Raw genomic sequence first — 55,017 nt, forward strand, 5'->3', positions numbered from 1 at the left:
CAGCGCCACGAGCAGAGCCGCTTCCGACTTCGCCTCGCGCAACGCCTTCATGAACGCGGCCCGGTTGTCGCCGAGCGCTGCCTCTTTCACGCTGTCGATGATGCGGGAAAGATTATCGGAGGGCGTTTCATTGAAGAGCGCAGGCACACGCGACGGATAGCGCAGCATGAGGCGGCCGAGAAAGGGCGAGTCGCCGAAAATGCCCGCGATGAGCTTTTGCGCGGTCTCGTTCGTCAGCAGGTCGCCGAGGGCCCTGCCCTCTTCATCGCCCAGACGTTCCGCAGCGGCCTCGAGGTCTGCGATGCCATGTTTGGCGCGCTCGGGATCATGGGCGATCAATGCCGGCTTGGCGGTCTCGATCAACGCGCCGTCGACATCTTTCCACATCCCGTCCCCCTTGCCGAAATACCGTTCCTACCGGCCCGATACCGGCAGATGAAGGGCTACCACAAGGCCGGGGTCGTTGTCTTCCAGCGTCACGCGGCCGCCATGCAGGCGCGCCACGGCGGCGACGAGGCTGAGGCCAAGGCCGGAGCCGGGCGTGTTGCGGCTCGCTTCCAGCCGCACGAAGCGCTCCAGCACATGGCTGCGTTCCGCCTCCGGAATTCCGCCACCGCGATCGGCGACGGACACCACCACGCCGCGTCCCGGCTTTTCCTTGTCCGGCGCCACGGTGACGGTAATCGCCGCATCCTCGCTCTCCGGGGAAACGGGACGGCCATGCTTGAGCGCATTGTCGAGCAGGTTGGCGACGGCCTGAGAGAGAAGCTCGCGATTGCCGCGAATGCTCATGCCTTCCTGCGCCTCGATGCGCAGCGTCAGGTCGCTTTCCTCCGCCACCGGTTCGTAAAGCTCGGCGACATCCTGCACCACATTGGCCGGGTCGACCCATGTCATGCTCTCGCGCAGCGCACCGGCTTCGGCGCGCGCGATCATCAGCAGCGCATTGAAGGTGCCGAGAAGCTGGTCGGCTTCCGAGATCGTCCGCTCCAGCGCCATCCGGTAGTCGGCGGGCGAGCTATCCTGCATCAGCGTCACTTCAAGCCGGTTGCGCAACCGGTTGAGCGGGCTTCTCAGATCGTGCGCGATATTGTCGGTCACCTGACGCATGCCCGTCATCAGCGCCTCGATCTGGTCGAGCATCTCGTTCAGGTTGCGGGCAAGCTGGTCCAGCTCGTCGCCCGAGCCGGAAATGGGCAGGCGCTGCGACAGGTCGCCCTGCATGATGTCACGGCTGGTCTGGTTGATGTCGTCCACGCGCGCCAGCATGTTGCGGCTCATGAAGAGCCCGCCCAGCAGGCCCAGCGCCACGGTGAGCACGATGGCCCAGACGAGCGAATTGGTGATGAGGTCTTCGATCTCGCGCCGCTCCTGCACGTCGCGGCCGACCAGCAGGTAATAGCCCTCCGGCAGATAGAAGGCGCGGGCGCGGGCGGCCTTCACCTCCAGGCTGCCGTCGATGGTCTTGCGCCTATAGTCAAAATCGAACCAGCCGTCGGGACCGGGCCGCACATTGGGTTTGCCGTCGAGCGTCCCGGCCAGCACGCGGCCTGCCGGATCGAGCACGAGATAGATGCTCTGGCCGGGGTCGCGCGATCGCTGAATGACGGTGTGCACGAGAAGCGGTAGCCCGCCTTGCGCATATTGCTCGGCGAGACCGGTAATCTCCGCCTGGACGGCCTCGTCGGTCTGGCGGCCCAGAAAGCCCGCCGTGTTCCAGTAGACATAGGCGAGCACCGTGATCGCGGAGGCCGCGAACAGCGCCAGATAGATGACCGCCAGGCGGAAGGTCGATGTCCTGAGAAGGTTAGTCTGCAGCACGTAGCGAATACCCGGCCCCTCGGATCGTGTGCAGGAGCGGCTGTTCGAAATTCTTGTCGATCTTGGCTCTCAGCCGCGAAATATGCACGTCGATCACATTGGTTTGCGGGTCGAAATGATATTCCCAGACATTCTCGAGCAGCATCGTCCGGGTGACCACCTGTCCCGCATGTTTCATCAGATACTCTAGCAGACGAAACTCGCGGGGCTGCAAATCGATATCCTGGCCTTCCCGCGTCACCTTGCGGGCCAGCAGGTCGACTTCCAGATCGCCGACCTGAAGGCGCGTGCGCACCTGGTCGGGATTGGCGCGCCGCACCAGCACCTCGATGCGCGCCAGTAGTTCCGCAAAGGCATAGGGCTTGGTGAGATAGTCGTCGCCGCCGGCCTTCAGGCCCTTGATGCGGTCGTCCACCTCGCCCAGCGCGGACAGAAAGAGCACCGGGGTGCGGTTTCCTTCCTCGCGCAATGTTTCCACCACGCTCAGCCCGTCGCGCTTGGGCAACATTCGATCGACGATCATCACGTCGAAGGAGCCGGAAAGCGCGAGCGTCAGGCCTTCTTCGCCATCGGCGGCATGGTCCACGATATGGCCGCTTTCCTTCAGACCTTTCACGACATAGGCCGCCGCTTCCAGATCGTCCTCGATCACCAGTATCCGCATGAACTTTCCTCACATGAGCGCGGGCCGGTGCGCGATGCACCGGCCCGCCTCAGGGCTTACTTCTTTTCCTTGACCGAGAGCGCCACGAAGCGCTGCTGGTCGTCATTGCGCAGCAGGAGCATCACGGAGCTCTTGCCGCCATCTCGCGCGGCCTTCACCGCCGACACCACGTCTTCGGGCTTCTTCACATCCTTGCCCGAGACATTGACGATGACATCGCCGGGACGAACACCCTTTTCGGCTGCGTCGCTGTCGCCGTCGACATCGGTCACGGTGACACCGTCATCGCCAGCGGTGAGCGAAAGGCCCAGCGTATCCACGCTGCCCTGTCCCTGGGGCGAGTTGCCGCCACCGGAGGACAGATCGACATTGTCGGGATAGGTGCCGATCTTGACCGTGATCGTCTTTTCGCGGCCGTCCCGCCAGATCCGCAGCGGCGTCTTCTGGTCCGGCTTGAGGTCGGCGACCTCGCGCGTCACGTCGCGCACGTCGTCCATCTTCTTGCCGTTGACGGCGAGGATCACGTCGCCTGCCTTGACGCCGTATTTCTGCGCGGGACCATCCTTCGTGACCTGCGCCACAAGCGCGCCCTTGGGCTCCTTGAGCTGCAGGCTCGACGCCATGTCCTTATCGACGGGCTGGATCACCACACCGAGCCAGCCGCGCGTCACCTTGCCGTCGTCCTTCAGGTCTTCCACCACCTTTTCGGCCATGGCCGAGGGAATGGCGAAGCCGATGCCGACACTGCCGCCCGTGGGCGAGAAGATGGCCGTGTTCACGCCCACCACATTGCCATGCACGTCGAAGGTCGGACCGCCGGAATTGCCCTTGTTGATGGGCGCGTCGATCTGGATGAAATCGTCATAGGGGCCGGCGCCGATCTCGCGTCCGCGCGCGGAAACGATACCTGCGGTCACCGAGCCGCCAAGGCCGAAGGGGTTGCCCACGGCAAGCACCCAGTCGCCCACGCGCAGACCGTCGGAATCGCCGAACTTCACGAAGGGAAGCGGCTTCTTCGGCTCGACCTTGATGAGCGCGAGGTCGGTCTTGGGGTCCGTGCCGATGAGCTTGGCCGGCAATTCGTCGCCATTCTTGCGGATGACGGTGATCTTGGCGTTTTTCAGCTTCTCCTTGGCTTCGCCGCCGACCACGTGGTTGTTGGTCACGACATAGCCGTCGGCGGAAATGATGAAGCCGGAGCCCAGCGCCCGCGCCTTGCGGGTGAGCGGCTTGCCGTCCTTACCCTTGGGCTGCAGGTCGCGGAAGAATTTTTCAAACGGGCTGCCGGGCGGGAAAGGCAGGTCGGGCATGCCGTTGTTCTGCACTTCCTCTTCGGCATCCACGCGGATCGACACCACGGCGGGGCTTACCTTCTCCACCAGATCGGCAAAGGAAGGCAGAGACTGAAGAGCTGTTTTGGACGGTGCTGCGGCCTGCGTGTTCAGCGGCTCCTGAGCAAGCGCGGGCGCGGCCTGAAGACCGATAAGCCCTGCGACGGCAAATGCGGCGACCGTCAGGCGCGTCTTGCGTGCCGGCATTTTCGCCGTGCTCCGTCCGCCTGTTTCTTCGGCGTATTCCATACTGGATAACTCCTGTCACTTCGATGAGTGTTGCCTCGCCCGGTCTTTCCATTCCGGGTCCGTGATCTTCCACCCCTGCCAGATCCGGCGGGATACCCGTCTGCTCTCTACCGGAGAGCATGCTTTCCACTACCTTTCTCAATCATGAAAGGGTTGTTACAAGCTGGTAACAATCAATAATGGCGTCAGCGTGACGGGCCTAACCGACAATTTTGGTCGGAATATGCATTTCATGCGTGATGGTCCGGTGAACCGGACATTTGTCGGCGATTTCCAGCAGCTTCTGGCGCTGCGCCTCGTCCAGATCGCCGGTGACGGTAATGTCGCGCGTCAGCACCTCGATCATGCCCGTCTCGGTTTCGCAGTCCGCGCAGTCTTCCGCATGGACGCGCTTATGGGTGAGATCGACCCTGACGCGCTCCAGCGGCCATTTCTTGCGGTCGGCATACATACGCAGCGTCATGGAGGTGCAGGCGCCCAGTGCCGCGAGCAGCAGGTCATAGGGCGTGGGACCGCTGTCCATGCCGCCCAGATCTTCCGGTTCGTCCGCCGTCAGCACATGGTCGCGCATGGCGATACGCTGCTGGAGTTTGCCCGCGCGCGTTTCCTCCACGCGAACCACCCCGTCCTCCAGCGGCTCCATCGCACCCTCATGGCCTTTATCGTCGATGAAGCGCGACGCCCAGGCGCTCAGCACATCGGCGACATAGACCGCGTCCTTCCGGCGGCTCAGAAGATGGTCCGCATCGTCCAGCGAGACGAAACTCTTGGGGTGCTTTGCCGCAGCGAAAATTTCGGTCGCATTGTCGATGGAGACGATCTCGTCCAGCGGCGCATGGAAAACGATCAGCGCCTTATTCATATGGGCGATCTCGCCGGCAAGCGTCCGGCCTTCTATGTCGTCGAGGAACTGCTTGCGGATGCGGAACGGCCTGCCGGCCAGCAGCACCTCCGCCTCGCCGGCGCTTTCGATCTTGTCCAGACTATCGCGGAGATGCGCCTTCACATGTTCCGCACTGTAGGGCGCGGATATGGTCGCCACCGCGCGCGCTTCCGGTACGCGACGCGCCGCCGCCAGCACCGCCGCGCCGCCTAGGCTGTGACCGATGAGAAGCGCGGGCGCTTCATATTCCTCGCGCAGAAAATCCGCCGCGGCGATCAGGTCCTGCACATTGGAGGTGAAATTCGTATTGGCGAAATCGCCGTCGGAGGCGCCGAGGCCTGTGAAGTCGAAGCGCAGCACGGCGATCCCCCGCGCCGCCAGCGCCTTCGAGACCCGGCTCGCCGCGAAGACATCCTTGGAGCAGGTGAAGCAATGCGCAAACAGCGCATAGGCTCGGACAGGCCCCTTCGGGCTGTCGAGCCTTGCCGCGAGCTCCTCGCCCAGCGCACCCTTGAAGGTGACTTTCTGCGTCTGCGTGGCGTTATCCGTCATGAAGGCCTCTTTCCGTTCGGGACGGTTATTCTAACCGCCACCGGCCCGGAAAACAGGAGCTATTCCGACGGCTCGTCCTTCACGATTTCGTCAAGGCGGCGGCGTTCGGCGTCGCTGAGCGCCGGATTGCCGATCGCATTCTCGTCACGTCGGGAGGAGCGGCGCAGGAAGAGGATGACGCCGATGCCGCCGCCCAGCAGGATCACGCCGGGGCCCAACCAGAGCAACCATGTCGCGGGCTGGAAAGGCGGCTTCATCAGCACGAACTCGCCATAGCGTGCGACGAGATATTGCTTCACTTCCGCGTTGGTATCGCCGGCGAGAATGCGCTTGCGCACCAGCATGCGCAGATCCTTGGCAAGCTCCGCATCGGAATCGTCGATGGATTCGTTCTGGCAGACCATGCAGCGCAGCTCTTTGGAGACTTCGCGCGCCCGCGCTTCGAGCTTTGGATCGGAAAGCTGCTCGTCCGGCGAGACGGCGGCGAACCCCGCAACCGGCGTCAGCGCGAACAGCAATGCGAGAAGGAGCGCCCGGATTTTCATGGCTCACTCCGCGGGCGCGGTAGCATTGCGCCCTTTTGCTTTGGCCCGCTGCGGCGCGCCGACGCGCAACCGCCGGTCGGTCAGCGACACGAGGCCGCCCAGCGCCATCACCATGCCGCCCAGCCAGATGAACGGCGCAAGCGGGTTCACATAGGCGCGCAGGGCCCATTCGCCCGTGCGGTTCCCCTCGCCCAGCACGACATAGAGATCGGAGACCCCCGTCGTGTAGATGGCGGGCTCGGTCTTTTCCTGTCGCTCGGTCGGATAGCGGCGGCGTTCGGGCAGCAGGAAGGTCACGAACTCGCCGTCCCTTTCCACTCGCACCACGCCGGTCGTCGCATCGTAGTTAGGCCCGCCGCGCGTGCCGACCTTTTCAAGCGTCAGCTCATAGCCCGAAATCGAGGTCGTTCCGCCCTCGGGCAAGGCCACGATGCGTTCCGACTTCCAGGCCGTCACACCGACAATGCCCGCCACCGCGATGCCGAGACCGCCATGGGCGAGCATCGTGCCCCATGCGGCGCGCGGCAGGCCGCGGGCGCGGCGCCAGCTTTCGGCTGCGGGCGCGGTGAAGAGTTTTACGCGCCAGGCGATTTCCGACAGCGCGCCGACGACAAGCCAGACGGCGGCGGCCATGCCGATGGGCGCAAGCCACGGCCCGTCGCTCACCACGCCGTAGAGCGTGAGGCAGACGACAAAGGCGGCACCCGCGGCGAAGATCAGGCGCTGCCCGGCTGCGACGAAGTCGCCACGCTTCCAGCTCATCATCGGACCGAACGGGACCATGAAGAGAAGCGGCGCCCAGAGCGGCACGAAGGTCGTGTTGAAGAAGGGCGGCCCCACGGTGATCTTCGGACCGCCAACCGCATCGAGCAGCAAGGGATAGAGCGTGCCGATGAATACCGCCGCGGCCGACGCCGTCAGCAGAAGATTGTTGAGCAGCAACGCGCCTTCGCGGCTGATCGGCGCAAAGAGCCCGCCCGTTTTCAGCATCGGTGCGCGCCAGGCGTATAGCGTCAGCGAGCCGCCCACGAAGACGCCGAGGATCGCCAGCACGAAAACGCCGCGCGCCGGGCTCACCGCAAAGGCGTGAACCGATGTCAGCACGCCGGAGCGCACGAGGAAGGTACCGACCAGCGAGAGCGAGAAGGCGAGGATGGCAAGAAGGATGGTCCAGCTTTTGAGCGCGCCGCGCTTTTCGGCGACGATGGCCGAATGCAGCAGCGCCGTTCCCGCCAGCCATGGCATGAGCGAGGCGTTTTCCACCGGGTCCCAGAACCAGAACCCGCCCCAGCCCAGCGTGTAATAGGCCCACCACGATCCCATCGCGATGCCGATGGTCAGCGCCAGCCAGGCCGCCAGCGCCCAGGGCCTGACCCAGCGTGCCCAGGCCGCATCGACGCGGCCTTCCATCAGCGCGGCGATGGCAAAGCTGAAGGTCATCGAAAACCCGACATAGCCCGCATAGAGCCAGGGCGGGTGAAAGGCGAGCGCGCGGTCCTGCAGAATGGGATTGAGCCCCGCCCCCTCGAAAGGCGCCGGGTCGAGCCGCAGGAAGGGATCGGAGGTGGCGAGAATGAACAGCAGGAAGGCGACGCCGACCGAGCCCTGCACGGCAAGCACGTTCGCCCGCAGGCGGTCGGGCAGGTTACGCCCGAAAAGCGCGACCAGTGCGCCGTAAAGCGCAAGGATCAACACCCAGAGTACCATGGACCCTTCATGATTTCCCCAGACGCCGGAAATCTTGAAGATGAGCGGCTTGTCCACCGCCGAATTATTGGCGACAAGCGCGACGGAGAAGTCGGAGACCACAAAGGCGAGCGTGAGCGCGAGAAAGGCAATGCCGACCAGCATGAGCTGCGTCAGCGCGGCGGGCTTCCCGACGCGCATCATCGCGTGATCGCCCTTCCATGCGCCATAAGCGGGCACGATCATCTGGACAAGCGCCACGGCCAGCGCGAGGACGAGTGCGAAATGGCCTGTCTCGGCGATCACGGATAGCTCCCCTCTCCGTATTTCTCGGTATGCGGTTTGCCGAAATCTTCATCGCCCTGCCAGTCTCCACGCTTCTTCAGCGCGGCGGCCACTTCGGGCGGCATGTATTTTTCGTCATGCTTGGCAAGCACTGTGTCGGCCTTGAAGCTGCCGTCGGGCTCCAGCTCGCCCTCAGCCACCACGCCCTGCCCCTCGCGGAAGAGGTCCGGCAGGATGCCGCTGTAATGAACGCGGATGCTGTCGCCGAAATCGGTGACCGTGAAGCTGACGTCGGTCGAATCCTTCTTGACGACGGAGCCCTTCTCCACGAGCCCGCCCAGCCGCAATCTTTCGCCGGGGCCGATGCCCTTTTCGGCGATGTCGCTGGGGCTGTAGAAGAAGACGATGCTGCTGCTCAGATTGTAGAGCACCAGCCCGACAGCGGCTCCGAGAATGGCCAGTCCGAGGACGATGAAGGCGGCGCGGCGCTGCTTGCGCGTCATATGGGGTCCCATGCTTGCTGGAAGGTCGGGTCTCCGAAAAATCCGGGGCAAGATATAGCGCCCGGACCCCGCTCATCAAAACGCAAATCGTCGCGGTTTGCGCGTTAAGGCCATAGTTTTTCAGGGGTTATTCGCTGTCCGCGCAGGGTGAAAGGCAGGTCCAGCCGCCAATTCTCCTCATCGGCCAGCGCCCGCAGCGCATCCATGCGGTAGACGGTGCGATGGAGCAGGCGATTGGCGTGACCGGCCAGCCAGGCGCGCCGGGTCTGGAGATAGCTCTGCGTCCATTCACGCGCGCCGCAGCTTGCGGGGGTCCCCGCCGCCTCGATCGTGCGGTCGCGCATCCGCGCCCACGAGCCGTGGATGAAGCCGTCGTAGACCGTGGCGACGCTCAGCGCGTCCTCCAGTCCCAGCCGGGCGGCCTCACGTGATGCGGGCGCCCAGTAGAGCCTGTCGAAAAACGCATCCTGCACGTTCCGCATTACGGGGTCCGCTCCCGCCTCACGCAGGCAGGCGCGAAAGACATCGTCCGTATCCAGCGCTTTGTCGCGGGCCGCGAGTTTCGGCAGATAGGGCGCAAGACGCGTGGCGCAGGCCGCATCCGGCGCGGCGCAATAGGCATCGATCAGCTTGTGAAGATTGCCGCTTGCGCGCGTCGTTTGCGACCGTCCATAGGTCAGCCCGCCGCTATCGCCCGCGAGCAGGGTCACGCAGGCATAATCGCCGCGCACATGCCCCGTCTCGAAGACATTGACGATGGCCTGCGCCGTTCGCTTCTGGAGATCGTTCAGCATCATCCGCTCCCTTTCCCGTTCAGACGATCAGGATAGGGAGCGCATGAAAGACGGGGATTAGTTCGCGCCGGGGGGCTGTTGCGTCCGGGCGGCCGCGTCGAGCTGTTTCAGCGCGTCGCGATTATCCGCAAAATGCGCCTTCGCCTTGTTGAGCGCGTCGTCCGCCTTCTCGTCGTCGCCGAGCACCCGATAGGCGCGGATGAGGCGCTGCCAGCCCGCCAGATCGTCGGGCTTGTCCTCCAGCTTCAATGCCAGCCGCGCCACCATGCCTTCGATCATCTGCTGGCGCTGCTCGGGGCTCATTTGCCCCGCCGCGGCGACATCGGCGGCGTTCGGGCCAGGCCCGGCCGTGCCGCTCGGCGGCTGCGCGGTCAGGGTGCCGGACTTCAACTCGGCAAGACGCGCTTTCAGCCCCGGCAGCCAGGGCGCATCCTTCGGCGCCTTGTCGACAAGCTGCTGCCACCGCGTTTCGGCGGCCTTTTTCTTGCCGTCCTCGATGTCGGCGAGGCCGAGATAGTAATTCGCTTTCGGGTGCCCCGGATCGAGTTTCACCGCCGCGCGGAAATCCTCGCGCGCGGCATCGGTCACCTCGCCGCGCGCCCCGAGCACGCGCAACTGTCCGCGCTCGGCGTAAAGGTCGGCGCTCTCGCCCTTGATCGCCATCAATCTGCTGACGGCGTCGATGGCTTTATCCGCCTGACCGATGCGCATATAGGCGGGCGCCAGTACCGCCCAGCCCTGCGCGTCGTCGGGATGTTGCTTCAGATGCCGCTCCACCTTGGCGATGAGGCCCGGCAGCGGCAGCTCCTGCGCCGGCTTGTCGAGGCGCGCGAGCAGCGGCTGATCGGGAATTTCGGGCGAGCCGCGCGTGAGATAAATGCCGAGCGAGAAAAGCGGCACCAGGACGATGATGCCCAGCGCAACCCATTTGCGTGTGCCCGGACCAGCGGCTTCGTCCGGTTCGCCCTTGCGGGCTTCCTCGTCGGCGGCAAGCAAACGCCGGGACACTTCCAGCCGCGCGGATTCCGCTTCCGCCTCGCCGATGGTGCCGCGCGCCAGGTCGCGGTCGATTTCGGCAAGCTGGTCGCGATAAAGCGTCACCTCGAATTCCGCTTCCGAGGCGGGCTTGTCCTTTGGCGTTGCGATGAGCGGGCGAAGCACCGCCCAGATGGCCGCGCCGGTGAGCACGGCAAAGATGAGCCACACGGCCATGCCTGCAAAATCGAATGCCAAAACTCGTCTCCTCGGGCCGCGTGTGTCTGAACCTGGCTGCTGCCGCCGGGCCCGAGATATAGAGGCTTGAGGCCGTCGCGGAAAGCGGCGAGGCGCCGCAGGCCTTGCGCGGGGCCGCAGCCCGGTTACCCTGCCCCCAGATCGGCCATCAGGGCGATAGTAAAGAAACGTCAAAACCGGACCATCCCATGCTTCGCTATCTGAAAGTGGGCCTTGCGGCCCTTGCAGGCCTCGTCGCCCTTACTCTGGCGGTCATTCTCGTGCGCGGCGCAATGGACGCCCCGGCGGCGGTCGATCCGGCCCCGATTCTCGCCAAGGCGGCAAGCTATGACGCCGAGATCAAGCGGGACGAATACGGCATTCCCCATATTTCAGGGCCGCGCGACGCCGATGTCGCATTCGGGCTCGGCTTTGCCCATTCGGAAGACGATTTTTCCACCATCCAGAATGTCGCCATCGCCACCCGCGGCACGCTGGCCGCCTATCAGGGCAAGAAGGCGGCTATCACCGACTATCTGGTTCGGCTGATGGGTGTGTGGGACGCGGTGAACGCGAATTACGACAAATTGCCGGCGGATGTGCGCAAGGTGCTGGAAGGCTATGCGGAAGGCGTGAATTTCTACGCCGTGAAGCATCCCGACGAAGTGGAACCCGGTTTCCTGCCTTTCACCGGCAAGGATGTGGCGGCGGGGTTCGTGTTCAAGACGCCCTTCTTCTACGGCCTCGACAAGACATTGATCGGCGTTTTCGAAGGCCGTATCGGCGGCAAGTCGAAGGAACTCTCCAAGCAGGAGAAGGATGCCTTCCTGCCGGGCGCCGCGACGCTGCCCATCGGGTCCAACGGCGTCGCCGTCGCGCCCTCACGGTCCGACGACGGCGTGACGCGCCTCCTCGTCAACTCGCACCAGCCCTATGCGGGGCCGGTCGCCTGGTACGAGGCGGAACTCGATAGCGGCGAAGGCTGGCATGTCTCGGGCGGCTTCTTCCCCGGCTCGCCCTTCATGCTGCACGGACATAATGAAAATCTGGGCTGGGCCAACACCGTCAACGAGCCCGATCTCGTCGACATCTACAGGCTCACGATCAACCCGGACAATGAGAACCAGTATCTTCTCGACGGCAAGTGGCGCGATTTCGAAAAGGAAACCGCCGAGATCAAGGTCGATCTCTGGGGCCCCTTCTGGTGGACGGTGGAGCGCGACGTGCTGCGCTCCGAACATGGCCCGGTCCTGAAAACGCCTAATGGCTATTTCGCCGTACGCTTTGCGGGCATGGGCGAGTACCGGCAGGTGGAGCAGTATTACCGTCTCGACAAGGCAAAAACGCTCGACCAGTTCCTCGATGCGCTGCGGCTGCAGGCGCTGCCCAGCATCAATTACGTCTATGCGGATCGCGACGGCAACATCGCCTATATCTATAATGGGCAGTTCCCCGAGCGGAAGCCCGGCTTCGACTGGAAGGGCGTGCTGCCGGGCGACCGGTCGGACCTGATCTGGCACTCTTATGTGCCCTTCGACAAAATCCCGAAATACATCAATCCGGAAAGCGGCGTGCTCTTCAACGCCAACAACACGCCTTTCCGCGCGACGACGCCTTCCTCTGATCTCGACCCGTCCGCCTTTCCCGACTGGATGGGTATTCAGACCGACATGACCAATCGCGCCTACCGGATGGAGGAAACCTTCGGGTCCGACCCGCAGATCACGCGGGAGGAATTCCGGACGTATAAATTCGACGTCACCTATTCGGAAAAATCGGAGATGGCGAAGCTCCTGAAGCAGGTTCTGTCCGTCGATCCGGGCGACGACAGCGACCTTGCCGAGGCGCAGGACATCCTGCGTCGCTGGGACATGCGCGCAACGAAAGACAGCCGCGGCGCAGCGCTCGCCATTCTGATGGCCGAGCCGGTGGTTCATGCGCGCATCGTCAAGGAGCCGGTTCCCGATCCGATGGACACGCTGCATGACGCCATCAAGCGGCTGAAGGAGCATTTCGGGCGGCTCGATCCGGAATGGGGCGAGGTCAACTGCATCATCCGCGGCGATGTCGACCTGCCGGTCGCCGGCGGGCCGGATCTTCTGCGCGCCATCTATGCGAAAAAGCTCGACGACGGACGGCTCAAGGCCATCGGCGGCGACACGCTTTTCATGTTCGTGGAATGGGACAAGGACGGCAAGGTCAGCTCACGCAATGTCAGCCAGTTCGGCAGCGCCATGACCCGTCCTTCTTCGCCGCATTACGCGGACCAGACGCCGCTCTATGCCAACGAGGAAATGCGGCCCGAACTTTTCACGGATGCCGAATTGGAAGGGCATGTGCAGGAGGCCTATCGGCCCGGCGAACGGAACGGCGAGACCGCGCCCGCGGATTGACGCGCCTCAGGCGGTATCCCGGTCGAGGCGATGGGCGACGCATTCGATCGGCAGGTCGACATGCACGGTGGTTCCGACATCGGGGGCGCTTTCGATGGAAAGCGTGCCGCCATGCAGTTCCGTCAGATGTTTGGCGAGCGGCAGGCCGAGCCCCGTTCCCTCATGGCTGCGCGACAGCGTGCCGTCGAGCTGGCTGAAGGGAGCGAGCGCCCTGGGAATGTCGTCCGCCTCCATACCGATGCCGCGATCGGCGACCGATATGCGAAGGGAATCGCTCCTCAACCCGGCGCTGACCGTCACGCTGGAACCGGCGTGAGAGAACTTCACCGCATTGGCGATGAGATTGATGAGGACCTGCTTCAGGGCGCGCTCGTCGACGACGACGGTGAGCGGCGGGTCCGGCAGAACGCAATTGAGGGTGATGTCCGCCTTTTCGGCGCGGTGCCGCACCAGCCGCAGGGCGGAAGAGACGATCGGATTGAGGTCCGCCTCGTCCTCATGAAGCTTGAAGTGGCCGGCCTCGATTTTCGACAGGTCCAGAATATCGTTGATGAGTGTGAGGAGATGCACACCGCTATCGTGAATATCCTCGGCATATTCCCGGTAGCGCGGCGAGCCGACCGGACCGAAGAGTTCGTTCTGCAAGGCCTCGGAAAAGCCGATAATGGCGTTGAGCGGCGTCCTCAGCTCATGGCTCATATTTGCAAGGAATTCGGATTTGGACCGGCTGGCCTCATTGGCCATGTCGCGCGCCTGGCGCAGCGTGTCGAGCTGGCGGCGCTTTTCGGTCACGTCCTGAAGCCCCACCAGAACGGAACGGCGGCCCTTGAACCCTACGGGCGCGACCGACACGGCCACCCAGATCCGGGTTCCGTCGAAGCGGATCAGCTCGACTTCCTTTCCCGCGCCGCGCCCGCCGCTTTCGGCAACCATGCGCAGCGAGGGGACGACATCGCCATTGGGGAAAAAGCTTGAAACGTTCAGCTTGCTGTCCCCGTCCCTCTCATAGCCCACCAAGGCCTGCGCGGCGCTGTTTGCCTGGATCACTTCGAGGCTGCGCGGATCCACCAGTGCGAGCGGCTGGGGCGCATTGAAGAAGAGGCTCTCGAAACTCTCTTCCGACGCGCGCATGGCCTGCTCGGCCTCGCGGCGGACATCGATCTCATGGGTGAGCTGTTCGTTCAGTTCGTCCTGCTGGCGCATGGTCAGATAGGCTTCGCGGCGCAGCCGGTTATTGGCGCGCACGATCTGGACGCCGATGGCATTGGCGGCGATCAGAAGCAGCGCATTCTGGAGCAGCGTCGCCGGGTCGTAATTGCCGAGCGCCGGCGCCACCAGAATCGCACCGAATGTCAGCACCAGAGACGCCGCGAGATTGCGCGACAGCTTGGTCGGCACGCCGACATAGAAAGCGAAGAGCACCACGACGATGCTCATGATGCCCGTGCTGTAATCCGTGCTGTCCCACCAAAGGGAAAAGGGCGCGATGGTGGCGACCAGAAACTGCGACAGGGTGAGCGCGACGAACAGTCCGTTCAGCTGCCCGGGCCTCCTGAACAGCTTGAGAGCCGCCACAAGCAGCAGGAGCGCGGCCAGGCGCCCGGTCATCACCAAAAAGAAGAGCGGTGTCGGTCCATGGGTAACAAGGTCGAACGCCCCCCAGATGACGAACACGTAGCAACCATAAAGGGTGGCACGAACCCGCGCCCGCAGGTCGTTCAGGTTGGCTCGCAGGAACTTTTCTTCGAGCGCCGCGTCGGCGAATTCGCCCGTCCAGCGGAAGAACACCGGATCGCGGGTGACGCCGGTCGCGGCCGTCGGTCGAATCATGCGCTTCATTGTGGCGCCAATGGTCATGGCACACTCCCTTCGCGGCGAACGCTCGCCTTCTTCACCCCCTCCGGCATGACGCGATCCGCCCGTTCTCCTCCGCAGCTTCTCGAAAACGCGGGAAGAAACGAGCGTCAGGCACATCGCCGCCGGCGTCCGGCCGCACACAACTTTCCGGACGCCTGGAAACCCTAGGGAATAACCCTAAACAAATGGCAAAACAGCTATTGCGCTTCTGGCCACCGGCGACCCGGGCGCTTATCGTGCGAAAAAACGCGGACCGGCGCGGTTAAAGACCGGTCCGACTAAGGGAGGGTTCTCAGCAATGGATCAAAACGGCACGGTACCGCCGCTTCTCGAAGGCGTCAGAGTGCTCGATTTCGGGCGCTACATCGCCGGCCCCTATTGCGCGGCGCTGCTGGGCGATCTCGGCGCGGAAGTCATCCGGGTGGAAAAGCGCGACGGCAGCGAAGACCGGTTCGTGCAGCCCGTCGTGCCGGGAGCCGCGGCGGGCGATGGCGGCGAAGGCGCCATGTATCTGCAAATGAACCGGAACAAGCGCGGCCTCACACTCGACCCGATGAACGAGAAAGGCCGGGAGGTCGTGAAGAAGCTCGTCGCCACCGCCGATGTCGTGGTCGCCAACCTGCCGCCTGCGACGCTGAAGGCCATGGGGCTCGACTATGACAGCCTGAAGGCGGTGAAGCCCGATATCATCCTCACCACCGTTTCCGCCTTCGGCCATGGCGGCCCCTATAGCGAGCGGACGGGATTCGACGGCGTTGCGCAATCCATGGTGGGCGCGTCCTACCTCACCGGCCATCCCGACGAACCGATGAAGTCCTACGCCCCCTGGGTGGATTTCGGCACCGCTTCGCTCTCGGCGTTCGGCACGATGGCGGCATTGATGGAGCGGGCGCGCTCCGGCGAGGGACAAATCGTGGAAGGATCGCTTCTGTCGACCGCGCTTTCCTTTTTCAATTTTCATCTGATCGAACAGCAGATGCGGCAGATCGACCGCGTCGCCATCGGCAATCGCAGTCCCTATGCCGGTCCCGCCGACATCGTGCCGACAAAGGATGGCTGGATCCTCGTGCAGGTGATCGGCCAGCCGCTTTTCAAACGCTGGGCGCGGCTGATGGGCGAGCCGGAAAAATGGCTCGACGATCCACGCTTCAAGGACGACATCTCGCGCGGCGACCATGGCGAGATTCTCTCTCAGCGCACGCGGGAATGGGCGGGCGAACGCACCACCGAAGAAGCGCTCGCCGAACTCGAAGCCGCGCGCATTCCCGCCGGGCCGGTCTATTCGCCGCAACAGGCGCTGGACGACCGGCATATTCAGGCGATGGGCTATCTCAATCCCATGCCCTTTCCCGGCATGAACGGTCCTGCGCCGATTGCCGAAACGCCGGTGCGCCTGTCGCGCACGCCGGGCAAGCTGAGCCAGCGCGCGCCGCAGCTCGGCGAACATACCGACACCATTCTCGCCTCGCTCGGCTACACTCCCGAAGAGATCGGCGCCATGCGTGACGACGGTACGATCTGAGCGAAAGGGAAACCTCATGTCCGACAAACTCGCCGCCCTCCCCCGCAAGCGGCTGGCGCATCTGCCAACGCCGCTGGATGAACTCCCCCGCCTGCGCGAGGCGCTGTCGGAGATGACGGAGAACGGCGTGCCCCGGCTTTTCATCAAGCGCGACGATTGCACCGGGCTCGCCTTTGGCGGCAACAAGACGCGCAAGCTCGAATTCCTGATCGGCGAGGCGCTGGCGCAAGGCTGCGATACCGTCATCACGGCGGGCGCGGCCCAGTCGAACCATGCACGCCAGACGGCAGCGGCGGCGGCCGCCGCGGGACTCGATTGCGTTCTCGTGCTGTTCGATACCGTGCCCTATCAGGGTCGCGACTACCGCCGCTCCGGCAACCTGCTTCTGGACGATCTTCTCGGCGCGCGCGTGATCGTGGAGGCCTCGGACGCCGATCCGGTGAAGGTCTTCGAGCGGGTCATGCAGGAGCTCGCCTCGCAGGGTCGCAAGGCCTATTTCGTGCCTGTCGGCGGGTCCAACGTCACCGGCACGATGGGCTATGTGAATGCCTATCTGGAGCTGGCCGACCAGCTCGAAGCGCTCGGGATTGCGGCAAGCCATATCGTTCACGGCTCGTCGAGCGGCGGCACGCAGGCCGGTCTCGTAGCCGGGCAGATGCTGCGTCCCGGCGGCCCGGCGGTGCTGGGCATCAATGTCTATCGCGACGATACGCAGGCCATGGCCAATGACATCCATGCGCTCGCAGTCAAGACGGCGGAAGCGCTTGGGGCGGACCTGCCGCCGAATGACGTCGTGGCGCTGGAAGCGGGCTATCTCGGAGACGGATACGGCGTTCCCACCGCGCAGATGCGCCGGGCGGTCGAAACGCTGGCGCGTCTGGAAGGCGTCTTCCTCGACCCGGTCTATTCGGGCAAGGCGATGGCGGGTCTGATCGGCCTCATCCTCGACGGGCGCATGCGCGCGGAAGACAATGTGGTGTTTCTGCATACCGGCGGTGCGCCGGGGCTCTTTGCCTATGCGGAAGAATTTTCGGACCGTTAGTCCACCCCGCTTCGTCATGGCCCGACTTGTTCGGGCCATCCACGCCTTCCCTCTTTGACGCAAAGACGTGGATGCCCCGCATGAAGCGGGGCATGACGGGATAGAAAGACACCGAAATCTCTGTTCGTCAGCCCTGGGCGGCGGCCAGGCCGCGGCGGCGCAGAATATCGGCCTGATCGGTATAGCCGAGTTCTTCGCGGAAATGCGCCACCAGCTCCAGATAGAGGGAGGCGTGCTCGCGCTGCTCGCCGTCCGACAGACGCAATTCTTCGAGCAGACGATCCTCATAGGCATCGAGATAGGCGGTGACCTGCTTGCTGACGCTGCAGCAATGGCTTTGCGCGCCCACCGCCTCGGCATAGGGCGTTATGCCATGCAGGAAATGCACGGCGGCAATCGCCTTGTCGCTGCGTTCTTTCGACGGGGCATCCGCGATATCGGGCCGCTGGGGCGCGCCCCGGCCATAGACGCCCATTTGCTGCAAGGGCAGCGCCCGCACCAGTATGAGTTCGATGCGCGACAGCTCTTCGGCCAGCGCGACGGAGAATTTGGCGCGGGCGCCGAGCAGACGCTGCCCCCATTCGCCGCAACGGCGCAGGTCGATTTCCGTCGTGAGCCCTTTTGACAGGCACGTGAAGCGCTTCACGTCCTCCAGCAGCTTTTCCAGATCCGTGCGGCCCGGACGCGCGGCTTCCGCCTCGGCTGCGATGGTTTCCATTTCCGACAGAATATCCTCGCCGAGCACGGCAAGTTCCGTCCGGCTGATAAGAATGTCGTTGCGCTGGTGAGCAATGCGACGCGCCAGGCGCAGCACCTGATGAGGCTCACGCAGACGGCCCGCCACGCCATAGGCAATGTAGATGGCGCGCTCCGGCGCCTCTTCGCTCACCTCGTCATAAAGTTCCCGGACCTGCTTCACCATCGTCTCATCGAGGTTCTCGATGGGCTTGGGCAGCATCTTCTGGAGCTTTATCATCGCCGGCGCGATCGCCAGCACATCGGCAATTTTTCGGGCATCGTCGAGCCCCTCTTCGCCCGACAGCCGGCGCTCAAGCTCCCGGCAATAGGCGGTATCCTTTCTCGCCCGCTCGATTTCGGCGCGCATGGCGCGTGAGGCCGATTCATGCATCACCGACACGGCGGCTTCGAGACCGGCCTTGTCGCCTTCCAGCGTCTTTTCCGTCACATGACGACAGAGATCGGGCAGCGCGTCGGGCAGAAGATCGTTTTCGAGCCAGGCCCAGACCAGCGCGATGGCGCTGCGCGAAATCTGGCCCCGTCGCGGGCGCACACCGTCCGTAACCAGAAGATCTTCGAAAGGCTGACAGAAATGGCGCATGGGATCGGGCAGGCCCGGACGCTCTCCGCCGATTGTGGCGAGGAGCGGACGCAGCGCGGAAATCAGCTCATCGAACGGCAGCCCTTTGGTGCCGCGCAGCTTTTCGCGCTCCAGCCCGTAGGCGAGCTTCAGCAGAGTCGGCTCGGGCAGTTTTTCGAGATACTGCGCCAGCTTCCTGCTCAAGCCTGTATCGGCCGTGCTCTCCATTGATCCGTTCCGCCACCTGAAACAGCAACGCGGACGGCGCTCAGACATCTCGCCCGCAAGGCAGCAACGCTAGGGCTTTATATTTAACATTTGGTTCCCGACGCATGGATGACAACACTGCGACGGAAAACCGAAGACAGGAATTTTTACTCCGCGATCCGGACGGCCGCCGAAAATGCAAACGGTACTAAACGTTTACGGGCAGCCCGAAATTATCTCGAACACTGTCCAGATTTCGATTCGCGACGACGATTATTCGGTGATAGCGTTAACAACTGGACATCTCCGGTGATCCGGGGGTGCCCTGATTACTTACTTACTGAAGGCTATCGACGCATATGGCTACCGGAGTCGTTAAGTGGTTCAACGCCACAAAAGGTTATGGGTTCATCGCACCGGAAGACGGCGGCAAAGATGTGTTCGTACACATCTCGGCTGTTGAACGTGCCGGACAGAAAACACTGCAGGAAGGCCAGTCCATCCAGTACGAACTGGTGGAAGGCCGAAACGGTCGTTTCTCTGCCGAGGAACTCGTTATCGGCTGACACAGCCGCTGACAAGACCTCCGGCCGGGTTTCCCGGCCCTACAAGTTCGAGACCCCCCACCCCCAGCTGGGGGGTCTTTCTTTTGTCACGGGCCGCCGGTGGCTCCCCGGTCATGATCGTCGTCATGACCGTCCGGCGAGACCGGCATTACCCGCAAAGACCGGACCGATGAAAGACCCTGAACGCTTTCGATCGGTCTATGGTCGCCGGGAATGTTTCTGGATTGCGCCATGATCAGCCCAAGTCTGCTTCAAAACCGGATAGAAAGTTTCATCTGGGAACCGACGGATGAAGACCAGCCGCTCTGGCGCCGGGTCGCGGTCACGTCGCTGCGGATTTCATGGGTCGTCATTCGCGACCTGCTTGCGGGCTCGCTCAATCTCAGGGCGATGAGCCTTGTCTATACGACGCTTCTCTCCATCGTCCCGGCGCTGGCCATCGGCTTTGCCGTCGCCCGCGCCTTCGGCTTCGACAGCTATATCGAAGGCATGCTCGCCGACTTCCTCTCCCCGCTCGGCGCCCAGGGCGCGGAGGTCACGCAGCGCATGATGGAATTCGTGCAGCGCGTAAATGCGAATGTGCTGGGAACCGTCGGCTTCGCCTTCCTGCTCTATACCGTCATCTCGATGATCAAGAAGGTGGAAGAAGCCTTCAATTCGATCTGGCATGTCGAGGCGAGCCGCTCGATCGCGCAGCAATTCACCGAGCTCGTCAGCATGGGCGTGCTCGGGCCGATCGTCGCCTTCACCTTCGCAGGCATCGCGGCGGGGGCGCTCTCCAATTCCCTGGTCGGATCCGTCATCGAATGGGCCCCTGTGCGCTTCGTCGTCGAGCAGTCGAGCCGGGCGGTCCCCTATGTCATCCTGATCAGCGCCTTCACCTTCGTCTATGCGCTGGTTCCCAATACGCGGGTGCGGCTTTCCTCCGCCTTTGCCGGGGCCACGGTGGCGGGCATCACATGGGGCGCGGTCGGCTGGGGGTTTGCGACCTTCGTGGTGAAGTCCGCTCAGACGGTCGCCATCTATTCCGCCTTTGCCAGCCTCGTCATGTTCATGTTCTGGCTCTATGCGGCCTGGCTGATCCTGCTCGGCGGTTGCGCCATCTCCTTCTATTTCCAGAACCGACGGCACCTCTCGCCCGTCGCAGGCATCGGCTATCTCAACTCCGCCCAGCTTGAGCGGATGTCGGTTCAGGCCCTGCTGCTCATTCACGAATCCTTCGCCAGGGGGCACACGCCCTGGACCGAGGAAACGCTGTCCAAGCGGCTGCATCTGCCGATGGAGGCGGTCGGGCAGATTTCGCGGGCGCTGCGCAAGGCGGGGCTCCTGAACCTCACCGGGGACAGCCCTGCCCGCCTGGTGCCCGGCAAACCGAGCGACAAGACCAGTATCACCGATGTGATCTCCGCCGTGCGGCACCGCAAAACCGCGGATCAGGCGATCCCGTCGAGCAGCTTCGCAAAGGAGCCTCGTGTGGAAAAGCTCTTCACCCGGCTTTCGGAGCGGGAAGAAGAGATTACCGACGACATCACCATGCAGACCCTGATCGATCAGGACGAGAAAGCCGCCGATCCGGTGAAACCGCGCGCGGTCAGCGGCAATTGATTCGTCTTTTTCGTCCTTAATGCGCAGCCGCCATGCGGCTCGCGGCGCCTGTGGCGCGCAGACCCGAACACTCCGGTAAATTATCCGGCGGCGTCCGCCTACGGAAAATCCCCAAAATACGCGCCTTTGTTTCCACTGGATGGTGTGTTTTGAAACTTGTCACATACATCCCCTTGACGCGGGCCGTGTCCGGATTCACGGTTAAGTCCCGTGTTCAACAAGGAAAGGAGGTGATCCGATGTCTAACGGTTTAGTGACACCGTTTGCCATCGCCCGGATATCGATTCCGACTCAGGATCGTGAGGCGAGGTGGACAAGGACGGACACTTCCGGGACCCTTTCCGCCTAGCTCATTTTCCATTCGCCGCCCCGCAGGGCGGCAGTCGACCGACATCCGGCACGCAGACGGGGCGGCCTGACGACAGCACAAATAGCAGGTCGCGTCGCAACCGTTCCGAACTGGCCGCCGCACTCCCTTATGGGGAATGCGGCGGCCTTTTCATTTTCGAGGAGATGTCCGGACAGAGAACCGGTACGTCTACGGACGATCAGTTGACGATCTGCCAGGTGCCGTCCTGCATGCGGCAGGCCGTGCCATGGGCATTGCGGGCGCGGTTGTTGATATAGATCGTCTGCTCATATTCGCGGCAATGGCGGCCACCGCGATTATAGCTGGCAGCCGGTGTCACATAGCCGTAATTGCCGCTATCAGGATTGCGCCACCGCGTGCGGCTTCCGCCGGCCAGCGCGTCATAGGAGGCACGCTCGACATAGGGACGGTCGCGGCGATCCAGGTTGCTGGCAATGTTTTTGCCCAGCATGGCGCCGACCAGCACGCCCGCGCCGGTGGTGAAGAGCTTGCCGTCGCCGCCGCCGAACTGCGAGCCGAGCAGACCGCCGATCAAGGCGCCGCCGATGGCGCCGATCATATCCTTGCCGCGGTCGTTGCTGTCGTCGCGATAGTTATCGTCGTAGCGCCGGTCGTAACGGCTGTCGTAGCGATTGTCATAGCGCTGCTGGTCGTAGCGATTGTTGTACTGGTCGTAGGAGTAGCGCGGACCGGCATTGGCCATGGTGGTCGCTGCGGACATGCCGAGGATCAGGGCCACAGCGGTCGCGGCTTTGGAGATACGAGAGAAAGTCATTTCGGCACCCCTTTCGATGTCGTGCCTGCCGGACATCCGGCAGCTCATGGGGGTACATTATCGGGGGGTGCTTGAGCGGGCCCTGAATGCGGCGTTCATCCGCCATTCAGCTTCTCAAAACCAGTTGGCAGAAAGGCATGGCTTCTTCCCCAACCATGAATGTCACCCCGGGCTTCGTCCCGGGGTCCAGGGCCGCAAGGCAAAGAGTTTGTCGCTCTGGATCCCGGCACAAGGCCGGGATGACACCAGATGGATTGGAACTGCCTACTCCCCCGCTTGCGGCAGCCGCACCTCGGCGCGGAGACCGCCGGACGCTGCATCGGCGAGCGTCAGGTCGCCGCCGTAAAGCTCCACGATTTCCGTCACGATGGAGAGACCGAGGCCGGAGCCAGGCTTCGATTCATCGAGCCTCCCGCCGCGCTTGAGCGCCGCCTCGCGCTTTTCCGCCGGCAGGCCCGGCCCGTCATCCTCGATGGCGAGCAGAAAGAACGGCCGCCCCTTGCGGCGCTCGGCATGCGGCGTCAGCTCCACCCGCACAGCGCTCTCCGCCCATTTGCAGGCATTGTCGAGGAGATTGCCCGCGATCTCTTCCAGGTCCTGCGCTTCGCCGCGAAATCCGATCCCGTCGGGCATGGTAAGATCGATCCGGATACCGCGTTCCGCATAGATGCGCTCCAGCGTCCGGGCGAGGCGCTTCATCACCTCCGAGGCGTCGCTATGGGCGCCCAGCACATTGGCCGACGCCGCCATGCGGGCCCGCGCCAGATGATGGTCGATCTGCTCGCGCATCTGGCTCGAGGTCTTCTCGACTAGACCGCCGAATTCGTTTTTCTGCGCGCGGGCTTCGTTGGAAAGGATGCTGAGCGGCGTCTTCAACGCATGGGCAAGATTGCCGACATGGGTCCGCGCGCGTTCCAGCACTTCCCGATTGCCGTCCAGCAGGCCGTTCAGTTCCTCGGCCAGCGGTTCGATCTCGCTCGGGAACTCGCCTTCCAGCCGCGTCGCCCGGCCGGAGCGGATATTCGCAAGCGACAGGCGCACCCTGTCCAGCGGTTGCAGGCCGAAACGCACCTGAATGAGAAGCGCGCCCAGCAGCACAATACCGAGCACACCCATGGAGGCGGCGACCCATCCATTGAAATGGGCGATATCCCCTTCCAGTTCCGCACGGTCGGCCGCGACGGCGAAAGAGACCGGCACATCATATCCGGGCAGCGAGATACGCCGCTCCAGCACGCGCAGATGCTGGCCTTCCGGCCCGGTCGTCCCGAAGGCCTTGATACCGTTCTCGCCGCGCTCGACTTTCTTGCCTGCGTCAATATCGAGCTTCTGGTCGAAGAGGGAGCGCGAGCGCAGGGGCGCGCGCGGGGCCAGCGGGGCAATCTGCCAGTAAAGGCCCGAATAGGCGAAATCGAAGCGGCTTTCGCTCAGCTGGCGCGAGCGTTCCAGCTTGCCGTCGGGCGAGACATCGGTACTGGCGATGAGGCTGTCCAGCATGGAGGCGAGCCGCGCATCGAAGCTGCGCTCGACCGAGCCCCTGAACAATGTGGAGAGAATGATCCCGCCCGCCACGAGGACGATGGAACTCCAGAAGGCCGCGCCTGCGACGAGGCGGAACGCGAGGCTGCTAGACCGCATCTTCCGGTGCCGTCAGGCGGTAGCCGAGGCCCCGCACGGTCTCGATGAGATCCTTGCCGAGCTTGCGGCGCAGGCGGCCAACGAACACTTCGATCGTGTTCGAATCCCGGTCGAAATCCTGGTCGTAGAGATGTTCGACCAGTTCGGTCCGCGAGATGACGCGGCCCTGATGATGCATCAGATAGGAGAGCAGCCTGTATTCCAGCGAGGTGAGTTTCACCGCCTTGCCGTTCACCGTCACGCGCGACGTCCGCGTGTCGATCATCAGCGGGCCGCATTCCAGTTCGCTGGAGGCATGGCCCGCCGCGCGGCGCAGCAGCGCGCGAAGCCGCGCCAGCACTTCCTCCATATAGAAGGGCTTGGCCACATAATCGTCGGCGCCCGCGTCGAAGCCCGCGACCTTGTCCGACCAGCGGTCGCGCGCAGTCAGGATCAGCACGGGCATGGTCTTGCCGTCGCGCCGCCATTTTTCGAGTACGGTCACGCCGTCCATTTCCGGCAGGCCCAGATCGAGCACGACGGCGTCATAGGGTTCGGTATCGCCGAGGAAATGGCCCTCTTCACCGTCTGTGGCGCTGTCGACCACATAGCCGGCTTCCTGAAGCGCGCTGACGAGCTGCCTTTTCAGATCCGGATCGTCTTCCACCACCAGAAGCCGCATGGGTCTCTCCTATCTCGCGCCGAGGATCTTGCCGGAGCGGGCATCGACGGTGATGATCTTAACGCTGCCATCATTCATGCGCATCTTTACCTTGTAGACGGCGCGTCCTCCCGCCTGAATGAGACGCGAATCCAGATGCTGTCCGGGAAAACGCGCCCGCACGCGCGGCAGGATCTGCTCCAGCGACAGCACGTTTCCCGCCTTCACCGCATTGCGCGCATTGTCCTGATCGGACCGTGCATCGTAAAGCGGCCGGCTCACATAGCCCTGGGCGCGCGGCCAGGCCGCCGCCCCGCTGCCGAAAGACACTCCATCGGCCCGGGCGGCGCTGGCGGACACGGCAAATGCCGCCGCCAGCAGCGCAATCTGCGCGGCCTTGGCCATGAAGCGATATGTGGACTGCGAAATCATGGAGGGAGCCTAAACCGTCCTCACTGAACCCGGGATGAACGGCAGGTTACGCCCCATTCAAAGGGTCAGAACCCCTCGAAGGACACGATTTCCTCGAGCGGCGCGCGATCCGTCCGGAGCCGGTTGATGGGCGCGTTTTCGTCCATATAGCCAAGCCCCATACCGCAGAACAGCATAAGCTCTTCGGGCATGTCCACAAATTCGACAATGGTCTTGTGCCAGATCGCCCAGGCTTCCTGCGGCGCGGTGTGGAGCCCGTATTCGCGCGCCAGCAGCATGACCGACTGCATGAACATGCCGAGATCGGCCCACTGGCCGAGCCCCATCTGGCGGTCGATGGCAAAGAAGAGCGCGACGGGTGCGCCGAAAAACTCGAAATTTCTGGAAAACTGCTGGAGCCGGCCCGCCTTGTCCTCGCGCGCCACGCCGATGGAGGCATACATGTCCTCGCCGCATTTGAAGCGGCGGCTGCGATAGGGGTCGGTCAGGCCCTTGGGATAGATGTCGTATTCCGTCCCCTCGCCGAAGGGATTGTCCTTCGCCTTGTCGCGGATGATCCCCAGAAACTCTTCGAGCTTCTTTCCCGTCAGCGCATAGACATGCCAGGGCTGCAGGTTGCCGCCCGACGGCGCATATTTCGCCGTTTCGAGCAGCTCGCGCAGCGTCGCTTCCGGCACGGGCTTGTCCTGAAAGGCGCGGCAGGTGATGCGCGTTTTCAGCGCTTCGGACACATTCATGGGGGATACCTCGTTTACGGTGTTGCGAATTCCTTTAGCGCGCCGTCACGAACGGCCAGAGTGCGTCGGCGCCGCGCGTGATCGTCTGGCGGCCGAGCTGTTCGGCCCAATCCGCGCCTGCGCCGAATTCCGCCCGCCAGGACCAGAGCCTGCGCGTCGCATAGTGCAGCCCGTGCTCATAGGTGAAACCGATGGCGCCATGCACCTGATGCGCAATCGACGTAGCGATATTGGCCGCATCGTCCGCGCGCACCTTGGCGATGGCGATCTCGAAGGAGGGATCGTCCTGCCGGTCGGCACTGGCGCAGGCATGGGCCGCCGCCGTCCCCGCCGCCGCGGCCTGCGTCGACAGCACGGCAAGCTGTTGCTGGATCGCCTGGAACTTGCCGATCTCGCGGCCGAACTGCTTGCGTTCATTCGCATACTGAACGCTCTGGCGCAGCAGATAGGCGAGCGCGCCTGCCATCTGCGCAGAACGGATGAGCGCGCCGTAAAGCGTCAGCGCCTCCGCATCGAGCCCGGCGGGCTTCACCACTGCTGGAGCCGCATTGAACGTCAGCGTGTCGCGCGGCTCGCGCGCTACATTGATGTCTTCCTCGATTGGCACCCCGTCCAGCGCCACAAGCACGGCCTGCGCGCCGCCCTGACCTTCCACAAGCGTCACGGCATGTTTCGCATTGCGGCCCCAGGGCACGCGGGCCGCCTTGCCCGACAGCTTGTCGCCATCGAGGCGGAACTCGCCTTCCATCACGGTGATAACACCTTCAGGGACCTCGATACCGGCCTTGTCGAGCAGCCAGCTTGCCAGCACCGCCTCGGCAATGGGCATCGGCGCGGCATGATCGCCCGCCGCCTTCAGCACCATATTGGCATCGGCCCATGTGCCGCCGGCGCCGCCCTGCTCTTCGTTTACCAGTACGCGGGTGAGGCCGTTCGCTTCCACTTCGTCCCAAAGCGCTTGCGGAAACTCGCCCGCTTCGGCCTTTTCCAGAAGCGGTTTCGTCACCCGGTCGCCGAGCAGGCCGTTCACGCTGTCGGAGAGGATCGTCTGCAATTCGTTCATCTGTTTTCTCCTCCTCAGCGCAGGCCCAGGCCGCGCGCAATGATGCCGCGCAGGATTTCCCGCGTGCCGCCCCTCAATGAGAAGGACGGCGTGACCTGTGTCAGATAGCCGAGTACCTGTTCGAAATCGCTGCCGGTGCCGATATGCGCCTCGATCCCGGTCAGCTCATGCGCGATCACCGGCATGTTCTGCTCGAAGACGGCGCCGAGATCCTTCACCACGCTCGCTTCCAGCGCCGGGTTCTCGCCCTGCTCCAGCATGCCCGCCACCGAAAGCGACATCTGGCGCAGCGTCGTCAGATGGGCGACGAGGCGGCCGATTTCGGCTGCGCCCTTCTCGCCCTTTTGTTTTTCGAGTTCGCGGATGAGTTCCACCATCAGGATGAAACTCGAGAGATAGCGTTCGGGGCCAGAGCGCTCGAAAGCAAGTTCCGCCGTCACCTGCGCCCAGCCGCCGCCTTCGGTGCCGACCAGCATGTCGTCGGGCACGAAAACGTCGGTGAAATTCACTTCGTTGAAATGCGCATGGCCCGACAGATCCGTGATCGGGCGGATGGAGATGCCCGGCAGCGTGAGGTCCACGAGGAACTGCGTCAGCCCGCCATGCTTATCTTCATTGTCTGTGCGGAAAAGCGCGATCATGTAATGCGCCTTGTGCGCATTGGAGGTCCACAGCTTGGTGCCGTTGACCTTGTAGCCACCCTCGACCTTTTCGGCCCGGGTGCGCGTCGCGGCAAGGTCGGAGCCGGAATCGGGCTCGCTCATGCCGATACACATGAAGCACTCGCCCCTGGCCACTTTGGGCAGGATTGTCTGGCGCTGCTCTTCCGTACCGAATTTCAGCAGAAGCGGTCCCGACTGCCGGTCGCCGATCCAGTGCCCGCCCACCGGCGCGCCTGCGGCCAGCACTTCTTCCAGCATCACATAGCGGTCGAAGAAGCTCCGCTCATGGCCACCATATTTTTGGGGCCATGTCATGCCGATCCAGCCCTTTTCGCCCATCTTGCGGCTGAAATCGGCGTCGAAGCCGCTCCAGGTCTGGGCGCGCGTCACGGCGGGAATGTCCGCCAGTTCCTTTTTCAGGAAGGCGCGGAGTTCCTGACGGAGCCCTTCCGTCTCGCCCGGCAGTTCGCATAGATCGAAGCGGAATTCCTGCATCTCGTTCCCCGTTCTGTCCTTTATATTTTTGCTGGCGGTTCAGGTCACAAGCGCCGTGGTGCCGCCGTCGACACGGATGTTCAGCGCGTTGATCGCGCCCGACCGCGCGCTTGCGATGAAGACCACCACATCGGCAATTTCCTCCGGACACGGAACATGCCCGGTGAGGTTGCCCATGAACTCCTTCAGCACATGCGGCTCGACCTCTTCCCAGGTGTCGCCCCAGCCCTTCCGACGGCCGCGTTCGATGAAACGCTCTTCCACTTCCTTCGTGCGGATGAGACCGGGGCTGACGAGGTTCACCGTGACGCCGGTGCCTGCAAGGTCCTTGGCCAGGCTCACCGTCATGGTCGCCATGGCGCCCTTGGCGGCATAGTAATGTGGCATGCGGGCGGCCGGCTCGGTGGAGCCGATCGTGCCCAGATTGACGATGCGGCCCCAGCCTTTCGCCTTCATGCCGTCCATCAGCCCGCGCGTCACACGCACGGCGGACAGCACGTTCTTTTCATAGGCCTCGATCCAGTCCGGCGTTTCGGAGGCCGCCCATGAACCGGCATCTGCGGTGCCGTAATTATTGACAAGAATGTCCACATCACCCAGCGCATCCTTCGTCTCGCGCAACAGTTGCGCCGCGCCGTCATCGGTAAGAATGTCGCCTTCCAGCGCGGAAGCCGCGCCGCCCTGTTCATGAATTTCATGTGCAACGGTTTCCGCCGCGGTGCGTGCGAACCCATGCACGCCGACATGCGCGCCTTCGGCGGCGAGTGCATGCGCGATCATGCGGCCCGTGCCTCGATAGGACCCGGTCACAAGCGCCGTTTTTCCGGCAAGCTGCAAATCCATGGGCGTCTCCCTGCTCGCGGCCCGTTTGCCGGGCTCGTCGTCGTTTAACGCGGCATGCGTTTTAGCAGGTTAAATGGTTCGTGTCGCAGGCGGGAAAAGTCTGAAAGGGGAGGTTTTTCGCGGGGAATTCGGCAAGGTCAGGCTGACGCTGCGTCGGATTCATTTCAGTGCCGATGGCCGATGCGTCCGGCAAGAAAGGCGCTTGAAACGCCTCATCGTCGAGCTAAATCAAGATGCTCTTATTAACAAAATGACTTGATTTATTTTCAGCAGGGCGAAATCAACAGCAATATGTGTGTCTTGACTAAAATTTTCATCTTTCTTCCAACCATAAAATTTGTGCATATTAGTGGCCTACATATTTAGGCTGGGGTCGCTAATGTTTGAGATAGTCCAATGGGCGGATTCATTCCACTCATTGATATGGCTGGTGCTGATTCTGATCTTCTTTCAATTCGTACTGGCTTGGGGCCTGTTGTCGCTTGTCTACTACGTCGTCTCCAAGGACAAGCTGCGCCACGAACTCTTTTCACGACAGCTCTCCGTGTTTGACGGCATTCAGGAGGTTTTCACCGACTTCATCGTGAAGGGGTATGTCGAGGCGGATGAGTTAAGACGCTTCGTTTCGGTCACGTCGGAAGCTCCCTTCATCCTTAGCCGCGAAGTGGTGGAGCATCTGCACGAGATTCGCTTGAAGCTGATCGTTCTCGTCGTCTGGGGGCAGGTGCAGGATCGCAAGAACCTGCCCGTCTCCGAACGAGAGAAAGCGGAAGCCGCGGAACGATGGCTCAAGGATCACATCGACGCCGATACACTGCAAAAACTCTTCACGCAGGATATGGCAATCTTCTCATCGTCCAGAAAACGAAAAATGGCGAACCGGTTTGCCGCGAAAGAGCGGCGGTTTTCCCGCCCGGTCGCCAGCGAACAGCCGGCCTTTACGACATTGTAGCGTAAAAGGGCGCATGGCGGGCCTTGTCGCCCGCCATGCGCTTCCACATCACTGCTGTTTGCTCTTGCCGGCATAGCCGATATTCAGCGCAAGAAGCTGCAACACGCTGTGCACCTTGCCGATGATCCTGTCGTCTTTGGGCGTGGGGGTGATCGCCGCCACGGCGGAAGCCGCGCCGACCACGCTCAGGGCCGCCTGAATCCAGCCGATCCAGTCGGCCGGAAACAATCCGGTCGAACCGTCCATCTGTCGTCCTTTCTGTTTGGGGAAGCGCGGTCTCAGACCGCGTAGAAAAGATGCCCGCCGATCAGCGCGCAGGGCATCCGCTCCTCGGCCCAGGCCGGGAGTTCGTCATGGGCGTGAAAACGCGTAGCGCCCCGAGTCGGGTCCGGGACCTCACCGGCGAGAATGCGCGCGGCAAGTCCCAGCACCCGGCAGAAATCCGCGCCGCAGCGCCGTTCGAGCGGGAGAGGCCGGCCTACGCTCGCCGCTTCCTCCGCGCCGCCATAGCGGTTCAGAAGCGCCCAGCCGACCGCCGTCAGCCCTTCCTCGCCCTCGCCTTTTCCCATATCCGCCATCATGTCGGCCAGCGCCGTGACCTCGCCCAGCGTCGGGTCGCGGCTGAAGGAGGCGGAAATGGAGGCGGCAAGCGGCAACATGGAACCGGAACTTCGCGTCACGAAATGAGGAATTTATTCCTCAAATATGAGAACAATACAGGAACACGTCAAGCCGATTCATGCGTCCGGGATGGAGAGAGCCAGATAGTGGATGGCGAGCCGGATGGTGCCGCTGACGAAAGCCAGCCCCGCCGCCGTCAGTCTCACCGGCGTGGCGCCGTAATAGCCCACCGGCGTCCCGCTGATGCCGTTGACCGTGCTGCCTGCCGGAATACCGATCCCGTTGCCGTAGCGCCCGGGGTCGGCGGCCACGCCGAGGCTCCAGCTCACGGGGCCGACCACCGTCTCCGTCACCCGGCCCGTCACGCCCAGCACAATGGCGCGGTCGGGTATTTCCAGCGCCGTGTCGTTCGCCCAGCCCGGCGTCAGCTCATGTTCCAGCTCAATGACGTGAGCCGTCAGCGCCGCACCGAAGCTCGCCCCCGCCGCCAGCACGCCACCGCCCGTTTCGGCCTGCCAGCCCGTGCCGTCATGCCGCCGACCATGGCCCGCCGCCTCGTCCCAGACGCGCCAGCCCGGTTGCGGCATATAGAAGCGCCAGCTTCCGTCCTGGAAGGCGGCAACATCGCCTTCATGTCCGCTCCAGTCGTCCGTCGCACCGGTTGCGACGATGTAGCGCGCCCCGTCTGCCGGGTCCGAAGGCGGCGCGCTCAGCGTCGCACTCGTCACCGAAAGCTGCACCAGCGCGTCAAGCGCGGTCAGCGCCTCGTTCACCGTGACGTGTTTTTGCGCCTGCGCCGGTTCGAGGCAGGGCAGTTTCAGATTGGCCGTATCAGACATTGAGGATTGCGCTCCTTCCGCGCCCGCGGCCCCATGACGGGCTCAGTTGAAAGATTTCGACATAAAGAGGCGACGGTGACGAGCCGCCGAAATCCACCGCCTGCATCTCCGGCGTGTAGCTAACCGCCGGCGATGTCGCGGAGAGCGTGCGCAGCACCGCGCCTCCTTCGCCCGACAGCACGTCGAGCTCGTAAAGTTCCGCCTCCTCGCCCAGCGGCACGTCGAGGCCGAGCCAGCTATCGCCGTTTACTCTCGTGCGGCGGATCCACGCGACGTCGATCGTTCCGTCCGCCGCCCGCTTCGCACTCACATGCACCGGGCTCAGGGGCCGCAGCCCCACCCCCTGAAAGACATAGCTGCGCTCGCGATAGCTCTCATCGTCATAGGGCAGCGAAGCCGGGCCCCAGAGCCAGCGCCGCGCCAGCCCTCTTTCGCTTTCCGCAAGGCCCGTTTCCGCCACCGCGCCGTCGAGCAGCACGAAACGCGCGCCTGCCGGCAACGCGGTCTCCCGTTCCGTACCTGCCAGCCCGCGCAGCAGGCCCGACAGGCGATAGGTGTCCGGCGCCACCAGATCGGCCTCGCGGAACTGGATCACTTCCCAGTCTTCGGCCCCGCCTTCGGTCTCGCTGCCGATCGCGGCGCGGTTGGCGCCGTTCAGCACGGCGAGCTTCTCCGCGCTCGACAGCGCCCCGGAGGCCAGCAGCACGGTCACGCTATTGGCTTCGTCCCAGCGTCCGGCAAGCGCCGCGCCGGGGCCGAGCGCATTCAGCGTCGTCCCGATGGTTGCCTGCCGGGTTATCGTGCCGTCCAGCACGGTGCCGCCGGGCGCGCGCGTCCACAGCGCCACGCTGCCGGGCCAGGGGTCGGCGGCAAAGGCGACACGCGGCGCCCATGGCGTTTCCGTGCCGGCGACGAGCGGCAGGTCCATGAACGCCGCCAGCACGGGCGGCCTGTCCGCCGCGCGGGCAATGTTTCGGACACGCGAGGCGGTGGCGACCGACCCGTAAAGGCTTGCTTCCTCCAGCACGGCTTCGGCGCGTCGCACGCCCTCGTCGGAAACCGAGCCGAGCCGGTATTCGGCGCCGCCTTCATCTGTTTGGAGCGTCAGCGTGTCGCCCGGCTCCAGCGCCATCCGGCTCGGCGGCAAAATGAGCGTCGCCCGCTCCCGCGCCACCCATTGCTGGCGCAGCCAGATCTCGGCGATGGATTGCGCCTGCGCCGGGGTCAGCACCATGGGCAGCGCCTGATTGACGACGGCGCGGCTCGTCCTTTCCGCGCGCCGCGCTTCGGCCACGCCCTGCACATAGTCGCCCCCGCCGTCGATGAAGGAGAGCTTGGCCGATTGCGGCAACTCGCTTTCCTGCCCGCGCACCCGTGTCAGGCCCGGCCGCCCGCTCTCATCGGTCACGGCGAGATCGTCCACGCTCAAGGCCAGCGACGGCACCGCGCCGAAATGATGGAAACGGATCGCACCGCCCGTTTCGGACGCACCGAAGAAACACGCCGCCATCAGCGGCTCCAGCGCACCGCGTGCCGTCATGATGCGGTCCAGCACATAGCCTTCCACCACGCCGTTGAGCCCGCTCGTATCGCCCTGGACGAAATCCATCCCGGTCAGGATCGCGGCGACAAGCCCGTCCAGCGCCGCCGCGCCCATGCGCCCGTTGATCCAGTGGCCGCGCTCCCAGTTCGGCGCATCGCCCCAGATGTCGTCGCGCGCCGGAAAGGCGGGAAAGGGCCGCGCGTCCCAGGCCCAGAGAAAAATGCGGGACGGCTCCACCATGCGCCCGCCATAAACCGGCGAGACCGGATTGTTGGTTTCCGCGAAGGCCTCATGCGACGGATCCCAATATCCCGCTTCCGCCTCGATGAAACGGCGCTGGATGAAGTCGTCGCGCTCGCCACTGGAAAAGCGCGGCACATCGCTTTCGGCCGATTTCGGATCGACGAAGACATTCGGTTGGTTCGTCCCCTTGTCGATGGCGGGACAGCCCAGTTCGGTAAACCAGACGGGCTTGGATTGCGGCACCCAGTCCGTCGCAGCCGCGCTTTCCACGCCGCCGGGCCGGTCGTGATGCGCGTTCTCCCACCACCCTCTTATGTCCTTGGCCCGCCACAGCCAGGGCTTGCCGTAAGCGCCATCCGTGATCGGCGTACGGGTCTGCGCGGCGCGGTCCGTGTCGCTCACATAATACCAGTCGTAATCCTCGCCGCCCGCGATGCGCGCGCGCAGATAGGCAAGGTCGTAGATCGAGCCCCAGCCTTCCTGCGCGTCGAGATGGCTCGCGCCGTCGCGCCAGTCGGTCAGCGGCGCGTAATTGTCGATGCCGATGAAATCGATATTGGCGTCAGCCCAAAGCGGATCGAGATGAAAGATGAAGTCGCCCGGCGCATCGCCGGGGCTGTGGCCGCGATATTCCGACCAGTCCGCCGCATAGGAAAGTTTCGTCTCCGGCCCCAGGATCGCGCGCAGCTCCGCCGCCAGCGCTTTCAGCGCCGTTACGGCGGGATAGGTGCCGCCTGCGCCCCGAATGCGTGTCAGCCCGCGCAGCTCCGAGCCGATCAGAAACGCCTCGACGCCGCCCGCTTCCGCGCAGAGCGCCGCATAGTGCAACACCATGCGGCGATAGTCCCAACCGCCGCCTGTGCCAAAGAAGGCTGCCACTTGCGTTTCCGCATCGCTCGTCCCGTCCGCCGTGCCCGCGCGGCCCGGCGCCGGGTGGCAGGTCATGCGCCCGCGCCAGGGGTAGGCGGGTTGCGCGCTCGCCTCCGTCCACGGATCGGGCAGCGCATTCCCCGCCGCCACGTCCATCATCACGAAGGGATAGAAGGTGACCGCAAGCCCGCGCGCCTTCATATCGGCGATGGCGCGCTTCACCGACGCATCGGAAGGCGTGCCGCCGAAGGCCGGTTCGCCGTCGACGAGGCTCACGCTCCGCGCATCGCCCCGCGTCAGCCCGGCCACCGACCATGTATCGGGCTCGATATATTTCGTCCCCGGCTCCACACGCGGCGCGATCGTGCAGTTTCCGCAGCGCAGATCGTCGCCGAACCATGTCACCACCAGCGCGGCGGCTTCCGTATTGGGGCAGAAATCCTGCAACTGGTTCAGGGCGACGGTGAAGTCCGTCCCACCCTCCGATGTATGGGTGTTCACCGGATTGGATGCCGCCTCGCCGACATAGTCGCGCTGCGCAACAGTGTCGTAGACATATTCGCCCGCGCCGGGGATCACGTTCACCGCCCGGACAAGCCCCTCCACATCGTTCAGGGAACGGAACACCTCCACATTGAGCTGCGGAATGCGGTTGCCGAAGGGCGTGATCTGAAAATCCTCGAAGACGAGATAGGCAAGTCCGCGATAGGCGGGCGCGTTGCCCTCGCCCTCCACCGCCTCGATCAGCGGATCGGGGTCTTGCGTCTCGCTCCCTGCATTCAGTCGCCAGCTATAATCGCCGAGCGACAGCAGCTTGCCATCGGCCCAGACGCGACCGATCCGCGTCACCTCGCCCTCGCATAGCCCGATGGCGAAGGAAACGGTGTAGCTGTAGCTCGTATAACTCGCCGAACCGCCGCCGCCCTTGCCGCCGGCACTTTCCGTCGCTGCATGTTCGCGGAATTCCGTCGCCCAGATGATCTGACCGCCCAGCCGCGCCCGGCCGAAGATGCGCGGGATAGCGGCTCCCTCGCTCGACGCCATGACCTGTAATTCGCCAAGGCGCGGTCCCTCGCGATGCGTCTGTCCGCCGAACAGGGCCTGGTCGGCAAAGGCGCCCGCCAGCGACCCGATGGCGCCGCCCAGCGCCGCGCCGGAAATGCTCGCCCCGAAAAGCGAAATTCCGCTCGGCAGCAGGACGCTGCCCGCGGCCTGCCCGACCGTGCTCAATACAAGTGTCGCCATGAGATGAAATCAGTCTTGGAGTGCGGGAAAGGAAAAGGCATAGGCCATGCGCGCGCGCCACCAGCGCCCGAGCCCGGTCTCCACCACCGCGCGGCCCGACCAGGCATGCACCATGCGGTCCGGGCCGGTCAGGATCGCGGCATGTTTCGCCGGGCCGTTCGCCCGCATACGAAAGAGCACGACATCGCCCTCTCGGGCTTCGAGGCACGTGACCTCTTTCATATGACGCCGCGCGGCGTCGGCCATGTCTTCCGCGCCGCCGGTCTCCGCCCAGTCCGCCGTATAGGCGGGCGGCGTTTCCGGCTCCGCGCTCAGCACCTCGCGCCAGACACCGCGCACCAGACCGAGGCAATCGGTGCCCGCCCCCTTCACGCTCGCCTGATGGCGATAGGGCGTCCCGATCCAGCTTCGCGCCGCCGCTACAATGGCCGCGCGGGTGAGAGTCGTTGTCATTTGAAGACTGCCTTCCAAAAGGAACCCGTTATCCCCGCCTGCCGCCGTCATGGCTTCCGCCCGCCGTCACGCCCGCCAGCACATAGTCATTGCCCGGCATATGCGGGCAGCCTCGGAAATTCGCGCCATTGGCAAACTTTTCGCGGCAGGTCGCGAAGCTCTTGTCGCAGCCCGGCATCGCGTCGAATGCGTCGCCGGGCGCCACCGCGCGGGGCAATGCCTGCCAGAGCTCGAGCGCATCGCCGGCATGGCGCTTCACCTCCGCCGTCACGCCCTCATTCGCGCCGGAGGTAAAGCCGATCCGCCCGCGCGTGAACCATCCGTCATCGGCGCTTTCCAGTCCCGTGACGGTGAGCAGGCGATTATCCGTCACCGCCGTCACCTCGCCGCTCATCGCGGTGAGATCGACCCCACAGCGCGCATCGCCGAGATCGGCATCGCATGTGTACTGGAAGAGCCGCCCCCGCGGCTCGTTCAGCCTGTGCGCCAGTCCGCGCAGTTCCGCGCGGAAGCTCGCGCCGATGCGCGTCACCTCGCCCAGATGGCCTTTGCGCATCAGCACGCGCTGGTCGGGCGCGGCCCAGTTGACCCGCCACAATTCCACATCCGCATCGTCATAAAGCCCGGCCATGAGGTCGGCTTCGTCGATCCGGAGCGAGGACAGCGCGCCCTCCACTTCCAGATTGTCCGTTTGGAGCGCGGCATGGCTTTCCATCGCGCTCGCCGATATGCCCGCCGCCGCCTCGAAGGTCACGCCGTCCAGAACGAGGTCGCGGTCATGGTCGGTAAAGCCCAGCAATGCGCCGTCCCGCCTTGCGAGTTTCCAGCACCAGGCAAGCGTCGTCGCCCCGCCGCTGAGATGCGCGGCGAGGTCTGCGTCCAGTTGCTTCATGGGATCAGAGCCTCAGTTCCACCACCGGAATATCCGGCACGGATCCCGCCTCAAAAGCGGCGAGATTGATGTCGAGAAAATCGGTATCGAAGCGCACCGGCACATCGAATTCATAGCCCGCCGTCACTTCCGCGCCGGGCGCGGGCGGATCGTCGAACAGGATTTCGCCCGTCGCCGCGTCGAGCGTGACGGCTCGCGCCACCCCGTCCACCGCGGCGACCACGCTGCCCGCCACCGGCTTTGCAATCCGGCGCAGGTAACTTTCGCCGCCCGAGGCATAGGTCTTCAGCAGTTGAAATCCCGTCGTCTCTCCGTCGCCTATGCCGAGGGTCTGGTCCGTCGCGCTCACCGTGCCGCCCGGCGCGCAGCTCTTCCAGTCGGCATGGTCTTTCCAGCGAAAACCGTAAAGCCGCCCATGCCGCGCCTCGAAAAACGCGATGGTCTCGTGCACATCGTCGAGCCTGCGCAGGCCCAGCCCTGCGTTGAACCTGCGGCGCGACTGCGCCCAGGGGCTGTTGCGTTCCTCAAAGCCCGAACCCAGCGTCACGATTTCCGTACGCCGCTCCGGCCCGCCCGACGCACCGAAGCTCAGATCGGTCGGGAAACGAATGTCATGAAAGGTCATGGAGATGCCTGTTGTTCAATTCAGATTGTCATCCCGGGCTTGTCCCGGGATCCAGGGGCGGAAAGTGCTGAGCTTGCGGCCCCTGGACCCCGGCATAAAGCCGGGGTGACATTCGTCACATGTTCCGTGTGCCGCGCCGGGCGACGCGCTGCATCATCGCGGCAAGCTGCGTTTCGGAGCGGCGGAAGCTCGCCGCATCCGTCGCCTGCACATTGAAGGTCACATTCACGGCCTGCCCGCCACCCTGGCTTGCCACGCCGAGGCGACCGTCGGGCCCACGCGTCAGCGGCATCACCGCTTCCGGCCCTGCCTCGCCCGCGAGCCCGACGCCGTTTTGCAGCGGAAACAGCATCGGGCTCGAAATCACCCCACCCTTGGCGAAAGGCTTCACCCTGCCGCCTGCGAACACATTCCCGTCGGCGCTCGTCACAAGGCTGGAGAGAGCGCTCCCCACCCCGGAGCCAATCGCGCCCGTCACGCCGTCCAGCGCCTTGTCCAGCACCATCCTCGACATATCCAGCGCCAGATTGCGCAACACGCCGGACAGCGACTTGCCCTTCAACGCCACATCCTCGAAGGAGCGCGAGAGCTTCCGCCCGAACGCCTCGCCGTCCCGCGCGGCATTCCGGTACTCCTCGCTCACACCGCGAAGCGCATCCCGCGCCTCCGCGCCAAAACGCTGCGCCGCCGCAGACGCCTCCTCCATGCCCCGCGCCGTCGCTGCGGGGTCGGATCCGGTCCATTCAGTCATCTCTGTATTTTCCGTAGTTGGAGTAGACGGTGCTGCCCGCTATCCTTCGAACAACAAGCCGCGCTACAGCAGATATCCAGTCACACGAACAATCGTTGCATGATCGACCGTACCGCCAGAGACAAAGCCGCGTCGCTCGCGCAGCGCTTCATATGCGGCGAGATCACGAATGACGACCTTGAGGACGAATGGCCCACCAGGAGTGAAGATCCCGCTGTCCGCGCGGTGAACGATGCGCTCTGGTTCCTCTACGACGACAACAGGACACACAGGATCGATCTGTCGGAGACAGCGCCGGAAATCCGGGATGAGCTATCCCGCTGCATTCTCTTTCTGCGCTCTAAGCTTCCCTATGAATGGCCGGAGAAGAGGCTGATCTTCTTCAATCAGGTGCCCCTTGCCTTTCGCATCCTGTCGCTCGGCCTGATGGAACCCCTTCATGCATGGCTCGGCAAACGGCATCGCCGTATCGAAGAAGAGATGAACGCTGCCGGCGACATGAGTGTCTGGCCGTTCATTCGGGCTGATGAATACACTCAGCTGCTGCACACCTGCGACGATCCCCTCCGCCCTCCGTCGTGAATTATTCGTTTTACCCATACGTCTCTGCCGTTATCCTCTCGGCAGGGACATCATTGCGCGTCAATGAAGGGGGAGTTCATGCGCCAGCGTCATATTCTTCTACTGTCGATCATGCTTCCGCTCGCCGCCTGCGCGCCGAAACTCGAAGATCTACAGAACGCCTCGATCCCCACCTATTCGGTCGATCAAACCCCGTCCGCCGACACCGCCTATATTCACGGGTCGACTGCGGAGGAGGAACACCTTCTCGGCTCCACTTCCCTTGCGACCTTCGTCGCCGCGGTGGACGGAAAACTGATCGAGCACACCAAAGGCGCCGCTCCGACGGAAGGTACGAAGCTCACGCCGGGAACCCATGCCGTTTTGATCGGTGTCTTCGGCGGAGACGACCGCACCGGAATCCCCGTTCGCCTGGAGGCCGAAGCCGGCAAGAAATATGTCGTCAAGGCCGATGCCCCGAAAAACGGTATCGAGGTTCTTTGGGAAGCCAGCGGCCCGCCAACCTATCTCTACATCGCCGACGAGCAGACGGGAGAAGCCGTTACACCTCGCCTCCCCCGGGACAACACCAAGGCTACCGAACTCCATGCCGATGCGACCGGACCCGACGCTGCCACCATTCGGAGTAATGGGGGCTATGAAGGCATGCTGGAATACAGGGGCGCGGGCGTCATCACCATCGACAACAAATACACTACCAAATCCGCCGGCAATGGCGTTTACGAAGTCACTGCCCGGCTGAGTCCCGGCCTGCACGCGATCGGGATTCGCTTTCGGTCCGAATCCTGGATCGGCGAAGTTCCATTATTGCTCGAGGTAAAGCCCGCCGCCTCCTATGCGGTGCGCCACGCCTATGGCGTCAAGCGCATCGGGGATAAGAAGTGGAGTACGTTCACCATCTGGATCGAGAACGAAAAGACAGGCGAGAAAGTCATTCCCGACGTCGATATTCCGCTCAACCGGCGACTTCTCTAGAAGCAAACGCATGCGGTTCGGTTTTCTCTCGGCTCTTGCCCTGTCGCTTCCCCTTCTCGCTGCCTGCGCCGGTCCGGCCCCGCCACTGGGCGACTCGGTCCATGTCGTCGACCGGCAGAAAACGGCTGTCGCCACGATCAAGGGATACTCGACCCCCAAGTCCTTTCTCGGTGCGCAAGAATGGACGGTGATCGACGCCATCGATGGAAAATACGCCTTCTATCTCTCGGACATCCGGAACGGCATTCCTCTGGCACCCGGCCCTCACGCCATCGTCGTCGCATACCACTCCGGCGGGAGCCGCTTTCTGGTCGCCTTCCGCCTGGAAGCAAGAGCGAACGAGTCCTATGTCGCCAAATGGCGGGAAGTGGATGGCGGCCTGCTCGGCCTGGAGGGAAGCACCGTTGTCTCCATCGAGAACGCAAAGACCGGCGAGAAGGTAACGCCCGAAAATAGAATTCATGGGATCGAGCCCGGCCAGCAATATGTGGAACCCTCCGGACCGCCGGAAACGCTCGCGACGATTTCGGCAACCCGGCAAACATCGCTGTTTGAAACGAGCGGCGCCGCCTTCCTGCAATCCGTGGACGGCAAAACCGTCGAGAAGAAGCCCGGTTTTCTCGGCATTTCAAGCGAATATGACTATACGGCGAGCTTCAAACTTTCTCCCGGTCTTCACGCGCTCGGAATCGGGATCGTCGCTTTTGAAGGCAGCGGGCATTGGGTTCTCCCCGTCATGTTCGATGTCAGGCCCGGCGCGCACTACACGTTGAGATTCGAAAAGGACAGCCAACGAGCCGACACAACGGGCGAGAAATGGAAAGCCGTCACGGTCTGGATGACCGACGAGACCCGCAATGGCGAGATCGTTCTTCCCAAGACGTCCATTCCCGTCATGCGAGATTATTTCTGACGGCTCCGCGCCGCGCCCGTCGTGAATTATTCGTTTTACCTTCAAGCCCCCGCCGTTATCCTCTGTTGAGGGCTGACTTCATGTCGCGTGATAGGGGGATCTTGTGCGTCTACGTCATATTCTTGCGCTACCGCTCATGCTGCTTGTAGCCGCGTGCGGGCCGAAACTCAGTGAATTACCCGAAGCCAGTGTTCAGATTTACGCACCGGATACCAAGGATGTTCCCAAAGACACCCTCGCTCATATCTTCCGTACGGATGGCGAAAAAGAGAATGCACTCTGGGGATCGTCGATAGCCACTTACATCCCGGTCATTGACGGCAAGCATATGCCGGTTATTTCCGCCAACACCGCGGTTCCCCTCCGTCCCGGCCCGCACGCAATAGTGGTGGGGTACAGCAGCCCGACCAGTAACGATCTTGTCCCGCTCCGTCTCGACGCTGAACCTGGCAAGAATTACCTTGTTCTCCAGCAGCATGCCCATTACGGGCTGGAGAACCTGCTTCCCGGAAAAGACTACGCACCATACGTCTGCATCGTTGACCGCGAGACCGGCGAAATCGTTTCTCCCAAAACGCCCGGCACATATGGTGCGGCGGAAGACTTCTACGACGAGCCGTCAACCGGCCCGACAGCCTCTATCCGCGGGACATATCGCCGCGACGGGATTGCCCGCGTTTCCGCCTACGTCCTGACGATCGATGGCAAATATGTTCGCGGCGAGGAAGCGACCCTCTTCGATCCCCAGCGTCCGGACTATGCTTCGTCCCACCGGCTTACGCCCGGTATCCATGCAATCGGCATCGGAACCATCTTCGCCAACATGGAAGGTGCCTACGCGTTTCTCCTGGATGCGAAGCCCGGGCAGTCCGTCGTCGTTCGGATAAAAGACACCATGCACTTTGCGCGTCTCGGTCAGGACAAATGGTGGGTCGTCACCGTATGGGCGGAAGACGAAAAAACCGGACAGCACATCATTCCCGAAACCGATCTCCTGATGCAGAAACTGCCCTTCTAGCAGCTCTCCTGCCGATCCGGGAACATCGCGGCCAACTCCGCGAGTTCTTCCCGTGTTATGCTCCCTTGCGCGTTGTTGACCATACCCGCCGCCGCGCTCAGTTCCGGCAGGGTCATGCGCCAGAAGGTTTCCGGCGGCAGGCGTAGAAGGCCCATGCCGATCGTCATGGCGTTTTCCCAGGGAAAACGCGAAGAGGGGAAGCTGGTCACGCCGTCCCTACTGCAGCAGCGCGCTCATCGCTTCGGCGGATTTTGTAAAGGCCGCGTTCAGGCCTTCAACTGCCATATCCGGCTGCGACATCAGCGCGGGGAGGCCGTCGAAGCGATATTTCGGGTCGGACGCTATTGCAATATCATCTTTCGGGTGGCTTCGCTCGAGGGCAGCATATCGCACCCTCTCCTGCATCAGCACGCTGGCGTTCGCCGCATCGACCATGCGAATTTCCGTCATCAGAAGCGGCTCATAGGGCGCGCCACCGGTCACGCGGTCGAAATATCCATAGTCAAGCACGACCAGATCGAGATACGCGTCAGCGTCCGGCACCACCGGATAGGCCTTCATGAACGTCCCGTCGCTCTCGCGAATGACCGGCACATCGATAACCTTGTAACCCCGGCCTACGAGTGCGCGCTTTACCTTCTCCAGCAGCAACGCCCGCGCGTCGAACCGTTTGGCGGCGAGAATGTTCCCGAGTTCTCTCTCGCAGTCGATTTCCACCTCCGCATCGGTCATCGCGTCGCTGAGCCGGGTACTCCGGACAAGCGTTTCGTCAGGATGGCTGAGAGGAACTGTAAAATAGCCAAGATGAATTGTCGGCCCGGGCGGCACGGCGGGCGTCAAAACGCCGATCGTCGTCACCCTGCCCGCCCCTGCCTTGTCATAGGGCATGACCGGTTTGTCGGCGCAATCTGCAAGCAGTGTCAGCGCAGCCGTCAATGCCACGGCGCAAATAAAGATACGCATACGGATTATTCTCCCGGGCCGTTGATCTCTTGGTCTTCGATCACACCAGGAAACATCTCTATAAACTCTAGACACACAGAAAGGGAGCGCAACATGTATTCACTCCATTATCCATCTGATCACCCAAATAATTGACCCAATATGGGACGACTACTTACTATCCGGGAATCTGCTCATCATCTCCTCAAGTTCCCGCCGTCCCATATTGATCCGTTTCGGAACCAATAAGGCATTTGCCGCGGCACTCAGCTCCGGCAGGGTCATGCGCCAGAAGGTTTCGGGCGGCAGGCACAGAAGCCCCATGCCAATCGTCATGGCGTTTGCCCAGGGAAAGCGCGAAGAGGGGAAGCGGGTCACGCCGCCGGGCCGCCGAAAGTCGCGCTCAGCAGATCGGCCACGATGGCGATGAAGCCCGTGGCGCCGCCTTCAGCCTGCATGGCGGCAACTTCCTCGTCGCGTATGTCGTAGCCCGCGCCGCGCAGGCCCGCGCCGATCACGCGCATTGCATCGCGCGCGCCGATCTGGCCGGTTTCGAAGCGCGTCGCCAGTGCCAGCATGTCCTCGCCGCCAAAGGCCGCTTCCAGTTCCGCCAGCGCGCCCAGCGTCAGCACCAGCGTGTAGCGCTCGCCCGACAGCGTGGCCTCGATTTCACCTCTATGCCTGTTCGCCATGGTCACGCCCCCGCAAAGCTCAGCTCGCCCGCGCTTTCAAGCGTCAGGTCGAAGCTGACTTCACCGTCGTGATCGCCTGCATATTCGAGCGCGGAAATCTGGAACGGGCCGCTCACCATGCCGAAATCCGGCACCACCACCTGCCAGTCGCGGATCGCGCCCTCGAAGAAGACGGCGCGCACCGCTTCGTCCGACGCCTGGTCGCGAAAGATCCCCTTGCCGCTCACACCCGCCGAGCGCACGCCCGCCCCTTCCAGCAGCTCGCGCCAGCGCCCGGCGCTTTCCGAATGCGTCACATCCACCGTGCGCGCATTGAAGGAGATCGCGCGGGCGCGCAGGCCCGCCACCGTCACGAATGTACCTGTGCCGCTCGCATCGAGTTTGAGCAGCAGGTCTTTTCCCTTCTGGGCCGTCATGGGGTTCTCCATACACAAATAGGCTGTCATCCCGGCCTTGTGCCGGGATCCAGGGGCAACAGGCTCCGTGCAAGCGGCCCTGGGCCCCGGGACAAGCCCGGGGTGACACGTTTTCGATTAGGTTTTCTCCACCAGCGCGCGGAACCTCAGCTCCTGCCGCCAGGTGATGCCGTCGCGTTGCCGGGCGATATGGCCGTCCCGAAAGCGCAGGCTCACAAGCGTGTGGTCCGTCAGCGCCAGGTCCGCCTCATGCAGAGCCGCCTTCACCGCGCCGGCGATTTCCTTTGCCTCCCGACGGCCATGCGCGCGCGAATAGACGATGAGCGTCAGCGTAACGTCCGTGCCGATGCTGTCGCCGCTGCTCCAGTCGCGGCTGCGGGCCTCCCCCGATGCGAGATAGGGAAACGGGGCCTGCGCCGGCACATCGTCATAGATGCGCCCGTCCAGCAGCGCGGCGAGCGGCCCGTCGGCCATGAGCCGCGATTGGATCGCCTGCTGCAGCGCCAGTTCCGCGTCCATGCTCATATGCCCGCCTCGCTGCCGGTCGTTTCGATGCAATCCAGCGCGAGCCAGCGCCGTTCGCCATCGGGGTCGATCACGCTTTGAATGTCGAGCAGGCGGTCCCGCCAGCGAATACGCATCGCGCTCGTCACATCCTCGCGATAGCGCATCACCACGCGACAGGGCGCGCGCGTTTCGGTGCGCCCGTCATGGGCGTGCTCGCACCCCTTGAAGGAAATCACTTCCGCATGCATCGTCGCGACGTCGGACCAGCTCACACCGGCGCCGCCGAACCCGTCCGGCGCGCGGTCCATCCGCTCGATCGTCACGCGCTCGCGCAGCTTGCCGACCCGGTTCGATTTTCCTGCCGTCACAGGCGCGGCCTCCTGTAGGGCGCGACCAGGTGCTGCACGCCCAGCGGCAGCAGCACCGCCGCCCCGCCTTCCATGCCGCCCGCCATACGGTTTTCGTACCAATGTGCCGTCAGCATGAGGACGGCCTGTTTCAGCGGTTGCGGCACGGCGGCGGCCTCGCCATAGCCCGCCGTGAAGGAAACGCCGATCCCTCCCACCGCGTCATCGGGTGCGGGCAGCGCGGCATTCCGTTTCAGGGCGATACGCGGCGGGTCGTGGCGCAGGCCGAGGTCGTAAAGCGCGGCATCGAGCGCCGTGCCGTCCACCGCCAGCTCTTCCACGCTCACCACCGGCGCGAGCGGCAGATCTATCCGGCGCGTCTCCGGCCAGGCATCCAGCGTCAATTGCCAGCCTTGCGAAACAAAGGCGCGGCGCGTTTCGGCTTCCAGCATGGTGCGCGCAGCGGTGACGAGCCCGGCAATGAGCGCATCGTCGCCCGTGCCGTCCACGCGCAAATGCGCCCGCGCCTCGTCCATCGTCACCGGCTCTTCCGCCGGGCCGTCGATGAGTGTCAGGGTCATGGTAAAATTCCAAAGGATAGCGTCATGGCCCGGCTTGTCCGGGCCATCCACGTCTTCCTTCCTCGTTGCAAAGACGTGGATGCCCCGCATAAAGCGGGGCATGACGTATGTGTTTGTGTGGGGGCCTTTAGACCGGCTTCACATCCGCACCGCCGAGCAGCGCCAGCGCGGCGACGGGCGTGCCTTCGTCATGCGTGCCTTCGGGCACCACACGGATACGGCTGTAGCGCAAGGATCCCACATAGCCGATGCGATATTCGCTCTGTTCCTTGCTCGCGGCATCGATGCTGGCAAAGACGCCGCCTGCATCGACGCTGCCCAGAATGTCGCCGCCCTCGCTCACCGCCTCCCAGCTGCTGCCATCTTCGGAGACTTCCAGCACGAGGTCGAGACGGTCGGTCTCGCTCAAGCTGTCGCCGCTCGCGCCGATGGCGACGATATGTTCGACGCCGTGAAAGCCCTGAATGTCCACCGGCGCGCCCGCGCGCGCTTCCGTCGTCACGGCGGGGTCGAGCGTCTGCACGCTCGCCAGATTGTGATGCATGTCCATGCCCGTCTCCCTTATGCGCTGAATTTCATCAGCTTGATCGCCTCGAAGTTCTGCACGCCGCCGCCCACGCGCTTCGTCGTGTAGAAGAGCACGTAAGGCTTGGCGCTATAGGGATCGCGCAGCACGCGCACGCCCAGCCGATCCACGATGAGATAGCCGCGCTTGAAATCGCCAAAGGCGATGGCGGTCGCGTCGGCCGCGACGTCCGGCATGTCCTCGGCTTCCGTCACCGGATAGTTCAGCAGCGTGGGCGGCGCGCCGGCGGCAAGCGAAGGCTGCCAGAGATAATTGCCGTCCATATCCTTGAACTTGCGGATGACGCTTTGCGTCGCGCGGTTCATCACGAAGCGGCCATTGGCGCGATAGCCCGCCTTCACCGCATAGATGAGGTCGATCAGCTTGTCCGCCGGGTTGGACGCCGGGAAGGCGCCCGCATTGCCGGTCGAGACCGTGCCAAGCTTGCCCCATTCCCAGACGGCATCGTCCACCGTGTCATAGGACATCAGGCCGCGCGGCTTCTTCACGCCGTCGCCGGTGACGAAGGCCTTGCCTTCCTGCTCGGCGAAGGCGGTCTGCACTTCCTCCGCCAGCCACTGGTCGATATTCACCGCCGCATCGTCGAGCAGCGTGGAGGTCGCCGCCGGCATGGCGTAAAGCTCCATCGCCGGGAATTCGAGTTCGGCAAGCTGCGGCGCGGCGCTTTGCGGCCTTGCATCCGTTTCGCCGACCCAGCCGGTCTGCGGGCCGCCCGTGGTGAAGGGCTTCTTGTAGCTCGCCGAGCCGATCTGCCGCACGCCGGCAATGGCGCGAATGGGCGAGGCTTCCGACACGATGCGCTCGATCATGCGTTCCGTTTCGGCGGGCACCAGATATCCACCGTCGGGATCGGACTGCGCGGAGAGCGCCTTTCCTTCCAGCGCACGCAACTCGCCGGTTTCGCCCTGGCGCACATAGGCATGGAAGGCCTGTTTGTGTTCGCGCCGCGCAGGATCGAGTGTCACGCCCTCGCCGCCCATTTCCGGCCGCGACAGCGAGAGCGCCAGCTCGTCCACCATCTTCTTCTGCCGGTCGAGCGCGCGGTCGATGCGGTCCACCTTGTCGTCGGTCAGCGGGTCGGCGGACATCTTCCGCTCGATCTCGCCCAGGCGTTCGTCATTGGCCTGCTTGAAGTCCTCGAAGGCGGAGAGAAAATCGTCCATCGCCTCGCGCACTTCATGGCCGGATGCGCTTTTTGTTTCGAGGACGCGCGCGTCCTCCTTCAGCGATGCGCCGATGCGCGGCACGCCGTTCTCCATGGCACTCATGTGCAGTATCCTTTTGTCGGAGTTTACAGAGAGGGGCTATCGCGCCCCGAAAATGCGCGCGGCCCGGCGGATCGTCCGCGCCAGTTCCACGTCGCCCGCCTTCACCGCGCTCACCCGTGCATCGGGCAGCATGGGAAAGGTCACGATGGAAATTTCCCAGAGATCGACATCCATCAGGCGGCGCACGCCGGTCACGCGGTCCTTCACCGCCTTCACCGCGTGATAGCCGATGGACAGCCCGTCGATGGCGCCCGCCCGCAGCAGCGACAGCACCTCTCGGGCGCGGCCAACGTCGGAGAGCAGCTGTCCCTTCACATGGAGCCCACGCACATCTTCGGTCAGCGCTGTCCAGACGCCGATCACTTCATTGGGGTCGTGCTGGTAGAGCATCTTCACCCCTTGCGCCCCGCGCCGCCGCAGCGAGCGGGCAAAGGCGCCGGGCATCACCACGTCATGGCCCATATCCTCGGTATGAAACAGGCTCGCATAGCCCTCGAAGCTGCCGTCGGCCCGCACCGACTTCGCCTCGAACATCGCCTCCGCCCGCTCGCAGGCGAGGATCGCCCGCTTGTCGCTCAAATCCCTCACCGCGCTCCGCCTCCTCGAATATCGGGCAACAAAAAAGGCGCCCGGAGAGGGCGCCTTTGGTTTCCTTATTTCTGCTGTCACCCCGGGCTTGTCCCGGGGCCCAGGGGCCGCTGGCACTGAGTCCGTTGCCCCTGGATCCCGGCACGAGGCCGGGATGACAATGACGTGTTTAACGCCCCACAACCCTGTCCAGCTTCGCCTCGATCCGCGCCAGCGAGGCGCGCATGGCTTTGCCCTGCTCTTCCAGCCTTGCCGTGCGCTCCACCATTTCGTCGGTGCGGGCTGAGCGCGCCTCCAGCGTCATCAGCCGTTCCGACGCCGCGCCCGCCCAGACGAGCGCGCCGCCCGTCTGCAGCGCGATCGCCAGGATCAGCGCAATCGGCACCCGCTTGTCGAGATGCCACCCATATTCCACGCTCTCGACCGACATTTCCCTTCACCGCCTTTTGGCGCGCCTCGCATTTTCCGAAATGCGCGTGTTTCATGTATGCTGCCCGCTAGACTGGCCACAAACCGCAGCAAAGAGACCTGAGCCCAGATGAATACCGACCAATGGATGATCCTCGTCATGGGGATCGTACTCGCGCTTGCCCCGATGATCCTCGCGACCATGGAGCGCAAGATCCGCGACAAGGGCGAAACGACCGTCCCCAACGTCATCACCATCAAGGGCTATTCGCTGTCGCCCTTCTCGCTGTTTTCAGGCTTCATCGCGCTTGTGCTGCTCTGGCTCTCCGGCATGATGAACCCGAGCCTCGGTTTCGTCTTCATCGTCTTCGGCGTCGTCGCCGCCATCGTGACGGTCCAGCAGGTCCGGGCGACGAAGAAGGGCTGACCCCTTTACGTCAAAGGGGCCCATACCCCACCGCCTCGCGCTTCTCGTCATCGGTGAGGAAATCCGCCGCGCCGACGCGGTTCCACAGCGCCTCGCGTTCGGTGGAGAGCGCGGCCACGCCGTCCGCGTCGTACCAGAGCCGCAGATTGCCTTCATATCTCGGCGCCAGCCAGTGGCTCATCATGCGCGCCGTGCGGCCCACCAGCGGCAGCACGGTCTGGCGCCAGAAGCTGCGATTGGCCTCAGCGTAATTCGAATAGGTATTGTCGCCGGGAATGCCCATCAGCATGGGCGGCACGCCCAGCGCCAGCGCGATGTCGCGGGCGGCGGCGCGCTTGGCTTCCACGAAATCCATTTCCTTCGGCGTGAGGCCCATGCTCGTCCAGTCGAGCCCGCCTTCGAGCAGCAGCGGACGGCCCGCATTGGCCGCGCCCTGGTAATTCTCGGCCAGCTCCCGCTTCAGCCTGTCGAACTGGTCGTCGGAGAGGTTCCGCGCGCCCTCCGCGCCCTTATAGACAAGCGCGCCGGAGGGCCGCGCCGCATTGTCCAGCAGCGCCTTGTTCCACGCGCCCGCCGCATTGTGAATATCCACCGCATAGGCCGCCGCTTCCAGCGGGCTCAAGCCATAGTGATCGTCCAGCGGGTTGAAGAGCCGCATATGCATCACCGGCGCGGCGCCGTTCGCCTCCGCCCGGATCGTCACTTTCCGTCCGTTGACGGAATACTCCCACGCCTCCGGCCAGCCCTGCCGCCCGGGGATCACCTTCATCCGGTCGGGCCGCAGCGCATAGAGTTCGCGCGGATGTCCGTCCAGCTCCACGCATTCCATATAGGCATTGCCGCTGACCTGCAGAAAGCCGTACCAGGCCTCCATCAGATCCGCCCCTGCCTCGCGCGGGTTCGGGCGTTCCATGAGGTCGAGAAGCGGATGCGCCGTCACTTCCGTCGCGCCGTCGTAAAGCAGCCAGGGCACGCTCGCGGCGGCTTCCGCGATCATCCGCACCGCGCGATAGGCGATGGCATTGCGCTTGAAACCCTCTTCGGCCAGCGCCGCATAGTCGCGCGGCGTCCAGACCGGGCGGCCCAGCGTCTCCACCGAGATCACGCCCGCGGTGCGGCTTGCCTTTTCTTCCCGGGCGGGCAGGCGCAGTGCGTCCCTCACCCTCACCCATCGCGTGGTGGTCATGATGTTCTCCAATCTAGAAAAGCTGTCACCCCGGGCTTGTCCCGGGGCCCAGGGCCGCAAGCTCAGGCGTTTGTTGCTCTGGATCCCGGCACAAGGCCGGGATGACAATGTACGGGAGCAGGTGTCACACCGCCCGCATGCGCGGTCTGCCCGCCTCGCCCGTCAGCATCAGCTCCGTCAGCGCCCAGACGAGCGCATCCATCCGGTCGGGGCTTTTCCTGCTTTCGCCCGGCACGTAGTCGCACATCTGGTCTTCGAGCTTTGCGAAATGCCCGACATGATGCACCCGGCCCTGCTCGTAAAGCGCGGCCACCGGCTCGGCGCGGGTGAACTTGCCGCGCGAGGCGCGCACCAGCTTTACCGGCGCCTCCGGCATCACCTGCCTGATCACCGTACTGACCAAATCCCCGCCCTGATTTGCCTCCGCCACGATCCGGTCCGCGCCATGATCGCGATAGGCTTTCGCCGTCCGGTTCGCCCAGGCCAGCGGCGAGACGCTCGGCAGGCTGCGGTCGTCCAGCACAATCCCATGCCCGCGCGCATCGCAGCCTGCGACCACGATGCCGCATTCATCGGAGCCCGGGCCGCTCGTCACCGGCGGGTCCACCGCCACCACGATGCGCGCCAGCTCCGGCAGCGCAGCCACCCGCGTTTCTTCCAGCAGCGCGCGGTTCCACAGCGCATGCGGATTGTCCTCGATCAATTCCGCGTCGAGTTCCTGCCGCCCCAGCCGCGTGCCTTCATAACGCCCAATCACCGAGCGGAAAAAGGCATCGGCGAGGTTTGCGCGGTTCGCATAGGTCGAAGCCTTCGTTACCGCCGTCGTCGTATCTTTCAGCAGCCGCTTGACGAGTGGCACCGGCCTCGGCGTCGTCGTCACCACCTGCCGGGGCCGCTCGCCCAGCCGCAGGCCGAATTGCAGCATGTCCCATGCGGCTTCCGCATAGCGCCATTTCGCCAGCTCGTCGGCCCAGGCCGCGTCGAATTGGGGCCCGCGCAGGCTTTCCGGCTCCGTCGCGGAGAAGAGTTGCGCCACCGCGCCATTGGGCCAAATGAGGCGTTTGCGCGAGGCTTCGTATTTCGGCCTTGCCGTCGCGCCCGACACGGCCATCAGGCCGGACGGCCCGTCCACCATCACCTCGCGCGCGTCCGCATAGGTCTCGCCGATCAGCGCGATGCGGCCTGCGCGTTTCGTCTCCACCTGCGCCCGCACCCATTCCGCGCCCGCGCGCGTTTTGCCCGCGCCGCGCCCGCCCAGCACCAGCCATGTCGTCCAGTCGCTGTCGGGCGGCAACTGGTCGGCGCGCGCCCAGAAGAGCCAGTGCTCAGCCAGAAACGCCGCTTCCTTCGCCGTCAGGCTTTTCAGGAACGCCGCCCGCGCCGTCTCCGGCAGCGAGGCGAGCGAGGCGGCGTTCAAGCTCGGCCCTGAGTGCGTCGCCGCTCTTCTCTGCTCCATCCGCCGGCTTCGCCTTCTTTGTCGCGTTCTGGATTTCGGTCAGCTTGTCGAGCGAGCGCACCAGCACGGTCAGGCGCTTTGCCGCGCGTTCGCGGTCGGCGGGCGCGCCTTCCTGCTCATATTCCTTTTCGATATCGCTGATTTCCCGGTCGATGAGCCGTCGCAGCCGTGTCAGCAGATTGGCCTGCTTCAGCCGTCCCGCCACCGCGTGTTCGCCGGACGCCAATTTCTTCGCGCGGCTTCGTCCGCTTCTCAGCGGCCAGCCTTCGCGCGCCGCCCTTGCCGTCAGCGCCTGAGCGGACATGCCCAGCGATGAGGCTATTTCCATCACCGACATCTCCGGATCGGCATAGGCGCGCTCCACCGCCGCCCAGTCGACGCTGTCCGCATCCTGTTCGTTCGTCTCGTTCACGGATTTCCCGATATACAGAAGAAGGTAGGAAGGAGCGGCCCGCTTGCCAATTGGGGATATCTTGCAATTATCTACACCCTGTCATCCCGGGCTTGTCCCGGAATCCAGAGCGATAAAGTCTGTCATTTGCCGCCCCTGGGCTCCGGCACAAGGCCGGGGTGATGGCAAATTCGAATTCACCCCCTCTCCCCCGCCCATCGAATTGGAGAACGCGAAAACATGGTCCGCTGCCTCATGCTCGATGTCGACGGCGTCGTGGTCACCGGCCGCCCGGAAGACGGGCGGTCATGGGCCACCGATATCGAACGCGATCTCGGCATCGCGCCGGATGCGCTTCATGCGCATTTCTTCGCGCCGCATTGGGGCGATATCGTCATCGGCCGGAAACCGCTTCTCGACGCGCTCGCCGAGAGCCTGCCCGCGCTGTCGTCGTCCGTTACCGCGCAGGACTTCATCGACTACTGGTTCGAGAAGGATGCGCGCCTCGACAAAGCCGTGCTTGCCGCCTGCGACGAGCTGCGCGGGCGCGGCATCAATGTGTTTCTCGCCACCAATCAGGAACATATGCGCGCGGCCTACCTGATGGACCGCCTCGCGCTCCGCGATCATGTGGACGGGATCATCTATTCCGCTGGGATCGCCGCGCGAAAGCCGGACCGCGCCTTTTTCGACGCCGCCGAAAAGATCAGCGGCGCCGCGCCGCATGACATTCTTCTGGTAGACGACACCAGGGCTAATATCGACGCCGCGCTCGATGCGGGCTGGACCGCCGTGCACTGGGCGGAAGAGTCGGAGCTTCTCCCCCTTCTCGAAAGTGAATAATCAGTCTTTCGGCTCTACCGGCGAGCCGTCCGTTCGGGCGAACCGGCGGCCCGTTTCATCATGATGCAAGACGAGATCATGGTCGGGATAATGCACGGCGCCCGATCTCGCGCGCGTCCCAACGACCAGGATCGTCGCATCTTCCGCAGATCTGTTTTCAAGGCAATGCGCCACCGGCGCCCCGGCACGCCATCCTGCCGCCTCTCCGGTCCGCAGAAGCGTTTCGGTGTCTTCGACAAGCATGATTTCGCCGGAAAGAACGAAAACGAACTCGTCCTCTGTCTCGTGCCAGTGCCGGTAGGATGAGCGCGAGCCCGGCGGGAGACGTTCCAGGCGAACGCCGAACTGGTCGAGCCCCGCCGCATCGCCAAGGGAGACCTCCGCATAGGGACCATTCCCCTCGCCGAACAGCGCATTCGCGCCGCCACTTCCTTCCGTCCATGCGGGTATCTCGATTTTTGGCATTTTCCCTCGACAAATCCGGCGCCCGCCCCGCGGGGCACCCGAGACACTTCTGGATATGGACGAAAGATAGGAAACGAGCGTCCCGCTGCCAATTGGGGATATCTCGTAAAAGTGAACTGTCATTGCGAGGAGCGGAGCGACGAAGCAATCCATGCTGTGCGTGCCGCCTCTGGATTGCGTCGCTTACGCTCGCAATGACGATCTGAGCTTTGGCGTCAGTCGTCCGCCTCGTCGCCCAGCTCGTCCTCGTCATCGAAGGGCCAGCTTGCTTCGTGGTCCTCGATATCGCCCTTCATGTCGGACTCATAGGTAAACCGTCCCTGTACGGACATCCCCGCCTCGATCACCGTATGGTATTCGCCGGAGCGCAGCGGGTGCCACCAGGCAAGGCCCCGGCCCTCCTTCAGCCGCCGATAGGCGCAGGAAGGCGGCATCCAGTCGATATCCTCGATATTGTCCGGCGTCAGCGGAATGCAGTCCGGCACGCGCTTGTTGCGGTTCGGATAGTCCGTACAACGGCAGGTGCCCGCCTCCAGCAGGTCGCAGCCGACATCGGTATAGATGAGCTCGTCGGTCTCCTCGTCCTCGAGTTTGACGAGACAGCATTTGGCGCAGCCGTCGCATAGCTGCTCCCATTCCTGCTTCGTCATTTCATCGAGGCGCTTCACGCGCCAGAAGGGTTCGTCACTCATGGCCGCCTCTTGCCCCTTTGCGTGAACGGGGTCAAGTGTGCAGTGCAATACGCCGCGCGATCTGTGCCGCCGGGGTCACATTAGTGCCCCATTCATGCCCCGTTCAGCCCTTTTCCGGCCTTATCCCCTGCACAAACATGGTGATTATGAACGGCATCGGTATTCTCCGCCCCCTATTGGTCGCCATGAGGGGGCGGGACATCAGCGGGGCAATGGCGCTTTGAGCGACAAGTGGGACGATCCGGAATATCCGCCCAACGCGGAACGGCTTGAGCCTGCGTCGGAAAACGATCCGGCGGGGGATGGCCCACGCCGCGATTCCAGCCCGCGCCGCGACCTGAAGACGCAGCTCCTCGCGCCCTTCGTCGCACTGATCGCCTGGGTCCGCGCGATCAAGGTTCCGCAGGGCCGCGAATGGATCGCGCCCATCGCCTCCTTCGCCTTCACCTTCTTTTTCATTCTGGCCGTGCTTCTGGTCTTCGACACGCTGCCCAAGATCGACGGCCGGCTCGCCGCCGGTCCGCATTCGCCGGGCCTTGCCGTCACCGTCCTCGACACGAACGGCAAGGAGATCGGCTCGCGCGGCGGGCGCGCCGCCAAGGATGTGCCGCTTGCCGAGTTACCCCCCTATCTGGTGAACGCCTTCCTCGCCACCGAGGATCGCCGCTTTTACGAGCATGGCGCGGTCGAGATACGCTCGATCCTGCGCGCCGCCCTTGCCAATTTCAGCGCGGGCGGTTTCGTGCAGGGCGGCTCCACCATTACCCAGCAACTTGCCAAAAATCTCTATCTCGACAATCGCCGCACCCTGTGGCGCAAGGCGCAGGAAGCGCTGATCGCCATCTGGCTGGAAAGCCGCCTCGGCAAGGACCGGATTCTGGAACTCTACCTCAACCGGATTTACATGGGCGGCGGCGCTTATGGCGTGGAGGCGGCGGCGCAATATTATTTCGGCAAGTCCGCGCGCGAGGTCACGCTGGCCGAGGCCGCCGTGCTGGCCGGTCTGCCAAAGGCGCCCAGCCGGTTCGCGCCCAGCACCAATCTGGCGGCGGCCCGCAAGCGCGCCGGCCATGTGCTCAACGCCATGGTGGCGAACGGCAACATCACCGAGGCCGAAGCCGAGGAAGCGCGCAAAAATCCTGCCCGGATGGCGGTTCGCACCGCGCCGGACAGCGAGAATTATTTCCTCGACTGGGTCTATGACCGGGTGGCCCAGCTCCTGCCGGACCGCCAGGGCCGCCTCATCGTCCGCACCACGCTCGACCGAAAGAAGCAGGCCGCCGCCGCGTCCGCCATTGCCGGGGCGCTCAAGGCCAATGGCGAAAAGCTCAATATCTCGCAAGGGGCGATGATCGCGCTTTCGCCGGACGGCTCCATCCTCGCCATGGTGGGCGGCAAGTCCTATGGCGACAGCCAGTTCAACCGCGCCGTGCAGGCCCACCGCCAGCCCGGCTCCGCCTTCAAGCCCTTCGTCTATCTCGCCGCGCTGGAAGACGGCATGAAGCCTTGGTCCGGTTTCTACGACAAGCGCCTCGACTATAATGGCTGGACGCCGCAAAACGCGGGCGGCAAAAGCTGGGGCCAGGTCACCATGACGACCGCGCTCGCCCATTCCATCAACCGCGTCGCGGTGCAGGTGGGCGACAAGGTCGGCGTGGAGCGGGTGCGCGAAACGGCGAAGGAACTGGGCATCCGCTCGCCCATTCCGCACAATCTGTCGATCGCGCTCGGTTCGTCCGGTGTGTCTTTGATGGAACTCACCGGCGCCTATGCCGCCTTCCCCGCCGAGGGCCGCCTCATCACCCCTTATGCGATCCGTCAGATCACGGCGAGCAATGGCTCGATCCTCTATACCCATGCGAACGGCACGGAGCGCGCAACGAGCAAGCGGTCGGCGCGCTACATGAACGCCATGCTGCGCCGGGTCATGACCTCGGGCACGGGCAAGGCCGCGCGCCTGTCCGGCCGGCTCGCCGCCGGCAAGACCGGCACCTCACAGGATTACCGCGA

The 55,017-nt window shown here is 63.9% G+C and carries 58 protein-coding genes (2 of these 58 only partly in view); 13 read left to right on the forward strand and 45 right to left on the reverse strand.

Annotation, left to right across the window (positions count from 1 at the left end; genetic code table 11):
- From ACSSVQ_RS04415 to ccmI, 10 genes are all read right to left on the reverse strand, one after another.
- A protein-coding gene (locus ACSSVQ_RS04415) for a bifunctional [glutamine synthetase] adenylyltransferase/[glutamine synthetase]-adenylyl-L-tyrosine phosphorylase (protein WP_454180996.1) crosses the window boundary here: on the reverse strand, positions 1-387 show its start. The gene continues 2,568 nt to the left of window position 1, outside the view; only the first 387 of its 2,955 coding nucleotides appear in the window; the start codon lies at positions 385-387; its stop codon lies off the left edge, out of view.
- A gap of 27 nt (positions 388-414) precedes the next feature.
- The gene (locus tag ACSSVQ_RS04420) at positions 415-1,821 is read right to left on the reverse strand and encodes an ATP-binding protein (RefSeq protein WP_454180997.1); all 1,407 of its coding nucleotides are present in this window, start codon (positions 1,819-1,821) and stop codon (positions 415-417) included.
- Complete coding sequence (locus tag ACSSVQ_RS04425; protein WP_167094173.1) at positions 1,808-2,485, reverse strand: response regulator transcription factor; 678 nt, start codon at positions 2,483-2,485, stop codon at positions 1,808-1,810. Before ACSSVQ_RS04425 ends, ACSSVQ_RS04420 begins: the two co-directional genes overlap by 14 nt.
- A gap of 56 nt (positions 2,486-2,541) precedes the next feature.
- On the reverse strand, positions 2,542-4,065 hold the full coding sequence (locus ACSSVQ_RS04430; RefSeq protein ID WP_454180998.1) for a DegQ family serine endoprotease: 1,524 nt from the start codon (positions 4,063-4,065) through the stop codon (positions 2,542-2,544).
- A gap of 199 nt (positions 4,066-4,264) precedes the next feature.
- Positions 4,265-5,500 carry a bifunctional alpha/beta hydrolase/OsmC family protein gene (locus ACSSVQ_RS04435; RefSeq protein ID WP_454180999.1) on the reverse strand — a complete coding sequence of 412 codons (1,236 nt, stop codon included), beginning with the start codon at positions 5,498-5,500 and terminating at the stop codon, positions 4,265-4,267.
- Positions 5,501-5,559: 59 nt separating this feature from the next.
- Entirely contained in the window at positions 5,560-6,045 is a 486-nt protein-coding gene (locus tag ACSSVQ_RS04440) for a cytochrome c-type biogenesis protein (RefSeq protein WP_454181000.1), read from the reverse strand.
- Between the two features lie 3 nt (positions 6,046-6,048).
- Entirely contained in the window at positions 6,049-8,037 is a 1,989-nt protein-coding gene (locus ACSSVQ_RS04445) for a heme lyase CcmF/NrfE family subunit (protein ID WP_454181001.1), read from the reverse strand.
- Positions 8,034-8,519 carry a cytochrome c maturation protein CcmE gene (gene ccmE / locus ACSSVQ_RS04450; protein WP_454181002.1) on the reverse strand — a complete coding sequence of 162 codons (486 nt, stop codon included), beginning with the start codon at positions 8,517-8,519 and terminating at the stop codon, positions 8,034-8,036. Before ccmE ends, ACSSVQ_RS04445 begins: the two co-directional genes overlap by 4 nt.
- Positions 8,520-8,623: 104 nt before the next feature.
- Positions 8,624-9,313 (reverse strand): chitosanase, encoded by a 690-nt coding sequence (locus ACSSVQ_RS04455; RefSeq protein WP_454181003.1) that lies wholly within the window; start codon positions 9,311-9,313, stop codon positions 8,624-8,626.
- A gap of 57 nt (positions 9,314-9,370) precedes the next feature.
- Positions 9,371-10,546, reverse strand: coding sequence for a c-type cytochrome biogenesis protein CcmI (gene ccmI, locus ACSSVQ_RS04460; RefSeq protein WP_454181004.1), 1,176 nt, complete (start codon positions 10,544-10,546; stop codon positions 9,371-9,373).
- 188 nt (positions 10,547-10,734) lie between these two features.
- Here ccmI and ACSSVQ_RS04465 point away from each other — a divergent pair, with 188 nt between their 5' ends.
- Positions 10,735-12,918 (forward strand): acylase, encoded by a 2,184-nt coding sequence (locus ACSSVQ_RS04465; RefSeq protein WP_454181005.1) that lies wholly within the window; start codon positions 10,735-10,737, stop codon positions 12,916-12,918.
- Between the two features lie 6 nt (positions 12,919-12,924).
- Here ACSSVQ_RS04465 and ACSSVQ_RS04470 read toward each other — a convergent pair whose 3' ends face one another.
- Positions 12,925-14,748: an ATP-binding protein gene (locus ACSSVQ_RS04470; RefSeq protein ID WP_454181006.1), complete on the reverse strand. Its 1,824-nt coding sequence runs from the start codon at positions 14,746-14,748 to the stop codon at positions 12,925-12,927.
- A 325-nt stretch (positions 14,749-15,073) separates the two neighbouring features.
- Here ACSSVQ_RS04470 and ACSSVQ_RS04475 point away from each other — a divergent pair, with 325 nt between their 5' ends.
- Entirely contained in the window at positions 15,074-16,297 is a 1,224-nt protein-coding gene (locus ACSSVQ_RS04475) for a CaiB/BaiF CoA transferase family protein (protein WP_454181007.1), read from the forward strand.
- A 16-nt stretch (positions 16,298-16,313) separates the two neighbouring features.
- Positions 16,314-17,339: a D-cysteine desulfhydrase family protein gene (locus ACSSVQ_RS04480; protein ID WP_454181008.1), complete on the forward strand. Its 1,026-nt coding sequence runs from the start codon at positions 16,314-16,316 to the stop codon at positions 17,337-17,339.
- A 127-nt stretch (positions 17,340-17,466) separates the two neighbouring features.
- Here the strand turns inward: ACSSVQ_RS04480 and ACSSVQ_RS04485 are convergent, their stop codons facing one another.
- On the reverse strand, positions 17,467-18,885 hold the full coding sequence (locus ACSSVQ_RS04485; protein WP_454181009.1) for a hypothetical protein: 1,419 nt from the start codon (positions 18,883-18,885) through the stop codon (positions 17,467-17,469).
- A gap of 338 nt (positions 18,886-19,223) precedes the next feature.
- Between ACSSVQ_RS04485 and ACSSVQ_RS04490 the strand changes: the two genes are divergently transcribed.
- Positions 19,224-19,430, forward strand: coding sequence for a cold-shock protein (locus ACSSVQ_RS04490; RefSeq protein ID WP_167094146.1), 207 nt, complete (start codon positions 19,224-19,226; stop codon positions 19,428-19,430).
- Between the two features lie 231 nt (positions 19,431-19,661).
- Positions 19,662-21,035 (forward strand): YihY/virulence factor BrkB family protein, encoded by a 1,374-nt coding sequence (locus ACSSVQ_RS04495; protein ID WP_454181010.1) that lies wholly within the window; start codon positions 19,662-19,664, stop codon positions 21,033-21,035.
- Between the two features lie 548 nt (positions 21,036-21,583).
- Here ACSSVQ_RS04495 and ACSSVQ_RS04500 read toward each other — a convergent pair.
- The 8 genes from ACSSVQ_RS04500 to ACSSVQ_RS04535 form a co-directional block, all read right to left on the reverse strand.
- Positions 21,584-22,180, reverse strand: a complete 597-nt coding sequence (locus tag ACSSVQ_RS04500; RefSeq protein ID WP_454181011.1) for an RT0821/Lpp0805 family surface protein — start codon at positions 22,178-22,180, stop codon at positions 21,584-21,586.
- 264 nt (positions 22,181-22,444) lie between these two features.
- Complete coding sequence (locus ACSSVQ_RS04505; protein ID WP_454181012.1) at positions 22,445-23,818, reverse strand: ATP-binding protein; 1,374 nt, start codon at positions 23,816-23,818, stop codon at positions 22,445-22,447.
- On the reverse strand, positions 23,808-24,479 hold the full coding sequence (locus tag ACSSVQ_RS04510; protein WP_454181013.1) for a response regulator: 672 nt from the start codon (positions 24,477-24,479) through the stop codon (positions 23,808-23,810). The genes ACSSVQ_RS04505 and ACSSVQ_RS04510 overlap by 11 nt, the downstream gene beginning before the upstream one ends.
- 9 nt (positions 24,480-24,488) lie before the next feature.
- On the reverse strand, positions 24,489-24,890 hold the full coding sequence (locus ACSSVQ_RS04515; protein WP_293326413.1) for a PepSY domain-containing protein: 402 nt from the start codon (positions 24,888-24,890) through the stop codon (positions 24,489-24,491).
- A 65-nt stretch (positions 24,891-24,955) separates the two neighbouring features.
- Positions 24,956-25,627 (reverse strand): nitroreductase, encoded by a 672-nt coding sequence (locus ACSSVQ_RS04520; RefSeq protein ID WP_454181014.1) that lies wholly within the window; start codon positions 25,625-25,627, stop codon positions 24,956-24,958.
- 34 nt (positions 25,628-25,661) lie between these two features.
- On the reverse strand, positions 25,662-26,690 hold the full coding sequence (locus ACSSVQ_RS04525) for an acyl-CoA dehydrogenase family protein (RefSeq protein ID WP_454181015.1): 1,029 nt from the start codon (positions 26,688-26,690) through the stop codon (positions 25,662-25,664).
- A gap of 14 nt (positions 26,691-26,704) precedes the next feature.
- Positions 26,705-27,847: an acyl-CoA dehydrogenase family protein gene (locus ACSSVQ_RS04530; protein WP_293326407.1), complete on the reverse strand. Its 1,143-nt coding sequence runs from the start codon at positions 27,845-27,847 to the stop codon at positions 26,705-26,707.
- 39 nt (positions 27,848-27,886) lie between these two features.
- Positions 27,887-28,690 (reverse strand): SDR family NAD(P)-dependent oxidoreductase, encoded by an 804-nt coding sequence (locus ACSSVQ_RS04535; protein ID WP_454181016.1) that lies wholly within the window; start codon positions 28,688-28,690, stop codon positions 27,887-27,889.
- 379 nt (positions 28,691-29,069) lie between these two features.
- On the opposite strand from ACSSVQ_RS04535, the gene ACSSVQ_RS04540 reads away from it, so the two are divergent.
- Positions 29,070-29,642: a hypothetical protein gene (locus ACSSVQ_RS04540; RefSeq protein WP_454181017.1), complete on the forward strand. Its 573-nt coding sequence runs from the start codon at positions 29,070-29,072 to the stop codon at positions 29,640-29,642.
- Between the two features lie 48 nt (positions 29,643-29,690).
- Here ACSSVQ_RS04540 and ACSSVQ_RS04545 read toward each other — a convergent pair whose 3' ends face one another.
- From ACSSVQ_RS04545 to ACSSVQ_RS04580, 8 genes are all read right to left on the reverse strand, one after another.
- Positions 29,691-29,888 carry a hypothetical protein gene (locus ACSSVQ_RS04545; RefSeq protein ID WP_293326401.1) on the reverse strand — a complete coding sequence of 66 codons (198 nt, stop codon included), beginning with the start codon at positions 29,886-29,888 and terminating at the stop codon, positions 29,691-29,693.
- A 32-nt stretch (positions 29,889-29,920) separates the two neighbouring features.
- Positions 29,921-30,322, reverse strand: a complete 402-nt coding sequence (locus tag ACSSVQ_RS04550; RefSeq protein ID WP_454181018.1) for a hypothetical protein — start codon at positions 30,320-30,322, stop codon at positions 29,921-29,923.
- 57 nt (positions 30,323-30,379) lie between these two features.
- Positions 30,380-31,102 carry a DUF2793 domain-containing protein gene (locus ACSSVQ_RS04555; RefSeq protein ID WP_454181019.1) on the reverse strand — a complete coding sequence of 241 codons (723 nt, stop codon included), beginning with the start codon at positions 31,100-31,102 and terminating at the stop codon, positions 30,380-30,382.
- Positions 31,095-35,003, reverse strand: coding sequence for a baseplate multidomain protein megatron (locus ACSSVQ_RS04560; protein WP_454181020.1), 3,909 nt, complete (start codon positions 35,001-35,003; stop codon positions 31,095-31,097). The genes ACSSVQ_RS04555 and ACSSVQ_RS04560 overlap by 8 nt, the downstream gene beginning before the upstream one ends.
- 9 nt (positions 35,004-35,012) lie before the next feature.
- Complete coding sequence (locus ACSSVQ_RS04565) at positions 35,013-35,456, reverse strand: NlpC/P60 family protein (protein ID WP_454181021.1); 444 nt, start codon at positions 35,454-35,456, stop codon at positions 35,013-35,015.
- A gap of 28 nt (positions 35,457-35,484) precedes the next feature.
- The gene (locus ACSSVQ_RS04570; RefSeq protein ID WP_454181022.1) at positions 35,485-36,348 is read right to left on the reverse strand and encodes a DUF2163 domain-containing protein; all 864 of its coding nucleotides are present in this window, start codon (positions 36,346-36,348) and stop codon (positions 35,485-35,487) included.
- Between the two features lie 4 nt (positions 36,349-36,352).
- The gene (locus ACSSVQ_RS04575; RefSeq protein ID WP_454181023.1) at positions 36,353-36,973 is read right to left on the reverse strand and encodes a phage distal tail protein, Rcc01695 family; all 621 of its coding nucleotides are present in this window, start codon (positions 36,971-36,973) and stop codon (positions 36,353-36,355) included.
- Positions 36,974-37,088: 115 nt separating this feature from the next.
- Complete coding sequence (locus tag ACSSVQ_RS04580; RefSeq protein ID WP_454181025.1) at positions 37,089-37,724, reverse strand: phage tail tape measure protein; 636 nt, start codon at positions 37,722-37,724, stop codon at positions 37,089-37,091.
- Positions 37,725-37,823: 99 nt separating this feature from the next.
- Between ACSSVQ_RS04580 and ACSSVQ_RS04585 the strand changes: the two genes are divergently transcribed.
- From ACSSVQ_RS04585 to ACSSVQ_RS04600, 4 genes are all read left to right on the forward strand, one after another.
- Positions 37,824-38,306 carry a hypothetical protein gene (locus tag ACSSVQ_RS04585; protein ID WP_454181027.1) on the forward strand — a complete coding sequence of 161 codons (483 nt, stop codon included), beginning with the start codon at positions 37,824-37,826 and terminating at the stop codon, positions 38,304-38,306.
- A gap of 78 nt (positions 38,307-38,384) precedes the next feature.
- On the forward strand, positions 38,385-39,281 hold the full coding sequence (locus ACSSVQ_RS04590) for a hypothetical protein (protein WP_454181029.1): 897 nt from the start codon (positions 38,385-38,387) through the stop codon (positions 39,279-39,281).
- Between the two features lie 10 nt (positions 39,282-39,291).
- Entirely contained in the window at positions 39,292-40,194 is a 903-nt protein-coding gene (locus tag ACSSVQ_RS04595) for a hypothetical protein (RefSeq protein ID WP_454181030.1), read from the forward strand.
- Positions 40,195-40,330: 136 nt separating this feature from the next.
- Positions 40,331-41,212: a hypothetical protein gene (locus ACSSVQ_RS04600; protein ID WP_454181032.1), complete on the forward strand. Its 882-nt coding sequence runs from the start codon at positions 40,331-40,333 to the stop codon at positions 41,210-41,212.
- Here ACSSVQ_RS04600 and ACSSVQ_RS04605 read toward each other — a convergent pair.
- The 12 genes from ACSSVQ_RS04605 to ACSSVQ_RS04660 form a co-directional block, all read right to left on the reverse strand.
- Positions 41,209-41,421 carry a rcc01693 family protein gene (locus ACSSVQ_RS04605; RefSeq protein WP_454181034.1) on the reverse strand — a complete coding sequence of 71 codons (213 nt, stop codon included), beginning with the start codon at positions 41,419-41,421 and terminating at the stop codon, positions 41,209-41,211. The genes ACSSVQ_RS04600 and ACSSVQ_RS04605 overlap by 4 nt on opposite strands.
- A 7-nt stretch (positions 41,422-41,428) precedes the next feature.
- Positions 41,429-42,175, reverse strand: a complete 747-nt coding sequence (locus ACSSVQ_RS04610) for a hypothetical protein (RefSeq protein ID WP_454181036.1) — start codon at positions 42,173-42,175, stop codon at positions 41,429-41,431.
- A gap of 150 nt (positions 42,176-42,325) precedes the next feature.
- The gene (locus ACSSVQ_RS04615; protein ID WP_293328267.1) at positions 42,326-42,532 is read right to left on the reverse strand and encodes a rcc01693 family protein; all 207 of its coding nucleotides are present in this window, start codon (positions 42,530-42,532) and stop codon (positions 42,326-42,328) included.
- Complete coding sequence (locus tag ACSSVQ_RS04620) at positions 42,529-42,846, reverse strand: gene transfer agent family protein (RefSeq protein ID WP_454181038.1); 318 nt, start codon at positions 42,844-42,846, stop codon at positions 42,529-42,531. The genes ACSSVQ_RS04615 and ACSSVQ_RS04620 overlap by 4 nt, the downstream gene beginning before the upstream one ends.
- Positions 42,847-42,848: 2 nt before the next feature.
- Complete coding sequence (locus ACSSVQ_RS04625; protein WP_293328265.1) at positions 42,849-43,262, reverse strand: phage major tail protein, TP901-1 family; 414 nt, start codon at positions 43,260-43,262, stop codon at positions 42,849-42,851.
- A gap of 117 nt (positions 43,263-43,379) precedes the next feature.
- Complete coding sequence (locus ACSSVQ_RS04630; RefSeq protein ID WP_454181040.1) at positions 43,380-43,787, reverse strand: DUF3168 domain-containing protein; 408 nt, start codon at positions 43,785-43,787, stop codon at positions 43,380-43,382.
- Positions 43,784-44,137 carry a phage head closure protein gene (locus ACSSVQ_RS04635; protein WP_454181042.1) on the reverse strand — a complete coding sequence of 118 codons (354 nt, stop codon included), beginning with the start codon at positions 44,135-44,137 and terminating at the stop codon, positions 43,784-43,786. The genes ACSSVQ_RS04630 and ACSSVQ_RS04635 overlap by 4 nt, the downstream gene beginning before the upstream one ends.
- Positions 44,134-44,697 (reverse strand): head-tail connector protein, encoded by a 564-nt coding sequence (locus ACSSVQ_RS04640; RefSeq protein WP_454181044.1) that lies wholly within the window; start codon positions 44,695-44,697, stop codon positions 44,134-44,136. The genes ACSSVQ_RS04635 and ACSSVQ_RS04640 overlap by 4 nt, the downstream gene beginning before the upstream one ends.
- 127 nt (positions 44,698-44,824) lie before the next feature.
- Positions 44,825-45,247: a hypothetical protein gene (locus ACSSVQ_RS04645; protein WP_454181045.1), complete on the reverse strand. Its 423-nt coding sequence runs from the start codon at positions 45,245-45,247 to the stop codon at positions 44,825-44,827.
- A gap of 11 nt (positions 45,248-45,258) precedes the next feature.
- Entirely contained in the window at positions 45,259-46,542 is a 1,284-nt protein-coding gene (locus ACSSVQ_RS04650; protein ID WP_454184646.1) for a phage major capsid protein, read from the reverse strand.
- 45 nt (positions 46,543-46,587) lie between these two features.
- Positions 46,588-47,085, reverse strand: a complete 498-nt coding sequence (locus ACSSVQ_RS04655; protein ID WP_454184647.1) for an HK97 family phage prohead protease — start codon at positions 47,083-47,085, stop codon at positions 46,588-46,590.
- Positions 47,086-47,308: 223 nt separating this feature from the next.
- The gene (locus tag ACSSVQ_RS04660; RefSeq protein ID WP_454181047.1) at positions 47,309-47,569 is read right to left on the reverse strand and encodes a hypothetical protein; all 261 of its coding nucleotides are present in this window, start codon (positions 47,567-47,569) and stop codon (positions 47,309-47,311) included.
- Positions 47,570-47,677: 108 nt separating this feature from the next.
- On the opposite strand from ACSSVQ_RS04660, the gene ACSSVQ_RS04665 reads away from it, so the two are divergent.
- Positions 47,678-47,974, forward strand: a complete 297-nt coding sequence (locus ACSSVQ_RS04665; protein WP_293328693.1) for a hypothetical protein — start codon at positions 47,678-47,680, stop codon at positions 47,972-47,974.
- A 10-nt stretch (positions 47,975-47,984) separates the two neighbouring features.
- On the opposite strand, the gene ACSSVQ_RS04670 is transcribed toward ACSSVQ_RS04665, so the two are convergent.
- The 3 genes from ACSSVQ_RS04670 to ACSSVQ_RS04680 all read right to left on the reverse strand — a co-directional run bounded on the left by ACSSVQ_RS04670 (position 47,985) and on the right by ACSSVQ_RS04680 (position 51,028).
- A complete protein-coding gene (locus tag ACSSVQ_RS04670; protein WP_454181049.1) occupies positions 47,985-49,160 on the reverse strand; it encodes a phage portal protein in 1,176 nt (391 codons plus the stop codon).
- A 124-nt stretch (positions 49,161-49,284) separates the two neighbouring features.
- A complete protein-coding gene (locus tag ACSSVQ_RS04675; protein WP_454184648.1) occupies positions 49,285-50,553 on the reverse strand; it encodes a DNA-packaging protein in 1,269 nt (422 codons plus the stop codon).
- A complete protein-coding gene (locus ACSSVQ_RS04680) occupies positions 50,486-51,028 on the reverse strand; it encodes a hypothetical protein (protein WP_454181050.1) in 543 nt (180 codons plus the stop codon). Before ACSSVQ_RS04680 ends, ACSSVQ_RS04675 begins: the two co-directional genes overlap by 68 nt.
- A gap of 219 nt (positions 51,029-51,247) precedes the next feature.
- On the opposite strand from ACSSVQ_RS04680, the gene ACSSVQ_RS04685 reads away from it, so the two are divergent.
- On the forward strand, positions 51,248-51,850 hold the full coding sequence (locus ACSSVQ_RS04685; protein WP_454181052.1) for an HAD family hydrolase: 603 nt from the start codon (positions 51,248-51,250) through the stop codon (positions 51,848-51,850).
- Here ACSSVQ_RS04685 and ACSSVQ_RS04690 read toward each other — a convergent pair whose 3' ends face one another.
- Both ACSSVQ_RS04690 and ACSSVQ_RS04695 read right to left on the reverse strand, forming a co-directional pair.
- Positions 51,851-52,315, reverse strand: a complete 465-nt coding sequence (locus ACSSVQ_RS04690) for a cupin domain-containing protein (protein WP_454181054.1) — start codon at positions 52,313-52,315, stop codon at positions 51,851-51,853.
- Positions 52,316-52,530: 215 nt separating this feature from the next.
- The gene (locus ACSSVQ_RS04695; protein WP_454181056.1) at positions 52,531-53,007 is read right to left on the reverse strand and encodes a YcgN family cysteine cluster protein; all 477 of its coding nucleotides are present in this window, start codon (positions 53,005-53,007) and stop codon (positions 52,531-52,533) included.
- A gap of 220 nt (positions 53,008-53,227) precedes the next feature.
- Between ACSSVQ_RS04695 and ACSSVQ_RS04700 the strand changes: the two genes are divergently transcribed.
- A protein-coding gene (locus tag ACSSVQ_RS04700) for a transglycosylase domain-containing protein (RefSeq protein ID WP_454181058.1) crosses the window boundary here: on the forward strand, positions 53,228-55,017 show its 5' portion. The gene runs 346 nt beyond the window's last position; only the first 1,790 of its 2,136 coding nucleotides appear in the window; its start codon is at positions 53,228-53,230; its stop codon lies beyond the right edge, outside the window.

It is taken from the genome of Parvibaculum sp. MBR-TMA-1.3b-4.2 (genome assembly GCF_053628815.1).

What these genes read in the sequence shown, in the direction of transcription:
- ACSSVQ_RS04430 (WP_454180998.1), bottom strand. Translation starts at nt 4,065, where the DNA reads ATGGAATACGCCGAAGAAACAGGCGGACGGAGCACGGCGAAAATGCCG.
- ACSSVQ_RS04620 (WP_454181038.1), bottom strand. Translation starts at nt 42,846, where the DNA reads ATGGCGAACAGGCATAGAGGTGAAATCGAGGCCACGCTGTCGGGCGAG.
- ACSSVQ_RS04435 (WP_454180999.1), bottom strand. Translation starts at nt 5,500, where the DNA reads ATGACGGATAACGCCACGCAGACGCAGAAAGTCACCTTCAAGGGTGCG.
- ACSSVQ_RS04500 (WP_454181011.1), bottom strand. Translation starts at nt 22,180, where the DNA reads ATGACTTTCTCTCGTATCTCCAAAGCCGCGACCGCTGTGGCCCTGATC.
- ccmE (WP_454181002.1), bottom strand. Translation starts at nt 8,519, where the DNA reads ATGACGCGCAAGCAGCGCCGCGCCGCCTTCATCGTCCTCGGACTGGCC.
- ACSSVQ_RS04575 (WP_454181023.1), bottom strand. Translation starts at nt 36,973, where the DNA reads ATGACCTTTCATGACATTCGTTTCCCGACCGATCTGAGCTTCGGTGCG.
- ACSSVQ_RS04655 (WP_454184647.1), bottom strand. Translation starts at nt 47,085, where the DNA reads ATGTTCGAGGCGAAGTCGGTGCGGGCCGACGGCAGCTTCGAGGGCTAT.
- ACSSVQ_RS04565 (WP_454181021.1), bottom strand. Translation starts at nt 35,456, where the DNA reads ATGACAACGACTCTCACCCGCGCGGCCATTGTAGCGGCGGCGCGAAGC.
- ACSSVQ_RS04485 (WP_454181009.1), bottom strand. Translation starts at nt 18,885, where the DNA reads ATGGAGAGCACGGCCGATACAGGCTTGAGCAGGAAGCTGGCGCAGTAT.
- ACSSVQ_RS04470 (WP_454181006.1), bottom strand. Translation starts at nt 14,748, where the DNA reads ATGATTCGACCGACGGCCGCGACCGGCGTCACCCGCGATCCGGTGTTC.
- ACSSVQ_RS04580 (WP_454181025.1), bottom strand. Translation starts at nt 37,724, where the DNA reads ATGACTGAATGGACCGGATCCGACCCCGCAGCGACGGCGCGGGGCATG.
- ACSSVQ_RS04490 (WP_167094146.1), top strand. Translation starts at nt 19,224, where the DNA reads ATGGCTACCGGAGTCGTTAAGTGGTTCAACGCCACAAAAGGTTATGGG.
- ACSSVQ_RS04535 (WP_454181016.1), bottom strand. Translation starts at nt 28,690, where the DNA reads ATGGATTTGCAGCTTGCCGGAAAAACGGCGCTTGTGACCGGGTCCTAT.
- ACSSVQ_RS04695 (WP_454181056.1), bottom strand. Translation starts at nt 53,007, where the DNA reads ATGAGTGACGAACCCTTCTGGCGCGTGAAGCGCCTCGATGAAATGACG.
- ACSSVQ_RS04590 (WP_454181029.1), top strand. Translation starts at nt 38,385, where the DNA reads ATGCGCCAGCGTCATATTCTTCTACTGTCGATCATGCTTCCGCTCGCC.
- ACSSVQ_RS04475 (WP_454181007.1), top strand. Translation starts at nt 15,074, where the DNA reads ATGGATCAAAACGGCACGGTACCGCCGCTTCTCGAAGGCGTCAGAGTG.
- ACSSVQ_RS04560 (WP_454181020.1), bottom strand. Translation starts at nt 35,003, where the DNA reads ATGGCGACACTTGTATTGAGCACGGTCGGGCAGGCCGCGGGCAGCGTC.
- ACSSVQ_RS04480 (WP_454181008.1), top strand. Translation starts at nt 16,314, where the DNA reads ATGTCCGACAAACTCGCCGCCCTCCCCCGCAAGCGGCTGGCGCATCTG.
- ACSSVQ_RS04670 (WP_454181049.1), bottom strand. Translation starts at nt 49,160, where the DNA reads ATGACCACCACGCGATGGGTGAGGGTGAGGGACGCACTGCGCCTGCCC.
- ACSSVQ_RS04520 (WP_454181014.1), bottom strand. Translation starts at nt 25,627, where the DNA reads ATGAATGTGTCCGAAGCGCTGAAAACGCGCATCACCTGCCGCGCCTTT.
- ACSSVQ_RS04455 (WP_454181003.1), bottom strand. Translation starts at nt 9,313, where the DNA reads ATGCTGAACGATCTCCAGAAGCGAACGGCGCAGGCCATCGTCAATGTC.
- ACSSVQ_RS04660 (WP_454181047.1), bottom strand. Translation starts at nt 47,569, where the DNA reads ATGTCGGTCGAGAGCGTGGAATATGGGTGGCATCTCGACAAGCGGGTG.
- ACSSVQ_RS04545 (WP_293326401.1), bottom strand. Translation starts at nt 29,888, where the DNA reads ATGGACGGTTCGACCGGATTGTTTCCGGCCGACTGGATCGGCTGGATT.
- ACSSVQ_RS04425 (WP_167094173.1), bottom strand. Translation starts at nt 2,485, where the DNA reads ATGCGGATACTGGTGATCGAGGACGATCTGGAAGCGGCGGCCTATGTC.
- ACSSVQ_RS04495 (WP_454181010.1), top strand. Translation starts at nt 19,662, where the DNA reads ATGATCAGCCCAAGTCTGCTTCAAAACCGGATAGAAAGTTTCATCTGG.
- ACSSVQ_RS04525 (WP_454181015.1), bottom strand. Translation starts at nt 26,690, where the DNA reads ATGAACGAATTGCAGACGATCCTCTCCGACAGCGTGAACGGCCTGCTC.
- ACSSVQ_RS04610 (WP_454181036.1), bottom strand. Translation starts at nt 42,175, where the DNA reads ATGCGTATCTTTATTTGCGCCGTGGCATTGACGGCTGCGCTGACACTG.
- ACSSVQ_RS04465 (WP_454181005.1), top strand. Translation starts at nt 10,735, where the DNA reads ATGCTTCGCTATCTGAAAGTGGGCCTTGCGGCCCTTGCAGGCCTCGTC.
- ACSSVQ_RS04625 (WP_293328265.1), bottom strand. Translation starts at nt 43,262, where the DNA reads ATGACGGCCCAGAAGGGAAAAGACCTGCTGCTCAAACTCGATGCGAGC.
- ACSSVQ_RS04510 (WP_454181013.1), bottom strand. Translation starts at nt 24,479, where the DNA reads ATGCGGCTTCTGGTGGTGGAAGACGATCCGGATCTGAAAAGGCAGCTC.
- ACSSVQ_RS04595 (WP_454181030.1), top strand. Translation starts at nt 39,292, where the DNA reads ATGCGGTTCGGTTTTCTCTCGGCTCTTGCCCTGTCGCTTCCCCTTCTC.
- ACSSVQ_RS04690 (WP_454181054.1), bottom strand. Translation starts at nt 52,315, where the DNA reads ATGCCAAAAATCGAGATACCCGCATGGACGGAAGGAAGTGGCGGCGCG.
- ACSSVQ_RS04515 (WP_293326413.1), bottom strand. Translation starts at nt 24,890, where the DNA reads ATGATTTCGCAGTCCACATATCGCTTCATGGCCAAGGCCGCGCAGATT.
- ACSSVQ_RS04570 (WP_454181022.1), bottom strand. Translation starts at nt 36,348, where the DNA reads ATGAAGCAACTGGACGCAGACCTCGCCGCGCATCTCAGCGGCGGGGCG.
- ACSSVQ_RS04640 (WP_454181044.1), bottom strand. Translation starts at nt 44,697, where the DNA reads ATGACCCTGACACTCATCGACGGCCCGGCGGAAGAGCCGGTGACGATG.
- ACSSVQ_RS04555 (WP_454181019.1), bottom strand. Translation starts at nt 31,102, where the DNA reads ATGTCTGATACGGCCAATCTGAAACTGCCCTGCCTCGAACCGGCGCAG.
- ACSSVQ_RS04645 (WP_454181045.1), bottom strand. Translation starts at nt 45,247, where the DNA reads ATGGACATGCATCACAATCTGGCGAGCGTGCAGACGCTCGACCCCGCC.
- ACSSVQ_RS04530 (WP_293326407.1), bottom strand. Translation starts at nt 27,847, where the DNA reads ATGCAGGAATTCCGCTTCGATCTATGCGAACTGCCGGGCGAGACGGAA.
- ACSSVQ_RS04505 (WP_454181012.1), bottom strand. Translation starts at nt 23,818, where the DNA reads ATGCGGTCTAGCAGCCTCGCGTTCCGCCTCGTCGCAGGCGCGGCCTTC.
- ACSSVQ_RS04630 (WP_454181040.1), bottom strand. Translation starts at nt 43,787, where the DNA reads ATGAGCATGGACGCGGAACTGGCGCTGCAGCAGGCGATCCAATCGCGG.
- ACSSVQ_RS04665 (WP_293328693.1), top strand. Translation starts at nt 47,678, where the DNA reads ATGAATACCGACCAATGGATGATCCTCGTCATGGGGATCGTACTCGCG.
- ACSSVQ_RS04685 (WP_454181052.1), top strand. Translation starts at nt 51,248, where the DNA reads ATGGTCCGCTGCCTCATGCTCGATGTCGACGGCGTCGTGGTCACCGGC.
- ACSSVQ_RS04650 (WP_454184646.1), bottom strand. Translation starts at nt 46,542, where the DNA reads ATGGAGAACGGCGTGCCGCGCATCGGCGCATCGCTGAAGGAGGACGCG.
- ACSSVQ_RS04585 (WP_454181027.1), top strand. Translation starts at nt 37,824, where the DNA reads ATGATCGACCGTACCGCCAGAGACAAAGCCGCGTCGCTCGCGCAGCGC.
- ACSSVQ_RS04540 (WP_454181017.1), top strand. Translation starts at nt 29,070, where the DNA reads ATGTTTGAGATAGTCCAATGGGCGGATTCATTCCACTCATTGATATGG.
- ACSSVQ_RS04440 (WP_454181000.1), bottom strand. Translation starts at nt 6,045, where the DNA reads ATGAAAATCCGGGCGCTCCTTCTCGCATTGCTGTTCGCGCTGACGCCG.
- ACSSVQ_RS04600 (WP_454181032.1), top strand. Translation starts at nt 40,331, where the DNA reads ATGCTGCTTGTAGCCGCGTGCGGGCCGAAACTCAGTGAATTACCCGAA.